The organism is Bacillus sp. EB600 (assembly GCF_024494385.1).
In the GTDB taxonomy this organism is placed as follows: Bacteria; Bacillota; Bacilli; order Bacillales; family Cytobacillaceae; genus JAEVLT01.
This window is the reverse complement of record NZ_JAEVLT010000038.1, coordinates 1-41,852: the sequence shown is the minus strand read 5'-3', so window position 1 is coordinate 41,852 and position 41,852 is coordinate 1. Positions and strand designations below refer to the sequence as shown.

The following is a 41,852-nucleotide window of genomic DNA, read 5'->3' as shown; positions in this document are numbered from 1 at the left end:
GGTATAAGGTACCTCTTGATTTAACCTCAGAACCCTCGTTGAGGAATACAAAAGATGAACAGCATCCATAAAGAACGCTGTTCATACTATTTGGGGTAGCGTCAGGATTTTGACAATTTACAACGGTAAGGGAACAAATACGGATATATCAAGGTTTATGCGGTTTGTATCAATAGGGTTTTACTCTATTGAGAATGACGTATATAACAGTGGTTAAAGGGTTCCAAATATCTCATATACATGTCTCAAAAAATCCCTTATAGTTGTTAAGTTAAGCATTTTTACTTCTTAAAATTGCTTAACGTTGTAAATCCGCATTTTCCTGACCCCCCGCCAACATTAACATAAATATTGAACTCGTAGTCTTATTGAAGATGAAATTGAATCGGCTACACTTAACTGGACAATAAAATTAAGGTGTAGTAGACCAAACGCCAAACTTGGATATACTGCTTATAAGCATAAGTGGACGGTACTAGAAACTTTATATGGAGTGGCGGGCATGCTAGCCTTTTCGGCAAGCCAGGTGTTTATAAAACAGCTGGCTTGCTGGCTCAAAAGCATGCCCGCGGAGGCTCCATGTCAAGTTTCGTCACAAACCCACTCTTTTGGTGGTCTACTTCAACATTACCTAGTTAAGGAGAGACTTAAAATGAGAGAAAGACGAACATTCACTACAGAATTTAAGGCTCAAATGGTCAAGCTTTATGAAAATGGAAAGCCTAGAAAAGATATTATTAGCGAATATGATTTGACGCCTTCGGCGTTGGATAAGTGGATAAAACAGTGCCAAACATCCGGGTCATTCAAGGAGAAAGACAATAGAACTCCAGAAGAAACAGAGTTAATCAAACTTCGTAAAGAAAACCAGAGATTGTTAATGGAGAATAATATTTTAAAGCAAGCTGCGCTGATACTAGGACAAAAGTAAATGTGATCAAAAATAATCGACACAAATACTCGATATCAGCAATGTGCGATGTCCTACAACTTTCAAGAAGTACCTATTACTACGAAGCAAAAGAGCAAGTTAATACAGCAGATGAACTGACAGCAGCTATCCTGGAGATCTTCAGGAAAAGCCGGCAAAACTATGGAACACGTAAAATTAAATATGAATTAAAGAAGCTCGGCATCATCGCCTCACGGCGAAGAATTGGTAAAATCATGAAAGAAAACGGGTTAGTATCAAACTATACAGTTGCCCAGTTTAAGCCACATGTAGATAAATGCAATGAATCAAAAGTTGAAAATGTATTGAAAAGGGAATTTGATCAACAAAAAGAATTAACAGTTGTAGTCAGCGACTTAACATACGTTAGAGTTGAGAAAAGTTGGCATTACATCTGTTTATTTGTCGATCTTTATAATCGAGAAATTATTGGTCACAGTGCAGGTCCAAACAAAGATGCCCCATTAGTTTATCAAGCATTATCAACAGTGAAAGCAGATTTGCGGCAAATTCAATTATTCCACACAGATAGAGGCAATGAATTTAAGAACAAGACAATTGATGAAGCTCTAGATACATTTAACATAAAACGTTCGTTAAGTATGAAGGGATGCCCATATGACAACGCGGTAGCAGAAGCAACTTTTAAAATTATCAAAACGGAGTTCGTAAAAGGTAAATATTTTGAGAGCTTGGAACAGTTGAAGTTGGAACTTGATGATTACGTTCATTGGTTTAATTATCTAAGAATTCACGGAACACTTGGGTATTTAAGTCCTATTGAATATAAAAAAGAACACCTTAAAAGTTGTCTAGTTTAGTGTTGACATACCAAATAGACCAAAAGATAAGTAATGAACAACACTTCTTTCAGCAATGATAACATTTTACCCATTATATCCTTACCCTTATTCTTCTGTTATCTACAATAACTCACAAACTCGTAACCTTTTTAGGTTTACAAAAAAAGCCCTCTTCTTGTCCACACCCTCACTCATTCGCCATCATACATTATATAAGAGATTAATTCGGTAAAGGAAGAAGGGAGAGGTGAATTTGGAGGAGTTATCTAAGCATCAGAAAGAGCTTTCAAAAAAAACTGATGACCAAGCCGTTCATAAAAATGGTATGAGTTACGAGTCTGGTAAAGACGGAGTAATAAAGGAATCTCGAAGACAAAACCCACAACCGTTTTTAAGCGGAAATAATTCTATGGATGATTGGCTCTTTGGTAACAGAAGAATGAACCCAAGACAACAAGATCTCGTTTCGGTGCCACAGCAAAACCACAATCAAAATCAGATTGATTTTAAACAAGTAATGGAAACCATCGATATGGCTTATATCACATGGAAACAGTATAAACCATTATTTAAGGGCCTATCACCAATTGTTGAAAAAGTCAAAAGTAAGCTGCCTTTCAAAAAATAGGGAAAATATTTGGTGGAAATTTCTAATGTAAAGAAATAAACAATGATTCGCTCGATCTCCTCATATTTGATCTTGTGACTTTACAGGGATTTTCATTAAACTCTGTATATGGTTTGTTTTTCTTTTTGTTTGAAACATCGTGATGAGCTGGTCTAATTTCTGACTGTAACGGAGGGTATCGTCGCTGTTTAATCCAGTTTCTTTGGCAATTAGAATCAAATTTTTCTCATTTGATTGATCCTTTGTTTTAATTCATCGTCCTCAACACATCATCATAACTCCCTTGGTCATTTGGTTGTGCATATTTAACTTGTACAAAAGTAATATTATGTATTAATTTTTGGATAATTTGAATAGATGTGACAAAAACTTCCAAATATTCACAAAAACAAAAGGAATTTATAATTTTAATTTTAGGGTTGCCTTTTAGTGACTAAGGCAGCCTTGTATTTTTATATTTTATTGATGTAGCCAATAATGGTTATTTTTCCTCTCCTAAGTAAATAAGCAAATGATGATTTAATCATTTCAAGTGGATTTAAAGCCATAGAGAGGAAGGGAGGGCGATCTTTGGGAGTTTACTCAATTATCAATTGATATAGTGAAATCGAGGCTGGTTTATCATCAATTAAGATAGATACATTTCTGTTATAAATTTTTTCTCGCTTTGGAAAAAATAAAGTAAGCAGCTAATACAATCAAGTTTTATCCCAATAACATAATATATTAGAAACCTTATGAGGACAGGGGGGTTTCTGATGTTTTGTTATCCGGGATACAGATATTGAGGACCTGGTTGTCACGGGCCGGGTGCCCCTGTAAATGTATTGGATGCTATTTGCTTGGAACATGATAATTGTTACCGAATGTCTGGAAATAGAAAAATGTGCGATCAAATGTTTATAAATAGAACGAGACCGCTTATCAATCAGCCTGGTAAAATAGGAAGAGATGCAGCAATTATGAGTTCACTGATACAATTTAAGTTAATGTTTTAAAATGTTGCCAAGCACCTTATAAAAACCAACGGATCCGCTAGTGAGCGATCCGAACAAATTGTATTTCAAAGAAGAGTATGGGGCATTATGAGGTGCATATATGGAAACGTAGTTTAAGAGGTTATTAAACTGGTTGAAAACTGGATAAAAAAACACACTATTATAAAAAAAGTAGAATATGGTTTACGGGTTCCGATTTGAAGTGAAAGACGGTAATTCGCAAGCAAATTCACAATAAAAAACGGAGGGAAATTCAAATAATTCACCCTACTTTTCTATTACTCTAATTTGTGAATATTAGCGTCGTACTAAGTAGCAAATGACTTTGTTTTAATAGATGTTATTCTTCCACATAAGCACCGTTCCTAAAAATATAGACATTTATATAAAAATATATCCATATGTTCTATAAAGAAATAATTCTTTACTAGCACGCAAAACGGACAGAGCTTTTTGCTATGTTTCAGGAAAAATGCCTTTAATTCATCAGAAGCAGAATATTATACCGGCTGCACTTCAGCTTGTTTAAGGATTCAAAATCTTGTTGTTCATTGATTGGATAACAATAAATTCCCAGACGATCTTAAAAATATGGTGGACGAATACCGTAAATCTTTTACTGATGCGGGTTTCGTTTCCCTATTCAAAAAATTATTATTTAAATACAAATTTATACTAAAATGGACAAGTTAGAGTGAATCTACCTATACGAAAAAGTGCCTCTCACATAAGCTATAGTATGTCTTATAAGAGGGGAGGGATTTTTGTGATTTTTAATTATGAAAGAGCGCGCCATTTCGAAGGAAAAATAGTTCGATTCCGAAATGAAGATGGAGAATGGCATATTGGAAGAGTTGAGAAAGTGACTAAAGAAGGGATACAAATTGAGGAGCTTATCGGTAATTCTAATGAGGGGTATGGCTATGGACTTTGGGGACTCCCAAGACCATTTTTAGGATACCCAGTGTTGTTTGATCTATTATTCTTTTGACAAAGTAAAGGCAAGTTATCGCATAAGATACTTGCCTTTTTATTTTTACATATTGGCGGTGGATACTCATTGGTTATATGTACGGTATTCGCTCTGAGAGGCAATTAGTAAGAGAAATATAAATGAATATTGCCTATCGATGGTTTTTAGGTTTAAAATTCCATGATCCCATTCCTCATCATTCCACCATTAGTTGGAATCTCCAGAATCGTTTTAAAGATACGAATATATTTCAGGAGAAATAGTTCTTCAAGCAATGAACCACAAAATGGTGGGTGGACGAGTTTTATTTTCTGATTCAACGCATTTAAAGGCAAATGCTAATAAACACAAGTTCACAAGAGAAAAGATAGAAGTAGAAACTCATGAATACTTTGATGATTTAAACAAAGCGGTAGAAGAGGACAGAATGATGCACGGAAAAAAGCCGCTAAAGGAACGAGAAAAAGTGAAGGGAACTAAAGAAATTCGGGTAAGTACGACTGATCCCGAATGTGGATTTATGTCCCGTGAAAACAAGCAGGAAATGTTCTGTTATCTTGACCACCGGACTACTGATATAAAATTTAACATTATTACTGATGTATTTGTTACTCCTGGAAATATTCACTATTCAGTTCCTTACCTGAATCGGTTGGACTAGCAGGTCCAACGATTTGGATTTAATGTTGAGGCTGTAGCACTTGATTCAGGATACCTCACAAGCCAGATTTGTAAGGGGTTATCTGACCGAAATATCTTTGGAGTAATTGCTCATAGACGATATCAACCCACTACTTGTTTATTTCCAAATTTTCCAATAATAGACAGACTTGCAAAACATAATGAAATGCAGACTACCTATTCATTATCGATTGGAATAACTTCTACTTTTGAATAGGCACGTGTATAGCTGACAATCAAGAGGCCATTCCAATACCTTGCGCTTAATTGATTAGGACTTATCGTGTCTGGCAATTTAATTTGCCTTTGGAATTGTCCAGTAAATCTCTCCGAATAAGTTCTTTTTAAATGGGGATAAATGGGGTTATTTATACCTTTCACTGTTAGAATATCCCCAGCAAGCCCTAATTCAATCTCTTCTCTTTTTAAACCCGGGAGTTCAATGATGATATTTACTTCGTTATCGCCCTCTAACAACTCGATTATTGGAAATTTGGAATTTGGAGTTTGTTTTTCATTCGAATCCTGACTTTTAGATGAGGACGAAGATGTTTTAAATGGCTGTTCATCAAGCATTTGCCTGGCAAAATCTTGATCAAAGATATTATTCCAAAATTCTCCCCCCTGCATATTTTGGGCGATCTCCATCCATTGTTTTAATTTTTCTATATCCATATGTTCACATCCCTTAAACAATACAAATCGTCTTTTACTTTAAAAAGATAGTAAAAATTGACACTCATTTTAATATATATGCGTTAGATGTTAACATATTTTCATCTTCGTCCTGAATAAAATGAATCTTAATGTACATCATCTTAACTTTTGACTTATAAAAACAAAAAAACGTTATGAGGATTGTGTTTCCTCCAAATACTAAAAAAGCAGTAGATCGTTATATTGACTGTTTTTACATATCCCAGAAATCACGATAATCAACTCTAGAATCATATTTTTTTAAAAGACACGGATCAGGCTGCAACAGGCATCGGAAAAGTAACCGTTAACGTCAAACAGCGGGACTCCATTATTACATCTGCTATGAAACGTGTAGATAATGCAGTAGTGGATTTTTTGACAAAAGCCAAAAACGGCGAATTTCTATCCTCCGGAATCCTCTTAGTTACAGAAGCCATGTCAAATGCTCTGTCATCTTACTCATTAAGCAACGGCGGTATTCTTCATTTGATTAGCTGTTCTCTGTACCAAACGGATATATAACTGCTTGGAGGGATGAACGTTTTGCATACACCATCAACTCTTTAAGCGGAACGATCTCCACCTACCGAATCAATCCTAATGGGGCACTTTCGGTGGTAAGGCATATTACCAGTACACCTCCAGGTACAGCACCGGGTTTTCCCATGGATGTTGGAGTAAGTAAAGATGGACGGCATTTTTACACCCTAAACGGAAACCAGGGTACAGTGTCAGTATTTAATATCCAAGAAGATGGTAGTTTGGTTAGATTACAGGTTGCTGCTTGGACTAACTTACCTTATCTTTGTTCACAGGGCTTAGCTGAGCTGTTCTTTGATTCTATTGGTTCATTATATTAGTCAGGATGGAAAATAGAGGGGGATTATTAAAAAAAAGGTTGCGGACATACTGGTTTTTATGAGAAAAAATTAATTACCAGCGGGATTGTGGAGGGTGCTTTACTTTCACAACAAATGGACTGTTTCGGTAGCAGTCCTTTTTCATTATCATTACTAGATTAAATCGGCAGGATTGCTCTGGAATGAAATGGAGAATTGTTGTGACTTAACCAGGTTAAATATCATACAATAAATAGTCATTTGTTCACTTCATTATTTTTTAGGAGGTAAAGATAATGATTTCTAATTACACCAACAGACAAAAGCTGCCCTTTCCGATGCTTCTCGAAGCTAAACAAATCGCTCCAAATCAAATTTTCATTCAATATGACCGTCCTACTGATTTGGCATCTGCAACTAATATTTCAAATTATTGGATTAGAAGTAATATAGAGCATCCCATTACGGCTGGCATTTCGACTGAGGGTATGGACTATCGCCTAATTGAATCGAACACCATACGTCCTGATGCAGGAATAATCACACCTTTCGACAATTCGAAGATGAGATTCGTTATGACATTTAAGGTAAATGCTATTACTGGTCTCATGCATATTGTACTCCCTTGTTTTGTTAATTTAGATGGAAGGACAGGTTATAATGATGAAAATTGGGGGCCTTTCAGCAGGAATATGTTTATCGGCATGTAAATAAATTAATTATTTTTCTATCTTAGCGTAGAGACGATACGCATCACAAATAGCCGTAAATTCTGAATTTTTTTAATCGAATTACGGCTTTTTCATCGTTTAGGAAATTATTAATTTCTAGACTTGTGGATAAATGTTCGATACAATGTTCGTATATTATCGGTGAGGTTTTTCATATGAGTAAAGTTAAAAGTGGCGTTATCAAACAAATATTGAAGGATCATTTCGACGGTTTTTGGAGAATGCAATCTGACCGTTTTCCTGAATCATATCGTGAAGACATAAAGGAAACAGTAGAAAAAGCTATTAGGTGCCGTACCAGTGATTTAGGATATGCACGATATGAATGTTTAAGATGCGAAGGGAATCCTAAGCCTATTTTTGTTTGCTTTACTTGTAAGAGCCGTTTTTGCCATTTGATAAGGGCCCTAATTGTAATTGCATTGGACCTGGGAATATTCATAGAAATGGCTACTACTGGAGATTTGGGTTAAACGATGAGATAACAAGGAAAATCCCTATATGTCGATTAAGATTCTTGATGTGTAACAAGAGCATTTCAATCTTTCCAGACTGTTTAATCCCGTATTTTCAACATACTATACATACAATTTTGAAGCGAATACACCAATTTCTTCAGAGGAAAAATGTTAATAGCAGCCGACAATTATTGAGGTTTCACCTGATGTCACAATTCTATTGTCTTGATATAAATAATTATTTTAAAAATTTATTGGTATATATACAGTGATTAGAGTCATCATTTTGTCTCTTAGTTTTATGGATGGATCCGTTCTTTTTTATAAGGTGCTTGGCCCCATTTTAAAACATTAACTTAAATTATATCAGAGCACTCATAATTGCTACATCTCTTCCCATTTTACCAGGTTGATTGATAAGCGGTCTCGTTCTATATTATAAACATTTGATCGCACATTCTTCTATTTCCAGACATTCGATAACAATTATCATGTTCCAAACATATAGCATCCAATTCATTTACAGGGGCACCCGGCCCGTGACAACTAGGTCCTCAATATCTGTATCCTGAATAACAAAACATCAGAAACCCTCCTGTCCTCAACAGGTTTCTAATATATTATGTTATTGGGATAAAACTTGATTGTATTATCTGCTTACTATATCATTTCCAAGCGAGAATATCCCACTTCTTATCGAAGTGTAAAGTGGGGATAGTTCAATAGACTAAACCCTATTCACTCAACTTGATTAAATCTTTTTGATCATGCATTAATGAATTTTTTAGTAAAGTAACTCCTCTTTTGTTAGGAGTTTGGTCGGAGAACACGTTTGTATAATTGAAAAGAGTACATCATCAATTATAGGTTCCGCAGTGATTTTGGCGAAATACAAGAAGTAAGCAACGAGTAACCTCGAATTAGTTCACATATCCGAACTAGCAATCATTCCTAAAAAGTGATCGTTAGTAAAGAAAAAAGGGATCGCCAAGGCATCCCATCTTGAATTACAGCTATTGTTCGTTCAAGTGCACACAATCGTAATATCAAAAAACTAATCATTTTAGTTGTCACATAATGGAATTCATAAAAAAGGATGAAATCGATAATGGTTTCATCCTTTTTCGTAATACAAGTTAAACTTATGGAATTTTGATGACTTCATGTCCGCCTATTAATTCAAAAACTATTATATTAGCCGGTCCCGCTATTTATTCAATCGAATAGGATAAGCTAAACATCTAAAAATATATACATCGAATAATATTCTTATTGCAATATAAGAGAGGGGAGAGAATGGTGGCATATATAGATCCATATTTAATGCGAATTTTCCGAAAAAAAATCGCCAATCCCGCTACTTTTAGACGGGTGTGCGGCATTCTATGCAATTGTCGTTTCGAGGATTTATGCAGACCGGAAGGGGCATATGGTTTAGTCGATAATTTATCCAGTTGCCTGGGAGTGGCAGTATCGCCCGAGCAAAGGGACAATGCCGCGAGCTGGATAATGACCTGTGGAATTGATCCAGCAGAGCGCAGGGAGCGGTACAGAATGTTGAACCATATCAGGGAATTTTGAATTAAGTGAGATGTTAACCACGTCTATGAAATCGAGGGACGTGGTTTATTTATTTCAAGGCCAGGGTTCGCGTCAGTATGCCCCTTTAGTATAGTAATTAGGGAAGATTAGGAAGAGTGTTTACTAAAGTGTTTATTTTGCTACGGAAGAAATAGCTACAGGTGGCTGGAAAGTTTAGACAAACAGGAAACCTTCTTGGAATACAGCAAGGTAGAAGGGGTAGTTAACCATCCCAAAAGAACGTTCCACTTAGCTTTAGCTGGAACGTCCTTAACATGGTGTGTCCAGCGTGGGTGCATGCTTCTGACATAGGTCCCCAACAGTAAAGGCATTATTAACAGTAGATTAAGGCAATGGTATGCAGGGGTTACTCTCATACCCTATGGAAGTCGGCTGCAAGCTGCCGCTCTGAGAAACACAAATGTCATATCAGTAACCAGTTTTACAATTTCCAGTAGGATAAGGAATTGAATTTAAATCCTTTAAAGGTATTTATTTCGATAATCCTAATGACAACAGTGGCCAAATATGAACGTAACTGTGATAATAAATATAAAAGTGGCCTGGCAACCCCGCACCGGTAGGATAAGAAAAACTTTTATCTGATAAGGTATTTCTATTAATAAATATTCAATCCCTTTTTCTATCTCAGCCACGGGCTGGTCATAAACCGATACCAAACTATCAACCGCCCAAGCTGTTTGTACCAGGGTAGAATAGGCAAGTGGGTAATATGTTTTAAATCGATCGCTATGACACGACTCCCCCCAGCCGCCGTCTGGGTTTTGAATGCTTATTAGCCATTTAACAGCCTTTTGAATGGATGGATGATCACCTGAAATTCCGACAGCTCTTAATCCCGTTACAGCGGCCCACGTTCCGTAAATGTAAGAAATACCCCATCTGCCATACCATGAACCGTTCTCTTCTTGATTATCAAATAACCAGTTTACCGCATCACCTATCTTTGGATGGTGAAATGTCATACCTACGTTCTTACCAAGAAATTCAAGTGTTCTTCCTGTTAAATCGGAAGCGATTGAATCAATAAACGAATCACTAATATTTTGAATTGGTAATAAGGTGAGGATTGATTTAGATTGATTATTTTCAAATGCGCTCCATCCACCATTGTCATGTTGCATGGAAAACAGCCATTTTAACCCTGAATTCCAGGCTTTGCGGTATTTGTCATCCATAACCGAAAAACGGGTAATTGCACGTAAGGCGGCTTGTGTGTCATCTACATCCGGATTGGTTGTATTGGTTTCTGAAAATCCCCAACCGCCTTTTGGCTGCTGCTTTGATAATAAATATTCAGCCGCAGAAACAACGGCCTTATCTTCTATTGGCACTCCCGCTTCGTGTTTTTCAAGTATACAAATCTGATAAATCAGGTGATTGGGTCGTTTTTACACTATACTTGTAATCCATTAAAATTAAAATTGGCGTAATGTTTGCCCTTGCTGGTATGGATAAATCAAAAAAATGGATCGGAGACCATGCTGGAATAAGAAGAATTTCAACGGGAATCGGAAAGAATCGCGGCCACCTACATTGTCCTGTTAATGAAAGCATCACTCTTGTAAGGATGTTCACTTTTTCAATCCCGCCATTTTTCAAAATAAATTGTTTCGCTTTTTTCATGTTGTCTGCATCTTTTTCTATGCCGGAATAAAGCAATGCATAATAGGCTTCAATGGTAAGCGCCAGATTGCCGTCACCTTCATCGTAGAAGAGCTTCCAAGCCCCGTTTTGTTCTTGTTTACTTTTAATCTTGTTGACTAGCATTTGAATAAAATCTTCATCATCAATTTCTAATAACCGCAATAGGATGATCATATAGCAGTCAGTTTCAATCCCCGTATCAAATGGATAGGACCAAGATCCATCAGGATCCTGATCTTTTATAAGGAATTGCAAATTCTCTCTATTTCTTAAGTGCTAGAATTGTCTAATGTAGATGACTTCAATCTATTGTATAGGTTACCTTTGCTTTAATTGTTGTCTTGTTTATCCTATTAATCATCGTTGGAGCAGCTTGTTGGTATTAATTAAAAAAGTCCTAAACTGTTGCTTTTGAAAAGACCCTCTTTAGAGGGCACTGTTCGGGAAATATCTTTAAAAAGGGTGAGCACATAGTACTGTTTCACGCCTTATTCTGTTCCTCTACATATTGTGATTCAAAATTAAATCTTGTTTCTTGTAGCAGCCTCTTTTAAAAGGGCTTTTTACTGTTTTGTTTTTCGCATTCAGGCACCGATTTGGAGTTAATCTCATCAATAAAGGAATGAATATTTTACATGTACAAAAGCTTTTGGCTCATGCGAGCCCCGAAATGACCCTAGTGTACGCCCAAATTCACGATACAACTCTTCGTAAAGAATTGGAAAAGGCTTCAAACAATGGAGCTGTGAAGCTTCAAAAGGCGGTAAAATAATCGCCACTACACTAAAACAATAAGCTGATGAAAACGGATTAGAGCTTGAATGGATTCGCCACAACTTAGATTCTATTCGGTTAGATCATGGATTTTGCATTAAAAGTCCAAAAAACATTTGTGATTATCTAGAGCAGACATTAGAGCCACCATGTATTAAAAACAACTGCCGTGTTTCCATGTAGTTCAAACATTTTTAGATTTTTATAATGAACAAATCATAAAAATGGAGTCTGATATAAAGCTTTATCAAAAGTCTGGGAGAAATAGATCAATTGAGATTATAGAACCCAAGTTAAAAAAATATAAAGAGATTAGAGATGGTATTTTAAGGAACGGTGGGATTTATGGACTTCCTAAACTAAGAAGAGAATCAAGAAGCTGAATATGGAAGGAGATGAAAAATAATGGCTAATAAGAATCCGAATACAGAACCTTTACTTTGAAGTATTGAAGACAAAACTCAAATGACAAAGCAAAAAGTTGAAAACACAATAAAAGAAATGATTAAGCCAGCAAAAAAAGATAAATTTTAACTCTGTATCAGAAAGATCGGGAGTCTCCAAAACCATTTCTTTATAAACACAGCGACATTAGGGCTAGAATTGAAACACTAAGAAAGCAGGAGGAAAAATTAGAACATCAAAGCAAGTAAAACGAAAAATGACAGAACATTCTAAGGATGTGATAATTGAATCACTTCGAAAAAGAAATAAGCTTCTAGAAGAAGAAAACAAGAAATTGAAAGAACAATTAAAGGTGGATTGGGCAGCAATCTATAATGAAATTGATTAAAATAAATCGTATCTTTGATAACATGTAAACGATGAATGAGGTTCGATAGAACCTCATTTTTTTCGACGATACTGTATTTATGAGGATAGTTAAATAAGCAGAAGGGGAGAGTCTCCTTCTTTACTTTTTAAAAATTTTGTCAGAATATCAATCATTTAAATCCTTGTAAGACCTCTTTCAAATGCTGCAAGATGATTCAAAAAGGCATTACGAAGCTGAGAAAAAGCGGTTCGAACATCAGTAGGAATATTAAATGTTAGAAATCCTTCGTACATAGAAATATTGTCTATTTTTCCTTGTACCCCAGCGGCATATGCCGCTTTAATATTTTCTGGAGTTGTAACGAATGACCGCGATTCATCGTCAGGTAATGGGACCTGATAACGTTGAAAAAGTGGTAATAAAGCATTTATATGCCTCAATTCAGCACCTTTTTTTTATTTGTACAAATGTACGAATATATCCAAAGTTTCCTAGAATATCGTCATACCTTGCTTGGGCTAAGTATTCATCTTGAAGGGCATAAGTCAACATTTGAGGTAAGGTTAATGTGGAAGCACACCGTAATTTTGAGTTTGCCTATTCGTGTGAGTTTTCTTTAGACTTTTTGAAAAAAAACAAAAACCACATAGCGTGATTTTGTTCGTCTGCAGCTGCACGTCGAAATCTTTCTTTAATAATTGGATCCTTTGCTTTATCGACTATATCTAAATAAAAATCAACAGCTTCTTGTTCATCTTTAAAAGCAAATTCGATTCCTGTTCTATACTTGTTTGGGCAATCCTCAGTGATTTGATAGTATGGCTTTCTTCCTGTTAAATTTGTATAAATTTTGCTAAATTCTTCGAGATGCCGTTTTTCATCTTTTTGTATCTCAAGTATTCTGTTCTTTTCATCCTTTGTAGGTGCCATCATGGCTAACCTCTCATAACAAGCAACAGCACTATACTCCGCATTAATTGCTTTCTGAATATCATTTACAAGTTGAATGTCATTTGGCATACGATAATAATCATCATTATACTGTGGAACATAATGATAAAAATATTGATTTGAATACATGATTGTCCTCCTTCTGTATAACCATCAACATATCTTATGCTTTAAGTATAGGTTTTTGTGCAAGTTCATATCTCGTTCTTGTGCTGACTGGTGCTATTCTTGAAGAAATAGGAAACGCTCTTTCCTTATTGAAGGGGCATGTTAATGAAAGAAGTGTTTAGTCAACTATTTTTGTAAATAGAAGAAATCCAAACAATTGAGAATTTCTTAACATAAAGAATACATTTAATTCGTGTAAGACAAATTTAAAAAAGAATTTCAAAAACGAGGTGAAATATATTTGTCAGCTATATATAATCCTAAATTGACTTCTGCCAGAATTGGTCCTCTTTGGACACAGTATATGAATGAAACAGCGTCTATCTGTTTTCATACACATATGGAGTAGCACATAGAAGATAAGGAAATAATGGAACTATTTGAACATGCCATGTCACGAGTACAAAACAGCTTGAGAAAATAAAAGATTTCTTAAAGGGTGAAGGCTTCCCGCAACCAATTGGCTTTGGAAACCAGGATGTAACATTAAATAAACCACGCTTATTTTCTGACGTATATTGTTTACATTATTTAAATATTATGAGTATTTATGGTACCCAAGGTTACAGTGCTGCTATTACAACAAGCAGCTCACGGCATGATACACTTCAATATTTTACAGAATGCAATTCCGCTTCCATTGATTTTGTATTCGCACGAAAGAACTCTTACAAAAAAAGGGGTTGTATTTTCGTCTATCGGTGATTGTTCCTCCTGACAGACCAGATTTTGTACAGCACGAACATTTTTTAGAAGGCTGGTTTGGGGACCAGAGACCTTTATCTACTATTGAAATTGCAGATATTTATTTTAATTTAAAAAAGAGTATTTTTGCTAAAGCAGTAACATTGGCTTTCAGTCAAATTGCACCTTCCGAAAATGTCCGGAAATTTTTAATAGAAGCTGTACAAGTGAAAAATAAATACATTACTGAATTTCATGAAGTATAAAACGATGAAGATTTACCATCAGCACCAACTTTGGACTCAGAAATTAGTAATACGATTGAATCTCTATTTTCGGATAAGTTAATTCTTTTTCATGTTAGTTTTTTATTTTCCACCGCAATGGACTATTATGGACAAGGGTGGTCTCGTTCACCAAGAAGGGATTTGAGCCCCAAATAGCAAAAGCAATTCTTGATGATGTGGGTATAGGAGGAAAATGTGTGGATGTAATGATAAAGAATGCTTGGCTTGAGCAACCTCCTCTAGCAGCAGACCGAACCGAACTAAGAAAGTAACCGACTCGTGAAGTCGGTTTTTTGATTTTTTACTTCAATTGAATTTTGTTCCTCCTTTCAGGCAAATGTATCACTTTAAAAACGGAAAACGATACTACAAAGAAAGTCCAGCATTTTGATTATGAAAAAACTGGTCTGTGAAGAAATTCACTTAAACTATAGGGGGCGATTCTTCAATAAAGAGGGATCGCTCTTTCCTTCTTGAAGTTACTGGCAGTTTAGTTTGACAACCCATTGTACCGATTTGAAATAAAATGATAAAAAAGATGGTGACTCATAAGGTCGATAATTAACTACGAGTCCCCTCTTTTTTAATACAGGAAAGTCTTTAATAATATGAAATTTGGGTTTCGCTAGCCGCTGATACATTTCCGGAATTTAAATAGCAAAAGAACCATATAAAATTATGAAAGGAGGAGAGTAATAAAATGCAGATAATGAGCAATTATTTTCGCTCGCGTGCGGGTATGGTGTACATGATGACGAATAATGAAGTAATGAATCAAATCATTACCTTTTTCAGGGACATGAATGGAATGCTCACATTTGCGGGTTCTTATCCAACCTATGGCAGAGGTACAGGTACAAAAGAAGTCTCTGGTGCAACAGCGAACGATGGCGTCGATCCATTATCATCACAAGGCTCACTTACTTTATCACGAGATGGACGTTTTCTACTCGCAGTAAACACAGGGAGCAATAGCATCAGTAGTTTCATTTTAAACGATAGCGGAGTGCCCGTTTTGGCGGATGAGAAGCCATCAGGAGGTACTCAGCCGAATAGTGTAGATGTGTTTGGTAATATTCTATATGTCTCCAATGTGGGTAATGCTGCAAACAATTTTTCATCCAATATCTCTGGTTTTCACATAGACGATAACGGGCGCCTTACTCCTATTCCCTTTTCGATCCATTCTCTAAGTACTTTCAATGCACAGCCTGGGCAGGTTCTCTTCACTCCAGACGGTAGTAAAATCCTTGTCACCGAGCTGACATCAAACCATCTTAGTATTTTTCATGTAAATAATAAAAATGGTACGGTTACAGGTCCAATCGTTACTGATTCTTATGGTCAAGGACCATTGGGGGCCCGTTTTCTTTCTTCTGGAATCCTCTTAGTTACAGAATCAATAACAAACGCGCTTTCATCCTATTCATTGAGTAACAACGGTATTCTCCATGTGATTAGCGGTTCTGTGCCAAACGGATATTTGACCGCTTGTTGGATTGTAACAACGAAGGATGAACAATTTGCATACACTACCAACACCGCAAGCGGCACCATTTCAACCTACCGTATCGATGCTAACGGGGCTCTGTCGGTGGCAGGACATATTACCAGTACACCGCCTGGTACAGCACCAGGTCTGCCGATTGATGTGGGAGTGAGTAAAGATGGACGGCATTTTTACACACTTAACGGAAATCAGGGTACAGTATCAGTATTTAATATACAAGCTGATGGTAGTCTTGTAAGATTACAGGTTGCTGCGTGGACTAACCTGCCTTACTTTGGGTCGCAAGGTTTAGCTGTTCTTTGAATCGATGTTATCAAATAAAGGTAAGGAGGCAGAAAATTAGATGACATGACTCTTCCTCAATGTGATTTAAACAGTGGGATTGCGAAGGTAATCCCATTGTTTATCAAATATGATTCTATTTATTTGGTCTTATCATGTTTGGGATCGGCTCTGCAGTATCGGGGCAGGCATACGATGACGGAACTAATATGGGCGCGTGCTTTTCAGGGGATTGGTGCCGGTGCCATGATGAGTATACCGCGTGCCACAGTGGGTGACATTTTTACACCTCAAGAACGGGGAAAATGGATGGGCGTTATGATGTCGGTGTTTGGCTTATCCAGCATCATCGGTCCAGCACTCGGCGGATGGATTACAGACACATTATCATGGAGATGGGTATTTTATATTAATTTGTCGATTTTTAAACTTTTCCGAAAAATCCATCTGTGAAATCTTGGCTGTACGTCTGCTCACTTGGGGGGCATGACGCTGTGGGTGTCGCTTATGGAATTCGTGTAACTGGTCTATGTGCCGAGAAGTTTCTATTTCTTGATTAGCACCTGCCATCGTTTCTATTTATGTGACCAATTAGACACAGGTGGTTCATTAAACCAATTTTTCCTTATTAATAACTTCAGCCCTTTCTCTGAGTAGTTTTCAATCATCTTGATTAGTTCCTTTAAAGAATCTATATGATCCTTTTTATAACTGGATACCACTGCATTTTGTAGATTGGTTATACTTACTGGATTAAGGAACATTATTAAGTTTGCCATTAATTTATCTGAAAAAGGTGATTCCTTTACTTTATTAACGTGAGCCTCTAGTCCAGTTGTAGTTGGAATTCCATTTTCTCTATAGATATCGGATAAAGAGGCTGATTGATAAAATGCTAACTTTTTCCCTTCTAGTATAAATTTCTTTGTGTCCATATCCTCTACGACTTCAGAAAAACCGGTACAAAGAGCAATTCCAACATTGTTACATTGAAGGGCACCGAACATATTTGCCAATTCTACCGCATTAAGTGGTCGTTGCTGAGGTGATGCAACTTTGAATAGTTTCCTATCCCTTTCATCTGCTTTTTTATAAGAGAACGAATTATTTTGTAATAAATCTTTATCATTAAGCAATTTTAATAAAGATAAATCTAATTGAATTACATCAATAAGTAGTTTTTTATAAAAATTTTTTACTTTATAATCTGTTAATTCAACATATTGAACAGCAAGCGCTCGCAATCCATTACTCGTTATATGCTTTAAGATCTCTATAATTAATTGGTCTGAAAATAGCTTTGTTGTTGAACTATATATATCATCTTCCCTGAAGAACGGTGTATCTTTATAACCTTCCTCAGACAATAATTGAGTAGCCTCTTGTTCTTGATATGTAGAGATTTCATATATTTCATTTAAAATATTCCTTAAATCGGTATCCTCAGAAGTTTCACTAAGATATTTTAAAAAAAAATTCATCATGTTTGAACTTGATTGTAAGTACCAAAGGAAACCTAATTCATTTACGTTCATTGTTATACCCCCTAAAGACTCAATTTCTTTTTTTATTTTTTCAAAAAAATTCTTGATTATTCATGAATCAGTAATTCTTTCTAAATACACTCAGAGTTTCATTGTATGGGTTGAACCTTTCGAAAAGGAACAACATTTCATATATCCGACCAAACTGATGTTGGTAATATAATGATTCAAAAATATTGAGGTGAATATCTAAAGCTAACTTCCTTTAATGGGGAAAGTGAGTTATTTTGTAGAGGGCGAACAGTTTTGTAGACGGAATCAAGTCCCCATTGGCAGAGACGTTCCACCTTGGCTACTATGATCATAAAACCTAATAAAAATAGGGCTACCATAAAAACTTTCGTCGCGAAGACTTTCAATCATGCTATGAAGAGCAAATTCAAAAATATCCAACCATGGTAGGTATTGATACACAAGTTATTCAAAAAAAGATTGAGTAAGGAAGATTTGGCAAATCATTAAGTAGAAGGAGGATTTGAAATGAAATTTACTATTCGTATTTTCTTCAGGGAAAACTTCGAAGATTTCGTCAGTAACTTTTTCTATTTGAATATTGTTAGGGCGAATAAATTTTTGGTTTCGTGCTCTTCATCAAATTGCTAAAGGGGACTTTATCGATTACAGAGCCGTTTTTGGTTGTGTATTTTTAGTATTAGATAAACTTTCTTTAAATTTATCTGGATTAGATATAAATGAGTAATAGGCTTCCCTAAATACTTTTATATTTCTAAATTTTTCCTAATAAAAAGTTTGTTTTTTAAGGAAGAAGAGAAAAAAAGAGAAGATCTTTACGGCGAAGTGGAAAGATAGCCGTTATACGTTTCAGTCGAGATCTACCCTGGCTACTGATATAATAAGACCAAAATAAATAAGGTCAACCAGAAATATTTAGCATTCTGGCTAAACTTATAATACGAAAGGGGCAGGTTAATGAAATAAGGTATGAACCCTTTTTAATAAATATAAATTCATTGTATCAATTTAATGGCTTTTTTCATGAAAAAATCCTGTACCCAAAGAAAATTAATTTTTTGAAACAGGAATGTTATTTGCTTTTCGGACTATAGCGATAAAAGCCCGAGACATAAGTAAAGTTATACTTGAAGTCCAGAAGCTAGTAAAGGAATTCCATCCGTTTTTAAATTTAATTAAAGACGTTTTCTTCTCTAAGAAATACTCTGTTACAGCCATTGGAATAGTAAAATAGAATGATTTAACAATTATACCTAAAATATTGGATTTCTTAGTAACTTGGTTATAGTAAACACAGTTTATAGGATAAAGTAAATAATCAAAAATAAAGCTAATATCAAAGGATTTAAATAAATTTATTGGATATTTGATGTATCCCTTTTTCACAATTATATTATCTAAAAGTGTAGATATAAATCCTTTAAATAGAAAGATAAGTAACCAATCTTTTGCGGGTGGTTTTCTCATCAAATTTATGAATGAAATTATTCCAAAAATTAATAAAACCCTTAATATGTTTTTCTCTAATGTGTGTTTCATAACTTCACCTCATAAGTAAGTATGCTCAATTCGATGGAGAAAACATCTAGGAAAAAATGTTAATTGATGGTACTTATTCAAAGGTAAAAAAACACAGAATCATGTGTAAATGAATGTTGTAACACATACAATGTGTGGATTTCCAGTTAATCCTTGCTGTCCATCACCATTTGGATATTAGCTTCTTTCACCCCCGCCATTTAGGGAGGGGTATTTTATAAAAGGGCGTTTTTTTACTTCCCAATGTGGTTTATTATGTAATATTTCTTATTAAAGCAGTTGTGGCAAGAGATAAAGATGGGGATGCTGCGGAGGTCCAGATTAGTTCAGCAATCGGGCGCTATTCCATTACAAGCAAGGATTTGTGTCCACTTAAGTCCTTTTTACAATGTTGCTTATTTGAACCATTTTGTTAACTAATGCATGACTTCCAACAGAAAATCATGCATTAGGTTGTTATTTACTTAAGAGGAAGGTGAATCTAGCAGGATCAAAGTTTTGTTTGTGCCGAATTTTATTGAGTAATGCATGGCAGCCAGCTGAAACAAGACGATACGTTTCTTCAAAATCACCTGTGAAAAATGGGTCAGGGACATCTTTTTTGTATTTGGTCAGATCGAGTAAACTAATAATCTTGAGATGATTTGGTCTACCCGTTATACTGTATATATTTTTATGTTGCTATGGTCCATTCCGATAATATAGTCGAACTTCCAAAAGTCTTCTTTGTTTAGGTGGCGTCCAATCAGCCCGTCAGAAGGAACTTTGTGTTTCCATAGAATATTAAGTGTTCCTTCGTGCGGAGGGAAGCCAATTTGCCAGGGACTAGTTGCAGCTGAATCAACTGCAATTTTGGTAATCAAATTTTCCTTTTTGACTAAGTGGCGAAATAAAGCTTCAGCCATCGGTGAACGGCAAATATTACCCAGACATACAAATAAAACGTTGATCATAAACTTAACCCCTTTTAACTTATCAAAATTTTAATTAGTTACGAAATGAATTATATATAAAAATAGAGGATTGGATAGATTGATGTTTTACAAACATCCACATTATTAGAGTCTTTTTTTCCAAAGTGCTCCAACGTATAAGAATTATAAACATCAATGGTTGGAGCGAAACTATCTCCATAAGCACTATTTGGAATGTAAAGAGTCATCTTACCAAACATAATTTCAAATTATGTACAAAACAGAAATGCTGGAACGGTGCACTCCTCATTATAGAGATCGATTTCAGAGAAGATCCCTTATATCTTTTATGATCGTGTTAAAATTGAGGGTTTTTCTAGTAACAAAATTGAACGATAGGTTAAACATTAATTTAATAGATTTAGTAAGCGGAAATTTAATTTATAAAATCAAAAGTGTATAAAACGCCCTTGCATCCTTCTTGTTTTTACATAGCTTGTAATAACAATGAGAAAGGGGGGTTTGGCATGGCTGATGGTGCAGGTTACGGTGCAGGTTTTGCCCTCATCGTTGTATTATTTATCCTACTTATCATTGTAGGAGCATCTTATGTCGGTGGAGGCTTCGGCGGCTACGGAGGTTTTGGTGGCTTCGGCGGGTGGTATTAATTAAAACTCATCCTTCGTTTGTGAAAGGAGGGGATTTAATATGTGCTACGGTGGCTACGGCTACGGTGGCTACGGTTACGGCGGTGGTTTTGTTTTAATCGTCGTATTGTTTATTCTTTTAATCATTGTTGGAGCAGCTTGCTGGTATTAACCTAATTACACTTTTAAGTGAGAAAAGCCTTTATATAAGGCTTTTCTTTTTGGGTAATCCAGACTTTAAATACACCTTCCGAAAAGGAGGGATTTCACCTGACCTCTTCTTCCTATATTCAAAGGTAAGGAAATTTTTCGTGTAATATAGTATCTGTGAAAGGCCTCTTGGATTTGTTCATTTAGTTAAATCTTTAACTTTTTAACAAGGGGTTTAATGGTTGTTCCTTGTATAAGCAAAGAAAAAAGAACATTTGCAAAGGTCATGGCTAAAAGTAAGTCCTTCCCGGAGAAATCGGATGAAATTGATAAAATAAGTGCAATTGATAGTGATCCTTTGAGCCCTCCCCAGCCAATTACAGTTTTCCATGATTGCGGAACCGTTTTATCAAAGATTAAGCTTGTAATAACTGCAACAATTCGTGAAAGGACTACAACAATGATACTTCCTATCACAACTGGCCATTTACCTTCGAGACTGATCCGAGTGACCTCTAAACCAACCATAAAAAATATTAGGGCATTGGCAAGAAAGGCAATAGCTTCCCAAAAGGCATCCATTTCGCGCATCGTTTGTTCAGACATTCCAATCTTCTTTCCGTAACTGCCAAAAATTAAACCTGCCGTACCGACTGATATTACACCTGAGAAATGGAAGTGCTCAGCAAGTTCAAAAGCTCCATAAAACAGAACAATGGATATGCCAATCTCAATTAAATGTTGGTCAATATGCCGAGTAATACGGGAAGCCAAAAAGCCAAATAAAACTCCAACAATGATTCCTCCCAAAACAACCTTAAAAAATTCTATAGATGCTGAAAAAATCCCAGAGCCGGTAATGGCAGTGGTAATAAGGGCAATCTTAAATAACACAACTGCTACCCCATCGTTTCCTAAACTTTCTCCTTCCACAATTATAGAAAGTCTTTTATTCAATTTCATTGATTTAAAAATCGTTAAAACCGAGATAGGATCCGTGGCTGACATTACTGCTCCAAATATAATCGACTCTTGCAGAGGTAGTTTCAAGGCAAAGAATGAAAGCGCTGAAACGAATAAAAAAGTCAAAAACGTTCCTAAAAGGGATAACAATAAAATCGGTCTTTTGTTTTCTCTCAGTCTATTGATTGGCAGTTTTAGAGTAGCTTCACCTAATAATGCTGATAAAAATATCATAATAATAACGGTTTGAAAGACTTTATCACTTGTCACTTGGTGTTTAATTCCCTCTAATACAGGAATATGGAAGAAGCCTATTATAAGTCCCGCTATAACAAGAAGAGTCGGATAAGGTTGATTTATTTTTTCAGCGATAAAAGCAACTCCAACAGCGATTGCCAGAAGAATAATCCAAATTTCAATCATCACTTTGTTCCCCTTTCTTTGATATTTTCCCTAAAAAGCTCTTTTTTTATGGAAAATAAAAAGAGCCTGCCATAAAGGACATAATAATCCCTTTATGACAGGCTCCCCCAATAAGAATTTTTTTATTAATTTTACCATAGAAAAATACAAATGGCACAGTTATTTGGTAAGTTCTTATTTAGAAATTAATAACCTAAAAAATTCAAGGTCAATTAGCTTTTAAATAAAAATTAATTGCACCATTTGAAATATTTCTAGGGGATTTCTTACTCTTTATAACATTTAATAATATCCGAGCTCCCAAGAACACCTATAGGTTTAAAGTTATCATCAACCACCAGTAGATAGTGGAGACCTAATTGATTCATAATCTTACTTGCTTCACTGAGTGTTGCTTTTGAAGATACATGCCCGATTTTCTTAGGGAGAATACCAGTTATAGTATAGCTTCCATGTTTGTGTTGGAGTTCCTCCAGTACCTGGGCTCTTGAAACGCTCCCTAATAAATTTCCTTCCATATCACGAACGGTAGCAAACCATTCCTCACTATTTTCAAAATTTTTATAGGCTTCATCCAATGTCATTGTATCTCGTAAACAAAGCTTTTCTGGGTGCATGGCTTCTTCAACTAAAAAGGACGAGAGAATGTCTGCACTACGTTTGCGAATAATATCAAATCCTCTTTTTGCTAATTTCATCGTATAAATACTTTCTCGATTTAACTTTGTAGATACAGTTGTTGCAATAACACTTGCAAGCATTAAAGGTAAAATAAGCTGGTAATTTCCCGTCATTTCAAATAACATGATCATGGCCGTAATCGGGGCGTGTGCGGATCCAGCAAATACTGTACTCATGCCTACCGCTGCAAATACACCATCATTAATTTGCATTTGGGGAAACAACATTTTAAATATAATCCCAACAGCACCGCCAAGCATAGCACCCTGATACAAACCTGGTGCAAAGACACCCCCGGATCCACCCGAAGCAATTGTGATTGATGTCATTAACAATTTTAGTACCAGCAAAATAAGGAGCATACTGAAACCAATATGAGCCATTAGTGCTTTTTCCACAGAAGGATAACCCACTCCAAGCACTTGTGGGAAAAAATATCCAACTGCTCCAACAAAGATACCGCCAATTGCTGGTTTGAGCCATTCAGGAAGGGTCTTTAGTTTATCCCATAAGTTTTCGAAAAAAAGAAGCACCCTGCTATAGGCGGCACCGTATAAACCACCAATGATTCCGAGGACAGCAAATAAAAATAAAATGGGAATTCCTGATACTTGGTAATGTGGAATAGGAAAGGAAGCCATATTCCCAAAATAAACACGTCCGATTGCAGCAGATAACACAGATGAGATTACAATTGCACTAACATTCGCCATAGCGAAATTTCCTAAAACAACTTCAAAAGCAAAAAGTGCTCCACCAATAGGTGCATTAAATGTGGCTGCTATCCCTGCTGCTGCCCCACAAGCGACCAAAGTTTTTAAATGATGCTCCCTTATGTGCAGGATCCGTCCAAAAGTTGATCCCCATGCAGCTCCAATCTGAACAATTGGGCCTTCTCTCCCTACCGAACCTCCAGAACCAATACAAATAGCAGATGCAAGAGCTTTAAAAACAACAATGCGCGGGCGGATCACGCCTTTATTTTCAGTTACAGCATACATCACTTCCGGTACTCCGTGCCCCTTAGCTTCCCTTGCAAAAAAATGTACAAGCAACCCTACCATTAATCCACCTATAATTGGAACAAAAAGCGTTCTAACTCCATGAAAAGAAGCAAGTTCTGTTTGGTTATGTTGAAAAAATAAAAAAGTAAATTCATTGATTAACCATCGAAAACCAACTGCCCCATAACCACCACCAAGCCCAATAACTGCTGCATAAAAAAGCAGTGTTGTTTGCTCTGAAAAGTTTTTACTCAGCCGATGTTCCAAAAACGACAATTTTTAATACCCCCCAAATCCAAATATTATATTAGTTATACTATATTTATTGTAGTCAGTAAAAAAATATTGTTTAGGTTATTGTATTGAGCAATTTTTTTCATAAAAACCTCATTCATTAAGAACCAAATAAATTGTGTTTTTGAAAGAAAAGATAGGTGAACAGGTAACGTGAAAAACAGAAGAAAGGAAAAGGTTAATTATCAGTAAGTGAATACTATTTTAAATAAAACAAACTGCCATGAATGGAGTTAATTGCCAGGTGAAATAAAAAATAAGATTGAAATTTTGGAAAATACTATTACCGATAAAAAAATAAAGGGGTGTAAGGAGGGTGATAACTAACTTTTTGTCTCATTTACCTTCATTGCCATATCCATTAAAGGCATTGTTAATTTTAGCCTCTGGTGTTATCCTACTGCGTTGCAGGGAAACGCTCAATTACTCAAATGACCGTACCTGAAGTAATATTCATGATTGCTATCGGAACAATATTAATTCAACCACTTGGTTTTAAAAAAGAATGGTAATCTGTTTACGGAGGAACATTGCTTACTATCGATTTAGTGCTCCTAGCTAAAATTCAATTATATTCTCCGTTAATAAGAAAACTGGTATTTGGAATACCTTCAGTGATTAAAAAAGATGGGAAAGTAATCATGAAGGAACTGAAAAAAGCAAATATAACAGTGGAAGATGTTGAAATGAGGCTTAGGATGGAAAAGGTTTTTAGTATAGAAGATGTTGTATTAGGAGTACTTGAGCCTAGTGGACGATTGTCTCTAACACTTAAACCAGAAAAAATTCCGGCAACAAAAGGAGATATTCAAAGATTAATGGATATGCTTACTGAAATCACTCAACATAAGACAGAGTATAGTGTAAATGAGATTCCACCCTTATTTCAAGAGGCTTATCAAGAGGCAAAAACAAAAGATTATCATCAACATTAAAACCAAGCGTGTGACGACAAACCCAGTTTAGGAATAGGTTGTATGGAAATAAGTATATGGACATATATTGTTTTAGTTGGTTCCGCCATTTTCTTTAACACTGTTGCTTTTGTTCTCCCAAAAAGATTAACTCGATTTGAGATTTACGGTACTGGGGTATTTTTCCCTTTCTTGCGTAGTACTATCGACACCTATCTATCGATAAGGTTTAATTTGTACGGTTATCTTAGAGAAGGAATCACAGATTTTATGACTTTGTTTATAACTTTAGCCACGATTGGTACTGGTATTATTAGGCTTAATTTTTATCCTTTTCAAAAAGAATTTATATCTAAACTCATTTACTTATTTATGCTTAGTACCCTTTGGTGTTTATATGAAATATTTTGTTTAAAAGTACATCTTCTATATTATCATCAATGGAAATTATGGATTTCATTTTTTGTTTACCCAATTCTTTTTTACGTAGGAACATTGAATATTCGTTTTATAAGAAAATTTTTAAGATGAATTAGTATAAATTCTTTCGTGAACATCTTTACTTAAATTAAAAGGGGGCTAGAGTGACAGAATATGTTCCGGCAAATGATTGCTGTGACGATCATTATTTTGTTGAGCAAAGTTTCAGGTTAACACAATAAGCGATTGCATTATTCTACAAAGGTTAATACTTTATTTTGTTGAATACGTTTGGTGAAAAGCCATTAAGGAATTTTATACTATTGGAATGAAATCTGGAAGTAAGAAATTCACGTTTATTTAAAAAGAATAAAGGCAATTCTCCGTTAAAGAAAATCGCCTCCGTTGATCGACAAATTTTAAAAAGTCATTCTCATTAAATAGCCTATACCCAACCAGGGAAACCTCCAAACCCCATTCCATAACCACCGAAACCCATACCTGGGAAACCTCCAAACCCCATTCCAGGATAACCACCGAAACCCATTCCTGGGAAACCTCCAAACCCCATTCCATAACCGCCGAAACCCATTCCAGGATAGCCTCCAAACCCCATTCCAAATAGTCTATACATTTATATCTCCTCCTCAATTTGTTTCAAAATTAATGTATGTGTCTATTTAGAATGAGGAATAGATAATTGCCTATAAATATTTTTTATATCTTTTATTTAAAGTAATGAAAAGTCCCAATTCCAGAGAATCCAGAAAAACAAATTAAATTAGCTTTCAACTTCTTGTTGAAGTAAACTCATTCGTTAAATAATTAAGCATTTTGTATTAAACTTAGGCCTACCAGTTCATGTAAAGAAAAGGCAGCTAAAATAGGCTGCCACTTTTGATTGAGTAACTCTTTCTTTCGTCTTGTTGCCAATTAATTAGTTATTTCACTTTCTGATATTCAATTAGGGTCAATCTACTATTTATTTTCTGTTCACCTGTTTTTCGGTAGCCTAACTTTTCATAAAAATGGCGATTTCGAACATTATCTTTGGGTGTGTTAAGGCTCCAAGTTTTAACGGTTGGAAACTTTCGTTCAATCTCATTCATTATCGTCGTCCCAATGCCATTATTTTGACAATCGCTGTGAAGGAAAATACGAAACAAGTGAAAATGGGTATCAGTTAAAATCAATATACATACACCGCCATTGATTTTTCCATCAATATAAACGGTGTAATGTAAAGATTGGTTCAGCCTGTATCTGAAAAAGTCTATATGTTCAGTTGCAGGACTGGAATCATAATCTTGATATTTTTTTAAATCAGATTGAAATACTTCTTTTTGGATGTTAAACAAACTGTCTGCTTCAGTTATTTTTGACTTTTTAAGAGATAATTCCATAAAATCACCTCAAGACGTATTTCAATCATCATATGGTGATCTTATGTCTTTGCTCACCAGAAAAAAAGAGCTTCGACCTCGCAGTAGAAATTCTATGAGCAATTTTTTCCGTCCTAGGTTATTAGTAATTTTGCTGAACGGGATTCAATATTAGAGGTTATGCATCGCTGATGGATAAAAGTTGAGAGCAATTGTGAAATTGAATCGCCTTTATTATTTGATGTTATTGAATATGTTTAAATGAAAAGTAAAATGACGAAGAAGGGAAGCGTGGTTCTTTGGGTAAGGAACAACAACTCCATTTTGTTAATTTAACCAAAAGATTAAAAAGATAGAGGGAAAAATCGGACGTGCCTGTCTTGTTACTTAAGTAGTTACGATTGATTATAGGGGCTATTAGTCGTCTTATTATTGGGTGTAGTCACGGGTGAAGTATCACTGCCAGTGTCTCCAACTCCTTCATTTCTTTTATAGGTAGTTAACTTTCCGATGGACTGATTAGGTCCAAAATTGACCAAAACCTGGCTGTTGTCTTGAGAGTTGATATTTATTGAATAGATGTTAAAATAATACACTACATTCTTCCACTCCTTATTCTGTTGACTTTCTATAATATATTCAAACAATTTCTGCTTGACTGCTTGTTTTTTACTAGATTTGAAAATGGTTTTAAGCCATAATTATAGGTTACTAAAAACTTATTAAAGCACTACACTACATTTAAGTACACTACTTCACAAAATATTGCATTTCTAAATAACCTTGACATCTTTAGTGAAATTTATTTTCCATTTACTTCCATTTTATTCTTCCTCAATTTTTAGCTTAAAAAAATGTTCAAATTAATCTTGAGAAATTTCCAACGTCCCGAGTAGTCGCTTCAATTGTATATCAATAGAATTCAAAACTTTCTCCATCAAATCTTCACCTTTTTTTGTAAGTGAAGTGAAATGGTTCGTCTGTTTTCAGATGGTATTATCCTTTCAACTTTCACTATGAACTATTCGGTCGATTACTCCAATAACGGTACTATTCGTGAGTCTTAGTTTTTCAGAAAGTGCACTTAACCCAATATTCGGATTAGTGTTTTCTATTACCGAACTACCCCATGTTCGAAACTTTGAAATATTGAACACAGTCCATAAAAGCGAGTAAACAAAAAGAAAGAAAGAAAGAGAATCCCCTTTCCTTCAATACTTAATCTTTTACGTACTTGGTAAAATGGTTCCTAACAAGTTACCGACAGCTCCAGCAATTTGCTGGACATTCGCTTGTTGTGCAGCTGTTAGAGCGCCAGTTCCTGGATTTGTAACTGTGAGACAGACAGGTCCAAGGTCGATATGAATTCCTAGCAAGACAACGTGAACTCCTCCTGGAATACTTACACAGAGAATTTCATTACCCTCACAGCAACTTTCACATGGTTGTGGATCAGCCAAAACGCATCATCTCCTTTCTAAAAGAAGGTATAGTATTCTATGAAAAGGCATGTCCAATTGTTATAGTCATTTTCTTCAAATTTTACTGAAATAATTTTTTCTAACCACTAATTAAGAAGATATTTTATAAATTTGTGAAATGTTATATGAATAAGACATAAGTTTTTTACTAAACTACCCTTCGTATTATAAGGTTAGCCAGAATGCTAAATATTTCTGGTTGACCTTATTTATTTTGGTCTTATTATATCAGTAGCCAGGGTAGAACGTAACTGCCCGTGGGGCTTCGACCCCGTCAACTAAACCGTTCGCCCCCTACTTGTGAAACATGATTGAGGCTGGTTGGGACTTAGATCTCGTATAACAAGCGAAGCTGTGATACTGCATGGAGGAATTAGGGGTTACTGGCAAATTACTAGTTTAGGAGGAGATTTGAAAATGAATCCAGTCGTTGGTCTGGATGTATCAAAAGGAGAAAGTCAGGTTCAAGCATTTTTGGAAAAAGGTAAACCATATCGTAAGAGTTTTAAAGTGTCTCATACCCTTGAAGGTCTCAGTTTACTTTTAGAATTTCTGGTGGAGGTACAGAGAGAAACAGGTCAGAAACCACCTATCGTCCTGGAAGCAACAGGACACTATCATTCTCCTGTTGTTCAATACCTGGAGGACCGTGGATATTTATTGATAATCATTAATCCACTAATTTCTTATAAGGCTAAAAGTTCAAGTCTTAGAAAAGTAAAGACAGATGCGGCTGATGCTTACCATCTCTGCCAGTTGTTTTATAAAGAGGATCTTGAGCCATATAAAAAGCGAGGAGTTCAACTTTTAAACCTTCGAATCTTACAAGGCAGCACGAAAATATAACTGGGGTATTGATTCAAACAAAGCTACAATTTCAAGCAATTCTGGACCAAGTTTTTCCCGAATATAGAGGGGTTTTTGGTGACTTATACTCAGTTGTATCACTTTTAACTCTTTCAGAGTTTCCGTCATCTGAAGATATTTTAGAGGTAAGTGTAGAAACACTGGCAGATAAAATATCTATACTTGGGTTGCGTTGGAAAGATGTGAATTTGGAAAAAGGGCTTATTAGAATAAATCAAACGTTAAGTCATGATGGTAAATCATTTATAAACGGGGCAAAAACCAAATCGAGCCTTCGAACAATCAACTTGTTTGAAAAGACTGTGAAGTTGCTAAAGTCACGAAAAATAATGATTTCAAAAGAAAAGCTAAGCTTCGGCCCTGCGTATCAGGATTTTGATTTAATTGCATGCACGCTACATGGTACTCCACTTAATCCGGCAAATGTTAGGAGAACTTTTAACAGATTAATTAAATTAGCAGATGTTCCTAAAATTCGTTTCCATGATCTTAGGCACACACGCAACACTTCTATTGTCAAAGGGAGTTCACGTTAAAGTAATCTCCGAGCGATTGGGTCACAGTAATATAAAAGTAACCCTTGATACTTATTCGCTCTTCCTTCCGACAATGCAAGAAGAAGTAGTTATGAAATTGAATGAAATTATAAAATAAAATTGTTCGTGACCAAAATGTGACCAATCAGCATATTTTACGTTGATTGACAGATGGCGGTTTATTAAATTCAAAGAGAAAAAACCTTGATTTCTCAAGGCTTTTCGGTGGTTTTTATATTTATGGAGAATAGGGGGCTCGAACCCCTGACCTCAACGCTGCCAGCGTTTAACACCATGATACGCTGCTATAATTGCAACAGACCGCTACGTTTTACCTTTCCGATTCCTACATTATACGACATAGCACCTCAACGCTTCAATGGTTTAGGGCGTAACGCTGCTCGGTAAATTTATCCGATTGCTTCAAATGGTTAAGCTTCTTTATATCTTTTCTTCAATCCTTTGTAACACTTTCCCCAAGTCGCTAGTAATTTGACTACCACTAAACCGCATCACTTGCCAGCCGTTACGCTTCAAATAAGCATTCTTCTTCTTATCATGTGCTTTCTGTTCCGGAGAAGAGTGGTAAGCCTTCCCATCGCATTCAATTGCTATTCTTGGACCCATAAGCGCTAAGTCTATGCGATATTTACCGCATGGAACCTGAGTAGAAACAGCATAGCCACGGAATGCCAGGGCATCATATAAGCGCCTTTCGATTGGGCTTTCACACTTATTTCGTGGATTAAAAGGCACTGGCTTGACCTTAGGGAAAAATATATAAGCTAATAAGGCAACGGCAAGCAAGGCGAAAAATAGGATATAGTCAATCAATCAAAACACCTCCAAGGAAAAAGGAAAATCGTTGCTATTGTCGAATTAATGGACGAGGTGACTAACAATGTCCGTACATAATCGGCTTAAATCATACCGTCATAAGTTCGAAATGAATCAAACTGAATTTGCAGCATTCCTTGAAATTAGCCACGATCAATACAATCGATATGAAAGAAATAAACGCCAGCCCACACTTGAAATAGCTTTGAAAATTAGTGATAAATTAGGCTGTCCGGTGAATGAAATCTTTTACATAGTGGACAATCAATGTGCTACTTAGTCGGAAAATATGTAGGGACAGGCAATATTAGCGCAGTATCGGCATATGTTATTACCAAGCAATTGCTTCATTAGCATTACCGCGGTTTTACCGCCTTAAACATTGGCAATATACGAAAAACAAAATCTGTTAAGTAAAGGAGAAAAATCAATGGAATTACTCGATAAACAAATTGGAGAAAAATTAAAGAAGCTGAGAGAAGCAAGAAATCTAACTATGCGAGAAGTCTCTGACAAAATCGGTATTGATTATTCATATATAAGCAAGATTGAAAATGGCAAAATTCCATCCTTGGCGAAACTGAATCAGCTTTGCGATTTGTACGGGGTAAAAGTAGCCTCTTTATTTGGCGATGAAGTAGAGGTTCCAAATGATCTGAAAAGAATAAGTGTATGGATCGAATTTGCAAAGGAAATGGAAAAACAAAATTTATCGCCTGAAGATATCAAAAACATTATCACTTGTCTTAAAACTTTAAAAGAGATTATGAATAAATTGGGGGATTAAAAAATGCTATTTGGGCCTAGTGTTTTAATTGCCGGAGGTATTACTATTGCAATTTCCTTGCTCGATAAAATAGCCGAGGATCACGGAATTACTTGGTTAAGCACAAGTCTAAAACTATTCGTACCTATCGCAGCTATGGTAGCAAGTGTTTATTTCTTGGAAACTAACTCATTGTTGCGGTGGTTAAAATGATTATTTGGGAGAAGTTAAAAGCCCGTAAACAACTTGTCAAAGCCTTTCGTACCGCACAAATTTACCGCAGTTATTCCACGGATAATGGAGAGCGTTATATCCTGCCTAAAATCCACTCAGTAACCATTAATGATCATTCCATCCAATACACCTTCACTCTTCCAATAGGAGTTAATCCTGACTTATTAAAAAAGAATTATTTCGTATTCCAGCAGATTTTCAGAAAACAAGTGAATATCGAAGGGGAAATAAAGAATTTCACTCTTAGCATTCAAACAGCTCCTAAAAAGGATCTTATTTACGACTTCTGCGAAATAGAAAAGGCAGTAGACAAACATAAATTGGGTATTATTTGCGGTCAGAGTCGAAACGGAGAGTATGTATCCTTCGATATTACAGAAAAACCTCATATTTTGATCGCAGGAGAGACGGGTTCAGGGAAATCTACTCAGTTACGCTCTATATTAACAACTTTGATAAAAATAAAACGTCCTGAAGAATTGCAGTTGTATTTAGGAGATTGTAAAAGACAAGAGTTTCATATCTTCCGAAAAGTCGAGCATGTACAATGCGTTTATAGCAATGCAAGAGATATTCGAAGTATGCTTCTTAAAATCCGCGCTGAAATGGATTCACGGAGCAATCTTACTGAAGTGTTTGAAGTTGGACATATTGACGATTTACCAAAAGAACATAAACTCCCGTACATTATCGTTTGTATCGATGAGTTTGTCATGCTTAGAAAAGACGAGGAAATTATGGATATTTTAACAGAGATTGTAGCCATCGGTAGAACGCTTGGGGTCTTTGCTATTCTCTCGATGCAGAGGCCGAATGCTAAGGTGCTAGACACTACTGTTCGGGCCAATTTGACCGTAAGCATGGGCTTTAAATTAAGGGATCCTATGGAAGCAAAAATAGCAAATACACCTAATGCCGAAAAAATAGAGGTTAGTGGTCGTTTCATTATGAACAGTGATAAAGTTTATGAAATTCAGGCCCCTTACCTTGTTATGGAGGAGGCTAAAAAGCTATTGAGTCCGTTTTATGTATCGAAAGGACCGGTGAAAGAGGTTAAGCCTGAAGAACCTAAGCAACTAACTGAAAGCGAGGTTTTCAATGATGTTAACTAAGCGTGACAAGGCTATCATTAATAATTTGAACAAATTTCGTGTTATGGATAGGAATAGCATAGCTGAACTATATTTTGCTAACGTTAAGAATCCTATTAATGCAGCAAATACCGTGCTCCTGCGCCTATGGAGAGACGGCCATATTCAACGATCAACCTCATTTGAACCATATGTATATTTTGGCCCCGAAGTCCAAATGAAAAAGAATAGCGCTAAGATTAATCATTTTCTCACGATTGTTGATTTGTATAAAGAATTAAAGAATCTCGGTAATTTAGAAATGTTTTTGGTTGAACCTAAGTACGGGAAGAAGGGAGAGTGTGCCGAACCTGATGTTTTCCTTCGATATCGTAAAACTAATTTTTTCGTTGAATGTCAAAGAACGCTATATAGTCCGAAACAAATGTCTGATAAATTAGCGAGATACATTGACCTATATAATTCAGGATTAATAGCAACTGATCCGTTTCCTCACGTCTTGATACTTAGTGAAGAGCATTATGCAATCGGCAACGATTATCCTTTCCAGATATTTCAATCAAAGACATTTACTGATTTTGTGCAATCATTAAAGCAAATAACAAAGCCGATTAATAATACGGATAAGGAAGGAATTATAATAAGGATTGGTTCGTAACGAAAGATGTTTGCCATAAATAATCCCTTTGTGTGTGTTCTTTGGCTAAGGCTAATACGTGTTGCTTATTGGTTGAACCAGTCAACTGAACTTTTTTAATTATTAGTGACGTGTTAGCCTTTGCCAGAAGATATCCCTAAATTGAACTGGGTACATTTAACCTGATACTCTTAATGCGTGTAGCAGCCTTAATATTTATGACTTTAAAGGGCAAAATAATAGTATCTTAAACATTGGAGGGTATTATATGTCCAATAGGAAAAAGCAGAAGTTCACTCATGAATTTATAGGAGAAGGAGAAGAAGAACTAATCGATATTTTTAGACGGCAATTTGTTCGTTATGTGAACGAGCAAAAAGGATATTCATATTTGAGTTTGGATCCAAGTCATAAGAGAAAAGAGCCTAAATAGCTTTTCCAGTTATTCTAATAAATTAATACAAAACATATTCATGAATAAATTAAAACCGATAGTTAATGGTCGGTTTTTTTTTTGCTTTTAAAAATCTGAATATTTAATGTAACAATTTTTTCAAATATTGTATTCCTCTGGAGAAGGCTTGCACAAAACCCTGAACATTTACCTGTACGTTTTTTAAAACATCTTAATACCACTATTAATTAGGCCTGGCTATATCCCTGTAAAGAAGGAATCAGAGTTATAGTTTGTTTCCTATATGCCACTGCCAGAAATAAGGGTGTTACATTAGTCAGGACAACTCCAGTGAAAAAACTAAAAATACAAACTAATAGCGAAAGAATAAATAGAAGTCCTATTTTTTATTCTTACTTTAATTAACGCACCCTTTAGTGGAAGAAGAACTAATTCATTTATTACATATTATTTCTCTTGTAGTAAACATTAAATTTATAACTAATTATAGGGACAATGTGATTATGACTTATAAGTTAGAAGCTATTCTGTGGAGTATAGCTCTTCCAGGTTTTGCTCAGATATTAAATCAAAGATTGGTGAAAGGAATCGTTTTTATTTTTTTGGAGTTCCTCGTTAATGTGAATAGTCATTTTAACATTGTGATTTTGTATAGCTTTCAAGGAAACATTGGAGACGCCATCGAAGCAACAAATTACCAATGGCTTATGTTCTATCCCTGTCTATATATGTTTGCTATGTGGGATGCATACAAAGATGCCGAAGGAGAAACTCCTCCTTACTCCTATCTTCCTTTTGTGTTTGGAGCTTATTTTGTAACAATTGGGCTTATGTACTCTCCTTCACTAAAATTAGGACAGATATTATTTGGGCCTGTGTGGCTTCCAATCTTGTTTTTAATTCCAGGCTTAATGGTAGGTAATTTTGTAAAGTGTCTACTCATGCGAGTGAAGGCTCAATGAAAGCGATTATTGTTTGTAGTAAATACAATAAAGGGAGGCTTATAGTATGACTCAAAAACATGCTTTAAGTTCAAGTGAATTAGGAACATTGTGGATGACCTATCAGGAAAAAACAATGAAACAGCGAATGCTTGAATATTTTATAGCACAAGCGGACGACAATCGAGCTAAAGAGATTATGCAAAATACTCATCTGAAAATTATTAACTATCTTGAAGAGATAAAAACCATTCTCAAAAGTGAAGGTGCTGTCATTCCAGTCGGATACACAGAGAAAGATGTTAATGTTGGTGTGCCTAAGCTGTATGACAACATGTTCGATATTATGTTTCTTCGTCTTCTCACAGAAATAGGGATGGGATTACATACGCTCCATATGAGTATGGCCTATCGCAAAGATATTGTTCTTCTTTATAAGGAATTAACGGCGTTTACGCAAAGTGTTTACGATGAATGCGTGGACTATTTGCAAGAGAAAGATGTTTTACCACGTCCTCCTGCTGTATCTATGCCAAAAGCTGTGGAGTTTGTGAAGGATACAAATTATATGAGTGGTTTTAATTTGTTTTCTGAAAAACGAGCGTTGAATACAGTGGAAGTAGCACATTTATACCATGCCATTGAATCGAATATAATTGGAATGCAACTGATAACGGGGTTCGCACAAGTAGCAAATGAACCTGAAGTAAAAAAATATTTTATACAGGGAAAGGAATTAGCGAAACAAATTGTAACTGACTATACACAATTATTTCTTCAAAGTGACATTCAGCCACCTTCAACATGGGGGGCGAATGCAACAGACTCAAAGGTAGCTCCTTTTTCAGATAAACTGATGATGTACTGTACCAGTCTGTTAAGTAGCTTTGGTTTAGGAAGCAGTGCTTTAGGAACAGCATTTAGTTTACGAAGTGACCTCCCATTAAAATTGGTTAATACAGCAAAGGACATATTAACTTATGGGCAAGACGGTGGAAAAATCATGGCGAAAAACGGTTGGCTTGAAGAGCCACCTCAAATGCAGGATAGGAATGAATTAACTAAATAATTAAGATAAGATTACTGAAATAATACAAGCTCTCCTTACTATTTAGGAGAGCTTTATTATTTTACTTATAAAAAATATTGATTAGGGGTTCGGTTAATTTAAATACTTTATTTCTACTCCTTCTTACACTAAACTGCCCAGTTAGTTCAATAAGGAGTGAATATAATGCCGTTTATATTTACTGGTCATTTTGGGAAACAAAAAAAGAGCTCCTTTCATCTCTAATGTTGTTTAACTGAAGCACCCGTTACTTTAAGTACAGTATTTCACAATCTTGGTGCAATAAGAAATTAGACCGTTCGATGTGCTTTAATCTGATTTCGTACTTCATTCAGTGGAGATTTGGTCAAATTTGGATTGCTCCATGTATGATTGCCTACCGCGTGCCCTTCTTTTATTATTCTTCTAAGCACTTCGGGATTTTGTTGAATGCGATGCCCAACACACATAAATGTTCCTTTTACATTAAAACGTTTTAAAACATCAAGAACTGCTGGAGTCCAAACATCATCTGGTCCATCATCGAATGTTAGTGATACTACCCTTCGATTTGTCGGTCCATGTAAATTTCATTCAGAAACATGGAAGCCCAATCAACATGTTGTGTATGCGGAGGTCTTTCCTCTAATCGTTCGGGTCCATGCTGGAATGGAGCGAGTTGTCTTACAAAACCTTGTTCGATTCCTAAAGGTATTTTGTTTGGATGACTTATTGCATTTTGAAACGGTCTTGGGTAGGAGAAAGTAGGATTGACAATTTCTAAAGTTGGATCGTAAAGGTAAAATGGGTTTTGTTGCAAGTAAGAATTTGGATGGGAATTGTCAGGCGCAAAAACCAGTTTTAGGAAACTAGGTCATTAATCAGATGAGGAAGTGAATTTAAACGTGTACAATAGGTGAAGATATTTTTTAATTACTTCCCAATCATTTTTGGGTATTACACCCCTTGGTGGTGGAATTAGCTGCATTCTTGTGGTAGTTAATGAAGTAAATCCGCCATTGATATGGGTAATGCCTATATCACGCTGTTTAACGGACTTCCAGTATAATACCGGATCTTCAGTATCCAGGTATTTTTCGTAGTAGGTCATGCTTTCCTCTAATGATTTAAATCCAGAAGAAAAATCGCTTTTTATTACGATTAACGAATTTTTTATATTTTCCGGAAGTATGCTTGGTATTTCTAATTTTGCGACAAACTTGAAGTCTTCGGCGAATATTTGTTTTGTTGACAAGACAATTTTATACAAGCTTTCCTTATCCATTTTCTTTTTAATTTTGTTATCGAATTTTTCCAATTGCTCCATATTGGCTGTAACCATCTTTTCAATTTTATGTTCAAAATCCAAAAATGCTTGCTGTTTTGGATTGTACTTTGTTTCGGCTAAAGGAATATATGGATATACCGACAAGGAAAAACAAATCACTTTTTGGGGAGCAGTTATTGGTGGAGTAATCTCAGGTATTCTCACTTTACTTGGTGTTCAATTAACAATAAAACATAATAATGAACAAAAGAGAAAAGAAGAATTTCCAAGAAAGTTAAATCATTTAGAGAAAATTACAACATTTTTAGAAAACACTGATAGAGACTTTAAACACATGATGTCTTTAGAATATTTTGGGGAGCGGTCGAGTATCTTTTTTGAAATTGATGATAATTTTCAAATAAAGAAAACAGAAAAACACACTTTGTACACAGAATATTTGTTAGAAGGAATAAATAAAGACATTGTATTTGTCGATGCTTTTTCCTATCGAATATTTTTTGTAACCAGAAGAAAAATTAACGACCTCTATAAAGAAATTATGTGGGAAGTTGAACATCAACTGTTTGAATTTACTCAGGATCTGATTAAACTACGTAGTAAAGAAGGCTTTGATGTGGTAAATATAAATTGGTCTGATTTGGAACAGGATGATGACCAAATAAAAGTAATAAATGATATTAGAAGAAATTTATTTAAGAGTGAAAGAGAATACATTTCTACTTTAATTGAAATGGTTAGAGATATGAAGTTTCAGTTAACTGATCATTACCTAGACCTAATAAATGAAATGAATTATTAGAGCATCCGTCAGTGGTGCTTTTTTCTTGTTATAAAAAAATATGAAATGCTTTTTGTTCATAAAAAGGCACGCCAACCGGCGCACCTTATCGTTTAATCTTTCTTGGTTTATTTAATTTGCCTATTACCTGGTTAAGGGCGGAGAACTTTTCGTGATTATCAGCAATCGACTGTTTAGATAAATGAGTATACTTTGCGGTCATTCGTTGATCAACGTGGCCTAACAACGCTTGCAGATATCGCAAGTTTCCTCCGCCTTCAAGGTAAATTGTTGCTGCTGAATGCCGGATTAAATGAGGATGAACGTGCTTTTTAATTCCTGCTCTCTTAGCATACTCGTTTAATCGCTTTCGAAAATGATTTGGTTGCAAAGGTTCGCCGTAATTTGCAAGAAAAATATATTCACTCTCAAACTCCGCAACTTCAGCGACTAATTCCTTTATTAATCGGGCTGTCCGTGGTTGAATAGGTACAATACGACCTCTACGGGTCTTAGTAATCTCTGATTTAAAAACGACTTCTCTAGCGTTTAAGTCAATATCATTTAAAGTAAGCGTTAAGACTTCCGAGATACGTGCCATTGTATCGATCATGGTAAGGAGTACAACATAATCCCGAAACGATGAATATTTTCGTTGATCCGGCGCCTCTATTAACGCCTTTAATTCTTCAGCTGTTAATACGTTTATTAACTTTTCCGGCTGCTTTACGCTCTTTACTGACTCGAAAAAGTTTTCACTAATGAGACCGTCTGCCTTCAATACACGAAAAGAAGTCCGCAAAGTTTTGAGAATATCGTTCGCATATCGCGGTGAGACTCCTTCAGTCTTAACATTGTCCGGCTTAAACTTATGCCCATCAAATTTAATACGATCCTCAAGCATATAAGTCATAAAATCACGGTAAACTTCTACATTGATACAACGTATGTCCTTTTTTATTCCACGGGTACCTAGGTACTGCAAAAACATTTCGTGTGCATGTTGATAACGCCACAAAGTACCTTCAGCAAGTCCTTCTGCTGTCTTTGCTTTATATGCCTTCTCAAATAATGATTCCATTGAGTAAATGGATTTTCTAGCCCCTGTTATTACGCGGTCATTTTTCACCTTTTTACCGCGCCTACTTTCAGAATGAGCCAAAATAAAAACGCCTCCTAATCCGATGTTGTTGTATCGGAAAAGTAAGGCGTAACGTTGTTGCTAATAATACCTTAACGCTGTAGGTAAATTAGACTTTTATAAACGTTGATTTAATGCGTTATGGAGAATAGGGGGCTCGAACCCCTGACCTCAACGCTGCCAGCGTTGCGCTCTCCCAGCTGAGCTAATCCCCCAAATGATTGGTACAAAAAAGATTATAGCGCCATCATTATATTTTTGCAAGAGGATTTTTTTTAACATAACATTTTTTATTCTTCATTTAACTTACACTCTCAATTTCTACTCTTTGAATCCCTTCTAAATCAGAAATGGAATAATAGACACCCGTTGTACTCTCGCGATAATCTACAACAATTAATATCTGGACAAGATGGTCGCCGTCTGAAAGATCCTTTATACGTATTCTTCGCAGGATATATTTTTTATTCAAAATAAAACGAATGACTTCATCTATATAAATCTTATCTTTAATGTTTAAATTTATAAGTAATTCTTTTTTTCTTAATTGCTTAGGACCAATTAGCTTCATTAAAAAAGGAATAAATTCAACACTTATAATGAGTAATGTGACACCTATAAACGCTTCTAAATAAAATCCAGCCCCTACTGCGATCCCGATCCCTGCTGCACCCCAGATCATGGCAGCAGTCGTTAACCCAGAAATGCTGTCATTCCCCCTCCTTAAAATGACCCCAGCGCCTAAGAAACCAATACCCGATACGATTTGTGCAGCCAAACGTAATGGGTCCATTTGGATCTTCACTTTATCAGAATTAGGGAACATATAGGCTGACTCAATTGAAACGATCGTTAATAAGCAGCTAACAATACTGATCACAAGGCTCGTTTTCAAACCAACCGGTTTTCTTTTTAATTCCCGCTCGAGTCCAATAATAAGACCAAATACAGCAGAAATTCCGAGTTTGATTAAAATTTGAAAGTCTAAACTATTCATAAGACTCACTTCCAATTTTTAATTATTTTTTGAAAATATTAAATTAAGGGAAAATATTATACGTTCATCTTAGTATACTCTATTTTGGAAATGATTTTTTACATAAAGGAGTTTATCTTATGGAAGAACCAAAAATTAATCCTTATGCAGCTGTTGTGGTGGGGGTTATTTCAGTATCTGCATCAGCTATTTTTGTAAAGCTTTGTTCTGCTCCGTCAGGTGTCATTGCATTTTATCGTTTGTTTTCTTCTGTCCTATTTATGCTGCCGATTTTTCTAAAAAGACATATTTCAGAATTACGACTTATTACCAAAAAGGATTTTCTTTTTTCCGCTATTGCTGGAATACTGTTAGCTTTCCACTTTATTCTATGGTTTGAGTCCTTAAACTTTACTTCGGTTGCCAGTTCAACTGTTTTAGTAACACTCCAGCCATTATTCGCTTTTATCGGTACATATATTTTCTTTAAAGAAAAATTATCGAGCAAAGCAATTATTAGTGGTTTAATCGCAGTGGCCGGGAGTGCCCTTATTAGTTGGGGGGACTTTCGAATAAGTGGGTCAGCGCTTTTCGGCGATTTTCTTGCTTTGATTGCTTGTGCATTAATAACAGGATATTTACTATTTGGCCAGACAGTAAGACAAAGATTATCGCTTGTTACATATACATTCGTTGTATATTTGATTAGCTCTGCCACTCTCTTTATTTATATGTTAACAGCTAACCAGCCTCTTTACCCTTATAAACAAAGCGACTGGGTTTATTTTATTTTACTTGCGCTTGTGCCTACTTTACTAGGGCACACATTATTTAATTGGTCGCTGAAATGGGTAAGTACATCAACGATTTCAATGGCAATTTTATTTGAACCAGTTGGGGCGACGATTCTTGCTTACTTTTTACTGGATGAACAAACTGTATGTCACAAGTAGTGGGTGGACTCATTGTTATTGCGGGAATCTCGCTTTTTGTTATAGATGAAAGAAAAGTGAAAGTAAGTGAACCGTTTAAAAGCCAAAACTAGAGGGAATTCCCCAAGAACATAGTAATAATGGGGATAAAAGTTAGAAGTTATTAACAGCCTGTAGATATTTTTTAAAACAACGTTAACCATGTGGCTAAAAATAAGCGTAACTAGTGGATAAAAAAGTGAATAACATTTTCTAGCTCACTTTACGGACTTTTGCTTTGATTTGTAGAAATAAAAGCAAAAAAAGTTTTAAAATTATATTGCAATCATTTAATCGTCATGTTATATTAATACATGTCCTCTTCGAGAGCGTCGACAGCAAATAATAAAAATTGAAAAGTTGTTGACATCACGAAAGACATTGTGATATATTAATTAAGTCGCTTTTGAGTGACGTCGATTTAAAAAAATGATTGTTCTTTGAAAACTAAACAAACAAAAACGTCAACAATAAAAATATAGTGAAGCAAGACTTCACTAGCCAACGTAACATTTATGAGCTAACTCATACTCTTTATTGGAGAGTTTGATC

General features: G+C 35.5%; 37 protein-coding genes, 1 tRNA gene and 12 pseudogenes. 30 read left to right on the top strand and 20 right to left on the bottom strand.

The window, feature by feature from the left end; translation table 11 throughout:
• Positions 1-652 precede the first annotated feature (652 nt).
• Both JN080_RS23830 and JN080_RS23825 read left to right on the top strand, forming a co-directional pair.
• Positions 653-1,773, top strand: a protein-coding gene (locus tag JN080_RS23830) for an IS3 family transposase (protein WP_256238475.1) whose coding sequence is annotated in 2 segments (ribosomal slippage) — positions 653-896 and positions 896-1,773 — 1,122 coding nt in all. Because the reading frame shifts where the segments join, the coding sequence is not laid out codon by codon here.
• Between the two features lie 235 nt (positions 1,774-2,008).
• Positions 2,009-2,383 (top strand): hypothetical protein, encoded by a 375-nt coding sequence (locus JN080_RS23825; protein ID WP_256238474.1) that lies wholly within the window; start codon positions 2,009-2,011, stop codon positions 2,381-2,383.
• A 60-nt stretch (positions 2,384-2,443) separates the two neighbouring features.
• Here the strand turns inward: JN080_RS23825 and JN080_RS23820 are convergent, their stop codons facing one another.
• Complete coding sequence (locus tag JN080_RS23820) at positions 2,444-2,602, bottom strand: aspartyl-phosphate phosphatase Spo0E family protein (protein WP_256238473.1); 159 nt, start codon at positions 2,600-2,602, stop codon at positions 2,444-2,446.
• A 1,545-nt stretch (positions 2,603-4,147) separates the two neighbouring features.
• Between JN080_RS23820 and JN080_RS23815 the strand changes: the two genes are divergently transcribed.
• The gene (locus JN080_RS23815) at positions 4,148-4,372 is read left to right on the top strand and encodes a hypothetical protein (protein ID WP_256238472.1); all 225 of its coding nucleotides are present in this window, start codon (positions 4,148-4,150) and stop codon (positions 4,370-4,372) included.
• Positions 4,373-4,443: 71 nt separating this feature from the next.
• Positions 4,444-5,168: pseudogene (locus tag JN080_RS23810) on the top strand (transposase); the annotation flags it as partial.
• Positions 5,169-5,212: 44 nt separating this feature from the next.
• On the opposite strand, the gene JN080_RS23805 reads toward JN080_RS23810, so the two are convergent.
• Positions 5,213-5,710, bottom strand: coding sequence for an Hsp20/alpha crystallin family protein (locus JN080_RS23805; RefSeq protein WP_256238471.1), 498 nt, complete (start codon positions 5,708-5,710; stop codon positions 5,213-5,215).
• Between the two features lie 423 nt (positions 5,711-6,133).
• On the opposite strand from JN080_RS23805, the pseudogene JN080_RS23800 reads away from it, so the two are divergent.
• The 4 genes and pseudogenes from JN080_RS23800 to JN080_RS23785 form a co-directional block, all read left to right on the top strand.
• A pseudogene (locus tag JN080_RS23800) lies at positions 6,134-6,594 on the top strand (beta-propeller fold lactonase family protein); the annotation flags it as partial.
• Positions 6,595-6,869: 275 nt separating this feature from the next.
• Positions 6,870-7,283: a hypothetical protein gene (locus JN080_RS23795; protein ID WP_256238470.1), complete on the top strand. Its 414-nt coding sequence runs from the start codon at positions 6,870-6,872 to the stop codon at positions 7,281-7,283.
• 176 nt (positions 7,284-7,459) lie between these two features.
• Positions 7,460-7,699: pseudogene (locus JN080_RS23790) on the top strand (transposase zinc-binding domain-containing protein); the annotation flags it as partial.
• A 1,359-nt stretch (positions 7,700-9,058) separates the two neighbouring features.
• Positions 9,059-9,343, top strand: a complete 285-nt coding sequence (locus JN080_RS23785) for a hypothetical protein (protein ID WP_256238468.1) — start codon at positions 9,059-9,061, stop codon at positions 9,341-9,343.
• 506 nt (positions 9,344-9,849) lie between these two features.
• Here the strand turns inward: JN080_RS23785 and JN080_RS29720 are convergent.
• Together JN080_RS29720 and JN080_RS29715 are read right to left on the bottom strand one after the other, a co-directional pair.
• A complete protein-coding gene (locus JN080_RS29720) occupies positions 9,850-10,698 on the bottom strand; it encodes a prenyltransferase/squalene oxidase repeat-containing protein (protein ID WP_309144713.1) in 849 nt (282 codons plus the stop codon).
• A 16-nt stretch (positions 10,699-10,714) separates the two neighbouring features.
• Positions 10,715-11,266 (bottom strand): hypothetical protein, encoded by a 552-nt coding sequence (locus JN080_RS29715; protein WP_309144712.1) that lies wholly within the window; start codon positions 11,264-11,266, stop codon positions 10,715-10,717.
• A gap of 65 nt (positions 11,267-11,331) precedes the next feature.
• Here JN080_RS29715 and JN080_RS23775 point away from each other — a divergent pair.
• The 3 genes and pseudogenes from JN080_RS23775 to JN080_RS23770 form a co-directional block, all read left to right on the top strand.
• Positions 11,332-11,397, top strand: a pseudogene (locus JN080_RS23775) (YjcZ family sporulation protein); the annotation flags it as partial.
• Positions 11,398-11,591: 194 nt separating this feature from the next.
• Positions 11,592-12,168: pseudogene (locus tag JN080_RS30005) on the top strand (tyrosine-type recombinase/integrase); the annotation flags it as partial.
• Between the two features lie 278 nt (positions 12,169-12,446).
• A complete protein-coding gene (locus JN080_RS23770) occupies positions 12,447-12,578 on the top strand; it encodes a hypothetical protein (RefSeq protein WP_256238467.1) in 132 nt (43 codons plus the stop codon).
• 155 nt (positions 12,579-12,733) lie between these two features.
• Here JN080_RS23770 and JN080_RS23765 read toward each other — a convergent pair whose 3' ends face one another.
• Both JN080_RS23765 and JN080_RS23760 read right to left on the bottom strand, forming a co-directional pair.
• Entirely contained in the window at positions 12,734-13,000 is a 267-nt protein-coding gene (locus tag JN080_RS23765) for a ferritin family protein (RefSeq protein WP_256238466.1), read from the bottom strand.
• Between the two features lie 157 nt (positions 13,001-13,157).
• Complete coding sequence (locus tag JN080_RS23760) at positions 13,158-13,640, bottom strand: ferritin-like domain-containing protein (RefSeq protein ID WP_256238465.1); 483 nt, start codon at positions 13,638-13,640, stop codon at positions 13,158-13,160.
• Between the two features lie 450 nt (positions 13,641-14,090).
• On the opposite strand from JN080_RS23760, the pseudogene JN080_RS30000 reads away from it, so the two are divergent.
• The 4 genes and pseudogenes from JN080_RS30000 to JN080_RS23745 form a co-directional block, all read left to right on the top strand.
• Positions 14,091-14,384 (top strand): annotated as a pseudogene (locus tag JN080_RS30000) (DUF3231 family protein); the annotation flags it as partial.
• A pseudogene (locus JN080_RS23755) lies at positions 14,381-14,806 on the top strand (DUF3231 family protein). The pseudogenes JN080_RS30000 and JN080_RS23755, both read left to right, overlap by 4 nt.
• 544 nt (positions 14,807-15,350) lie before the next feature.
• Positions 15,351-16,463, top strand: a complete 1,113-nt coding sequence (locus JN080_RS23750) for a lactonase family protein (protein WP_256238464.1) — start codon at positions 15,351-15,353, stop codon at positions 16,461-16,463.
• 174 nt (positions 16,464-16,637) lie between these two features.
• Complete coding sequence (locus JN080_RS23745) at positions 16,638-16,895, top strand: MFS transporter (protein WP_256238463.1); 258 nt, start codon at positions 16,638-16,640, stop codon at positions 16,893-16,895.
• Between the two features lie 122 nt (positions 16,896-17,017).
• On the opposite strand, the gene JN080_RS23740 is transcribed toward JN080_RS23745, so the two are convergent.
• From JN080_RS23740 to JN080_RS23730, 3 genes and pseudogenes are all read right to left on the bottom strand, one after another.
• Positions 17,018-17,977 (bottom strand): DUF3231 family protein, encoded by a 960-nt coding sequence (locus tag JN080_RS23740; RefSeq protein ID WP_256238462.1) that lies wholly within the window; start codon positions 17,975-17,977, stop codon positions 17,018-17,020.
• A 1,032-nt stretch (positions 17,978-19,009) separates the two neighbouring features.
• Positions 19,010-19,498, bottom strand: a complete 489-nt coding sequence (locus JN080_RS23735; RefSeq protein ID WP_256238461.1) for a CBO0543 family protein — start codon at positions 19,496-19,498, stop codon at positions 19,010-19,012.
• Positions 19,499-19,954: 456 nt separating this feature from the next.
• Positions 19,955-20,451 (bottom strand): annotated as a pseudogene (locus JN080_RS23730) (low molecular weight protein-tyrosine-phosphatase).
• Positions 20,452-20,939: 488 nt separating this feature from the next.
• Between JN080_RS23730 and JN080_RS29530 the strand changes: the two are divergent.
• Together JN080_RS29530 and JN080_RS23720 are read left to right on the top strand one after the other, a co-directional pair.
• Positions 20,940-21,032: pseudogene (locus tag JN080_RS29530) on the top strand (YjcZ family sporulation protein); the annotation flags it as partial.
• Positions 21,033-21,120: 88 nt separating this feature from the next.
• The gene (locus JN080_RS23720; RefSeq protein WP_256238460.1) at positions 21,121-21,231 is read left to right on the top strand and encodes a YjcZ family sporulation protein; all 111 of its coding nucleotides are present in this window, start codon (positions 21,121-21,123) and stop codon (positions 21,229-21,231) included.
• Between the two features lie 185 nt (positions 21,232-21,416).
• Here JN080_RS23720 and JN080_RS23715 read toward each other — a convergent pair whose 3' ends face one another.
• Both JN080_RS23715 and JN080_RS23710 read right to left on the bottom strand, forming a co-directional pair.
• Positions 21,417-22,595, bottom strand: a complete 1,179-nt coding sequence (locus tag JN080_RS23715; RefSeq protein WP_256238459.1) for a cation:proton antiporter — start codon at positions 22,593-22,595, stop codon at positions 21,417-21,419.
• Positions 22,596-22,861: 266 nt separating this feature from the next.
• Entirely contained in the window at positions 22,862-24,556 is a 1,695-nt protein-coding gene (locus tag JN080_RS23710) for a chloride channel protein (protein WP_256238458.1), read from the bottom strand.
• A gap of 548 nt (positions 24,557-25,104) precedes the next feature.
• Between JN080_RS23710 and JN080_RS23705 the strand changes: the two genes are divergently transcribed.
• Positions 25,105-25,509 carry a YetF domain-containing protein gene (locus JN080_RS23705; RefSeq protein ID WP_256238457.1) on the top strand — a complete coding sequence of 135 codons (405 nt, stop codon included), beginning with the start codon at positions 25,105-25,107 and terminating at the stop codon, positions 25,507-25,509.
• Positions 25,510-26,353: 844 nt separating this feature from the next.
• Here JN080_RS23705 and JN080_RS23700 read toward each other — a convergent pair.
• From JN080_RS23700 to JN080_RS23690, 3 genes are all read right to left on the bottom strand, one after another.
• Entirely contained in the window at positions 26,354-26,542 is a 189-nt protein-coding gene (locus JN080_RS23700) for a hypothetical protein (protein WP_256238456.1), read from the bottom strand.
• Positions 26,543-26,849: 307 nt separating this feature from the next.
• Positions 26,850-27,311, bottom strand: a complete 462-nt coding sequence (locus JN080_RS23695; RefSeq protein ID WP_256238454.1) for a GNAT family N-acetyltransferase — start codon at positions 27,309-27,311, stop codon at positions 26,850-26,852.
• A 1,205-nt stretch (positions 27,312-28,516) separates the two neighbouring features.
• Positions 28,517-28,750: a hypothetical protein gene (locus tag JN080_RS23690; protein WP_256238452.1), complete on the bottom strand. Its 234-nt coding sequence runs from the start codon at positions 28,748-28,750 to the stop codon at positions 28,517-28,519.
• Between the two features lie 438 nt (positions 28,751-29,188).
• On the opposite strand from JN080_RS23690, the pseudogene JN080_RS23685 reads away from it, so the two are divergent.
• A pseudogene (locus JN080_RS23685) lies at positions 29,189-30,174 on the top strand (IS110 family transposase).
• Positions 30,175-30,615: 441 nt separating this feature from the next.
• Here the strand turns inward: JN080_RS23685 and JN080_RS23680 are convergent.
• The gene (locus JN080_RS23680) at positions 30,616-31,008 is read right to left on the bottom strand and encodes an endonuclease domain-containing protein (protein WP_256238451.1); all 393 of its coding nucleotides are present in this window, start codon (positions 31,006-31,008) and stop codon (positions 30,616-30,618) included.
• Between the two features lie 67 nt (positions 31,009-31,075).
• Between JN080_RS23680 and JN080_RS23675 the strand changes: the two genes are divergently transcribed.
• The 8 genes from JN080_RS23675 to JN080_RS23640 all read left to right on the top strand — a co-directional run bounded on the left by JN080_RS23675 (position 31,076) and on the right by JN080_RS23640 (position 36,164).
• Positions 31,076-31,291: a helix-turn-helix transcriptional regulator gene (locus JN080_RS23675; RefSeq protein WP_256238450.1), complete on the top strand. Its 216-nt coding sequence runs from the start codon at positions 31,076-31,078 to the stop codon at positions 31,289-31,291.
• A 150-nt stretch (positions 31,292-31,441) separates the two neighbouring features.
• Positions 31,442-31,798 carry a helix-turn-helix domain-containing protein gene (locus tag JN080_RS23670; protein ID WP_256238449.1) on the top strand — a complete coding sequence of 119 codons (357 nt, stop codon included), beginning with the start codon at positions 31,442-31,444 and terminating at the stop codon, positions 31,796-31,798.
• Between the two features lie 3 nt (positions 31,799-31,801).
• The gene (locus JN080_RS23665; RefSeq protein WP_256238448.1) at positions 31,802-31,990 is read left to right on the top strand and encodes a hypothetical protein; all 189 of its coding nucleotides are present in this window, start codon (positions 31,802-31,804) and stop codon (positions 31,988-31,990) included.
• Positions 31,987-33,123: an FtsK/SpoIIIE domain-containing protein gene (locus JN080_RS23660; RefSeq protein ID WP_256238447.1), complete on the top strand. Its 1,137-nt coding sequence runs from the start codon at positions 31,987-31,989 to the stop codon at positions 33,121-33,123. The genes JN080_RS23665 and JN080_RS23660 overlap by 4 nt, the downstream gene beginning before the upstream one ends.
• Positions 33,110-33,760 carry a hypothetical protein gene (locus tag JN080_RS23655; protein ID WP_256238446.1) on the top strand — a complete coding sequence of 217 codons (651 nt, stop codon included), beginning with the start codon at positions 33,110-33,112 and terminating at the stop codon, positions 33,758-33,760. Before JN080_RS23660 ends, JN080_RS23655 begins: the two co-directional genes overlap by 14 nt.
• 247 nt (positions 33,761-34,007) lie before the next feature.
• On the top strand, positions 34,008-34,172 hold the full coding sequence (locus tag JN080_RS23650) for a hypothetical protein (RefSeq protein ID WP_256238445.1): 165 nt from the start codon (positions 34,008-34,010) through the stop codon (positions 34,170-34,172).
• A 485-nt stretch (positions 34,173-34,657) separates the two neighbouring features.
• On the top strand, positions 34,658-35,116 hold the full coding sequence (locus tag JN080_RS23645) for a hypothetical protein (RefSeq protein ID WP_256238476.1): 459 nt from the start codon (positions 34,658-34,660) through the stop codon (positions 35,114-35,116).
• Between the two features lie 46 nt (positions 35,117-35,162).
• Positions 35,163-36,164, top strand: a complete 1,002-nt coding sequence (locus tag JN080_RS23640) for a DUF3231 family protein (RefSeq protein ID WP_256238443.1) — start codon at positions 35,163-35,165, stop codon at positions 36,162-36,164.
• A 290-nt stretch (positions 36,165-36,454) separates the two neighbouring features.
• Here JN080_RS23640 and JN080_RS23635 read toward each other — a convergent pair.
• Positions 36,455-36,664 (bottom strand): annotated as a pseudogene (locus JN080_RS23635) (polysaccharide deacetylase family protein); the annotation flags it as partial.
• Between JN080_RS23635 and JN080_RS23630 the strand changes: the two are divergent.
• On the top strand, positions 36,594-36,911 hold the full coding sequence (locus JN080_RS23630) for a hypothetical protein (RefSeq protein ID WP_256238442.1): 318 nt from the start codon (positions 36,594-36,596) through the stop codon (positions 36,909-36,911). The pseudogene JN080_RS23635 and the gene JN080_RS23630 overlap by 71 nt on opposite strands.
• A gap of 109 nt (positions 36,912-37,020) precedes the next feature.
• Here the strand turns inward: JN080_RS23630 and JN080_RS23625 are convergent, their stop codons facing one another.
• Positions 37,021-37,470 carry a hypothetical protein gene (locus JN080_RS23625; protein ID WP_256238440.1) on the bottom strand — a complete coding sequence of 150 codons (450 nt, stop codon included), beginning with the start codon at positions 37,468-37,470 and terminating at the stop codon, positions 37,021-37,023.
• A gap of 1 nt (position 37,471) precedes the next feature.
• Between JN080_RS23625 and JN080_RS23620 the strand changes: the two genes are divergently transcribed.
• Positions 37,472-38,233, top strand: coding sequence for a hypothetical protein (locus JN080_RS23620; protein WP_256238439.1), 762 nt, complete (start codon positions 37,472-37,474; stop codon positions 38,231-38,233).
• Positions 38,234-38,318: 85 nt separating this feature from the next.
• On the opposite strand, the gene JN080_RS23615 is transcribed toward JN080_RS23620, so the two are convergent.
• The 3 genes from JN080_RS23615 to JN080_RS23605 form a co-directional block, all read right to left on the bottom strand.
• Positions 38,319-39,374 carry a tyrosine-type recombinase/integrase gene (locus tag JN080_RS23615; RefSeq protein ID WP_256238438.1) on the bottom strand — a complete coding sequence of 352 codons (1,056 nt, stop codon included), beginning with the start codon at positions 39,372-39,374 and terminating at the stop codon, positions 38,319-38,321.
• Positions 39,375-39,495: 121 nt separating this feature from the next.
• Positions 39,496-39,568: transfer RNA gene (locus tag JN080_RS23610), tRNA-Ala, on the bottom strand.
• A gap of 86 nt (positions 39,569-39,654) precedes the next feature.
• Positions 39,655-40,350 carry an MgtC/SapB family protein gene (locus tag JN080_RS23605; RefSeq protein WP_256238437.1) on the bottom strand — a complete coding sequence of 232 codons (696 nt, stop codon included), beginning with the start codon at positions 40,348-40,350 and terminating at the stop codon, positions 39,655-39,657.
• A 119-nt stretch (positions 40,351-40,469) separates the two neighbouring features.
• Between JN080_RS23605 and JN080_RS23600 the strand changes: the two are divergent.
• Positions 40,470-41,374, top strand: a pseudogene (locus JN080_RS23600) (DMT family transporter).
• Positions 41,375-41,852 lie beyond the last annotated feature (478 nt).

Excerpts from the sequence above, each read along its gene's own strand:
- JN080_RS23740 (WP_256238462.1), bottom strand. The coding sequence starts at position 17,977 with ATGAACGTAAATGAATTAGGTTTCCTTTGGTACTTACAATCAAGTTCA.
- JN080_RS23670 (WP_256238449.1), top strand. The coding sequence starts at position 31,442 with ATGGAATTACTCGATAAACAAATTGGAGAAAAATTAAAGAAGCTGAGA.
- JN080_RS23665 (WP_256238448.1), top strand. The coding sequence starts at position 31,802 with ATGCTATTTGGGCCTAGTGTTTTAATTGCCGGAGGTATTACTATTGCA.
- JN080_RS23795 (WP_256238470.1), top strand. The coding sequence starts at position 6,870 with ATGATTTCTAATTACACCAACAGACAAAAGCTGCCCTTTCCGATGCTT.
- JN080_RS23640 (WP_256238443.1), top strand. The coding sequence starts at position 35,163 with ATGACTCAAAAACATGCTTTAAGTTCAAGTGAATTAGGAACATTGTGG.
- JN080_RS23745 (WP_256238463.1), top strand. The coding sequence starts at position 16,638 with ATGACGGAACTAATATGGGCGCGTGCTTTTCAGGGGATTGGTGCCGGT.
- JN080_RS23760 (WP_256238465.1), bottom strand. The coding sequence starts at position 13,640 with ATGTATTCAAATCAATATTTTTATCATTATGTTCCACAGTATAATGAT.
- JN080_RS23805 (WP_256238471.1), bottom strand. The coding sequence starts at position 5,710 with ATGGATATAGAAAAATTAAAACAATGGATGGAGATCGCCCAAAATATG.
- JN080_RS23660 (WP_256238447.1), top strand. The coding sequence starts at position 31,987 with ATGATTATTTGGGAGAAGTTAAAAGCCCGTAAACAACTTGTCAAAGCC.
- JN080_RS23750 (WP_256238464.1), top strand. The coding sequence starts at position 15,351 with ATGCAGATAATGAGCAATTATTTTCGCTCGCGTGCGGGTATGGTGTAC.
- JN080_RS23645 (WP_256238476.1), top strand. The coding sequence starts at position 34,658 with ATGACTTATAAGTTAGAAGCTATTCTGTGGAGTATAGCTCTTCCAGGT.
- JN080_RS23715 (WP_256238459.1), bottom strand. The coding sequence starts at position 22,595 with ATGATTGAAATTTGGATTATTCTTCTGGCAATCGCTGTTGGAGTTGCT.
- JN080_RS23700 (WP_256238456.1), bottom strand. The coding sequence starts at position 26,542 with ATGTATAGACTATTTGGAATGGGGTTTGGAGGCTATCCTGGAATGGGT.
- JN080_RS23720 (WP_256238460.1), top strand. The coding sequence starts at position 21,121 with ATGTGCTACGGTGGCTACGGCTACGGTGGCTACGGTTACGGCGGTGGT.
- JN080_RS23650 (WP_256238445.1), top strand. The coding sequence starts at position 34,008 with ATGTCCAATAGGAAAAAGCAGAAGTTCACTCATGAATTTATAGGAGAA.
- JN080_RS23695 (WP_256238454.1), bottom strand. The coding sequence starts at position 27,311 with ATGGAATTATCTCTTAAAAAGTCAAAAATAACTGAAGCAGACAGTTTG.
- JN080_RS23785 (WP_256238468.1), top strand. The coding sequence starts at position 9,059 with ATGGTGGCATATATAGATCCATATTTAATGCGAATTTTCCGAAAAAAA.
- JN080_RS23735 (WP_256238461.1), bottom strand. The coding sequence starts at position 19,498 with ATGAAACACACATTAGAGAAAAACATATTAAGGGTTTTATTAATTTTT.
- JN080_RS23630 (WP_256238442.1), top strand. The coding sequence starts at position 36,594 with ATGCGATGCCCAACACACATAAATGTTCCTTTTACATTAAAACGTTTT.
- JN080_RS23675 (WP_256238450.1), top strand. The coding sequence starts at position 31,076 with ATGTCCGTACATAATCGGCTTAAATCATACCGTCATAAGTTCGAAATG.
- JN080_RS23770 (WP_256238467.1), top strand. The coding sequence starts at position 12,447 with ATGACAGAACATTCTAAGGATGTGATAATTGAATCACTTCGAAAAAGA.
- JN080_RS23605 (WP_256238437.1), bottom strand. The coding sequence starts at position 40,350 with ATGAATAGTTTAGACTTTCAAATTTTAATCAAACTCGGAATTTCTGCT.
- JN080_RS23625 (WP_256238440.1), bottom strand. The coding sequence starts at position 37,470 with ATGGAGCAATTGGAAAAATTCGATAACAAAATTAAAAAGAAAATGGAT.
- JN080_RS23655 (WP_256238446.1), top strand. The coding sequence starts at position 33,110 with ATGATGTTAACTAAGCGTGACAAGGCTATCATTAATAATTTGAACAAA.